Here is a 54,669-nt window from a genome sequence, read left to right on the forward strand (position 1 = left end):
CTCCGACTGGAAGGCGGTCCACGACAAGATCCAGGAGGTCTACGCCCGCCACGGGCTGGCGCCCGCCCGGATCGGTGGCCCCGGCGACGCACGCTGGCAGCCCGAGCGGTCGCGGGACTTCCTCACCTTCGCGAAGCAGAACGACGTGCTGCCCGACGTCTTCATCTGGCACGAGCTCGGCATCGAGAACCTCGCGACGTTCCGGTCGCACTTCGCGGACTACCGCGCGCTCGAGCGCGAGCTCGGCGTCGCGCCGATCCACGTCAACATCACCGAGTACGGCATGCTGCGCGACATGGGCGTGCCCGGCCAGCTCATCCAGTGGTTCTCCATGTTCGAGGACGCCAAGGTCGACTCGCAGACCGCCTACTGGAACTACGCCGGCAACTTCTCCGACAACAGCGCGCGGCCCAACGGCGCCAACGGCGGCTGGTGGATGTTCAAGTGGTACGGCGACCTGGCCGGCTCGCAGACCGTCCGGGTGACGCCGCCCGAGCTGGACGTCGCCGACACGCTGCAGGGCATCGGCGCGATCGACGCTGCCAACCGCCGGGCGACGGTCCTGTACGGCGGCACCGACTCCGACGTCCGCCTCGACCTGCGCGGCCTCTCCCCCGCCGTCTTCGGCCAGACTGTCGACGTCGAGGTCCGCGAGGTCACCCTGACCGGTGCGGAGGGCCTGGCGGGCACGCCCCGCGTCGTCCACGCCGTCGACGGGGCCCGTGTCGCGAAGAACGGCACCCTGGACCTCACCGTGCCGACCTACGACCGGTACGCCGCCTACCAGGTGGTCGTCACCCCGGCGCAGGACCGCACGGTCGCCGTGGATCCGGTGTGGACGACCAGCATCGAGGCCGAGGACACCTCGATCACCGCGGCCCGGACCTACGCCCAGGACCCGCAGGGCAACGGCGGCTGGAAGTTCCTCGCCTCGGGCGGGGAGGACGTCGGGTCGTTCAACCAGCCGACGTCGGCCGCGGACTGGACGGTCACCGTGCCCCGCACCGGCACGTACCGGCTCCAGGTCATCGGTGCCACGCCGGGCAAGCCCGGCAGGCACGCGCTGTTCGTCGACGGTGCGCACCGCGACGACATCCAGTACACGGCCGACCTGGCGCTGACCGACACGGCCCGGTGGCAGTACCGCGGCAGCACGGAGGTCGCGGTGGAGCTCAGCAAGGGCACCCACGTCCTGTCCGTCCGGGCAAGCCGGGACGGCAGTCAGGTCCTGCCGAACTCGGACATCACGCTCGACAAGTTCGTGCTGACCGACGTCACCGACGGTGAGCCGACCACGTACCCCGCGAGCACCCTGCGCTACTACGGCGGCGCGGGCCTGAGCTGGCAGTCCGGCACGCGGGGCTTCGGCGCCGTCACGGGCAAGGGCCAGCGGGCCGACGCGTACGTCACCGCCATGGAGACGGGCTACTACGACGTCGCCGTCGAGTACCACACCGCCGGGGCGTCGGACCTGCGGCTGGAGCTCGGGGACCGGGTCCTCGCGGACGTGCGGGTCCCGAACGGCGGCCACCGCCGCACCACCGTCCGCGCCCACCTCAACGAGGGGATCAACGAGCTCGAGCTGCGCTCAGCCCGCGGCGCCCGCGTGAAGTCGGTGACCGTCACCCGGGCCGCCGAGGGCGACGTCGCGGCGTCGACGTTCGAGGCCGAGGACCTGACCCTGCGCGGCGACGCCGCAGTGGTGAGCCTCGACCCGTCGTCGGGCACCAACGCCTCCGGGAGCAAGTACGTGGGGTGGGTCGGCCAGGGGAACGGCAACCACATCGCCGTCCCGCGCGGCGCCGGGTTCGACACGCCTGGCGACTACGACGTGGTGGTCCACTACGCGAACGCCGAGACCTCCGGGCAGCACGACTACAACCCGCAGGTGGTCGACCGGCAGGTGGTGGTCACCGAGGGCGACGACGCGGCGCCCGTCGGCTCCGCGTACTTCCGGTACACGTACTCGTGGCACAGCTTCTGGCAGCGGACCATCCCGGTCACGCTGACCACGGGTACCGGCGAGCTGCGGCTCGGCAACCCGACGGCCTGGGCCCCGGACATCGACAGGGTGTCGGTAGCCCCGCTGGTCGTCGGGACGCCGACGACGACCCGGGTGCGCTGACCTGTCAGAAACCCGCTGACGTGTCAGACGTGCAGGTCACCCGGGTGACCTGCACGTCTGACACGTCCGCGGGTTTCTGACAGGTCCCCGCGGGCCGTCCGCGGCTCAGGCTGGATGAGCGCCGGCGGCAGCCCGGGTCTCGATCCGACCGATGACGTCGTCCAGGATCGGGGTCGGGATGCCGTGGGCCGCGGCCCGGCGGCGGACCGCACCGCCGATGGCGTCGAGCTCGCCCTCGTGGCCGGCCTCGATGTCCGACTGCAGCGAGGACCGCATCGACGCCGGGAAGCCACTCAGGATCCCGTGCAGGTCCTCGCCCGTGGTGGGCACGCCCTCGGCGGTGGCCGCCGCCGCGATCTCGGCCAGCAGCCCGGTGGTCAGGTCCGGGTCGCGGGTCAGCGCGTCCCCGATGGCCGTCCCCCAGGCCGAGGTCAGCAGCGCGAGCGGCGCGAGGAAGCGCAGCTTCTTCCACAGCACCTCGGTGTCGGTCCCGCCGGTGAGCACCTCGATCGGGGTGTCCCGCAGCGCCGCGACCAGACCGAGCTCCGCGGCGTCGTCGGGCACGACCGCCCGCAGCAGGGTCCCCCGGTGGCGGACCAGGGCCGGGCCGAAGCCGCCCGCGCCGGTCCGCAGCGTCTCGCCCGCGATGGTGGCGCCGACGACCCGCACGCCGGGCAGCGCCGAGCGCAGGACGTCGACGTGGTCCAGGCCGTTGAGCAGGGACACCACCTCGACGGGCGCGGTGCCCGTGAGCAGGGCCGCGGCGTCCGCCACCCCCTCCGCCTTGACCGCCACGACGACGCGCGCACCACGCGGAACCTCCGTCGCGGCTCGCAGCGGGGCGTGCCATGTCCCGAACTCGTCGGTCTCGATGTCGAGCCCGTGCTCGGTGACCTGCCTGGCGGTCTTCTCTCGGGCGACCACTACGACGTCGTGCCCTGCCTGCTGGAGCATGGCCGCGACGAGCCCACCGATCGCGCCGGGGCCGATTACCGCGATGAGGTTGTCAGTCATGCGCCACATGCTAGGCAGCCCTGCGGCCGGTGATTCGTGCTGGTCTACCCTCTGGACATGGCAGCTGTTGCGCTCGGGGTCCCGTCGGTGCGAGGCGTACCCCGGCGCGCCGCCACGCCAGGCGGCCGCCCACGCCCCGCGACACCGCTGCTCGTGGACCGGTACGGGCGCGTCGCACGCGACCTGCGGGTCTCGATCACCACCGCCTGCTCGCTGCGCTGCACGTACTGCATGCCGGCCGAGGGCCTGCCGCTGGTACCGCGCGACGAGCTGATGACGCCGGAGGAGATCGGCCGGCTGGTCGGCATCGGCGTGCGCGACCTCGGTATCCGCGACATCCGGTTCACCGGCGGCGAGCCGCTCATGCGGCGCGACCTGGAGGACATCATCGGCGCGGCGCGGACGGCGGCGGACGACGCGATGGCCGCGCCACGCCAGGGCACGACGCCGGGCGGGGCGAGCGCACCGACGTCGGCCGAACGCGTCCGCATCGCCATGACCTCCAACGCGCTCGGACTGGACAAGCGCGTGGACGCGCTGGTCGCGGCCGGGCTGGACCGCGTCAACGTCTCGCTCGACACCGTCGACCGGGAGGCGTTCGCGACCCTGACCCGCCGCGACCGCCTCGACGACGTGCTCAAGGGCATCCGCGCGGCCCTGGCCGCCGGCCTCGCGCCGGTCAAGATCAACGCGGTGCTCCTGCCCGAGACCCTGACCGGCGCCGCCGACCTGCTCGCGTGGGCCGTCGAGCACGGCTGCAACCTGCGCTTCATCGAGGAGATGCCGCTCGACGCGGACGGGCAGTGGACACGCGACGACGTCGTGAGTGCCGCCGACCTGCTGGGCGTGCTGGAGTCCCGCTTCCGGCTGACGCCCGCCGGCCGCGAGGACCCGTCGGCCCCCGCCGAGGAGTGGCTGGTCGACGACGGTCCGGCGACCGTCGGCATCATCGCATCCGTGACCCGGTCCTTCTGCGGGGCGTGCGACCGCACCCGGCTGACCGCCGAGGGCACCGTCCGCTCGTGCCTGTTCGGCAACGAGGAGACGGACCTCAAGGCCCTGCTCCGGGCCGGTGCCACGGACGACGAGGTGGGCGACGCCTGGCGCGCCGCCATGTGGGCCAAGCCCCGCGCGCACGGCAGCGACGCCGTCGAGCTGGCCGCCGACGCGTTCGCCCAGACCGAGCGCAGCATGGGTGCGATCGGCGGCTGAGTCGGCCGAGGGCGTCGAGATGCATATTGGCGTTTCGTCCATTTGCAAAGTAGAACCTCGTCGAGTTTACAAATAGGACGTCGTCCAACTGCTAGATTCGAGGTATGGCATACCAGCGCCGGATCGTCGACGACGTCCTCGATGAACTGTTCCCTGACTTGGCCGCAATCGCCCTTGAGGGAGCCAAGGGCGTGGGGAAGACAGCTACGGCCAGCCAGAGAGCGACGACAACCCTGACGCTCAGCGAACCCCGCCAGCGCGAGGTGCTCACAGGCAACCCCGACTACGTGGTCCAGGCACCGCCTCCCGTACTCATCGACGAGTGGCAACTCGAACCATCCATCTGGGACCGAGTGCGCCGAGCCGTCGACGACAACAGTGCGGGCGGACAGTTCCTGCTTGCCGGATCAGCCGGTATTCCACCCAGGGTGAGAATCCACTCCGGAGCTGGGCGCATCGTCAGCTTCCCGATGCGGCCTCTTGCGTTCTCCGAACGAGGCCTGGGCGAGCCGACCGTCTCCCTTGGGGCCTTGCTACAGGGCGGACAGCCGGAGATCACCGGCCGCACAGCCACCGACCTACCGACGTATACCGACGAGATCCTTAGGTCAGGGTTCCCTGGTATTCGAGAGCTTCCGGAGCGCGCCCGGAGGATCCAGTTGGACAGCTACGTGACACGGATTGCAGAACGAGAGCTCCCCGAGAACGGCGTCATCGTCCGGCGACCGAACGCTCTCAAGTCCTGGCTCACCGCCTACGGTGCTGCCACGGCCACTGATGCGTCGTACTCCACGATCCTGGACGCCGCGACGGCAGGAGAGAACGACAAACCAACACGTCCCACCGCCGACTCCTACCGCGAGCATCTCCAACGAATCTTCGTTCTCGACCCGATTCCAGCCTGGATACCTACGTTCAACACTCTCAAGCGTCTTACCCACGCCCCCAAGCACCACCTCGTCGATCCCGCGCTCGCCGCTCGCCTGGTCGGGGTCGGCAAACCTGGCCTGCTACGCGGCGAGGGAACACGGGTCTCGGCGCAGACAGGCACCTGGCTCGGAGCACTCTTCGAGTCGCTCACGGCACAGAGCGTGCGGGTCTACGCAGGAGCAATCGATGCCGAAGTTGGCCACCTCCGCACGAAGAACACTGATCACGAGGTGGATCTGATCGTCGAAGGAGAAGACCGACAAGTCGTCGCGATCGAGGTCAAGCTGGCGGCCACGATCACCGACAAGGACGTACGGCACCTCAATTGGCTCCATGATCAGATCGGTGACCGTCTGGCAGACCGAGTGGTCATCACGACCGGCGAGTTCGCCTACCGCCGGCCGGACGGCGTCGCCGTCGTGCCCCTGGCACTGCTCGGACCCTGACCTCTACGCCCACCGAGCGCAGCATGGGCTCCATAGGCGGCTGACCGGTCCCCGGTGGTCAGGGGCGATGTCCGGGCGTGGTTGAATTTCGGCGTGAGTACAGCGACCGAACGGCCGCACCGCATCATGATCGTGACCGACGCCTGGGAGCCGCAGGTGAACGGCGTCGCCACGGCGCTCTCCCGCACGGTCACCGAGCTTCGCCGCATGGGCTGTGTCGTCGAGATGGTGACGCCGTGGGACGGCTACCGGACCATCCCCCTGATCACCTACTCCGAGATCCGCCTGCCCATCATGGCGCGCGACGAGGTGGAGCGGCGGTTCCTGGAGTTCGCGCCCGACGCCGTGCACATCGCCACCGAGGGTCCGCTCGGCTGGTACGCGCGCGCCGTCTGCGACCACTTCGGCTTCCCCTTCACCTCCAGCTATCACACGCAGTTCCCCGAGTACCTGACGGCCCGCTGGTCGTGGATCCCGCTGTGGGCCGGGTACGGGTACATGCGCAAGTTCCACGGCAAGTCCGGCGCCGTGCTGGTCACGACGCCGACGATGCGCGCGCAGCTGACCCGGTGGCGCATCAGCAACGTGACGCCGTGGAGCCTCGGCGTGGACACCGAGCAGTTCCACCCCGATCGACGGGCGGCGACGGCAGAACCCGGACGGGGCCGCGGGGTGTACAGCGACCTGCCCGGACCCGTCTTCCTGTACGTGGGGCGGCTGGCCGTCGAGAAGAACGTGCAGGCGTTCCTCGACCTCGACCTGCCGGGCTCGAAGGTGGTGGTCGGCGACGGACCGGCCAGGGCCGACCTGGAGGCGGGCCACCCCGACGCGCACTTCCGGGGACGCCGTTCGGGCGAGGACCTGGCACAGCACTTCGCCGACGCCGACGTGCTGGTCTTTCCGAGCCGCACCGACACGTTCGGCCTGGTCATCCTGGAGGCGATGGCGTCGGGCACCCCCGTGGCCGGCTTCGACGCGCCCGGTCCGCGTGACCTCATCCCGGGGTCCGGCGCGGGCGCCGTCGACGACGACCTGCGCGCCGCCTGCCTGGCCGCGCTGGACTGCTCACGCGAGGAGACGCGCCGGTACGCCGAGCTCTTCTCCTGGCGGGCGTGCGCCGAGACCTTCTACGCCCAGCTCGACGTGCCGCCCCCGCCGGTGCGGGAGCGCATCTGGCGGCGCGGCATGCAGCGGCTGCCGGCCATCAACCTGAGCGTGCCGAGCCTGACCACCTTCACCGTGACCGGTCTGTCGATGCCGAGCCTGACGCTCCAGTCGGCGCGGGACCTCACCCAGCGGATGCATCCGGCCCGGCTCCCCGAGCTGTTGCCGGACCGGATACCCGGCAGCGACACGGTCCGCCGGGCGGCCACGCGCATGCGCCGGATCGCTACAAACCGACCCACTCGGACTCGCCGTCCGTGAACTGCTGCTTCTTCCAGATCGGCACCTCGGCCTTGATGCGCTCCACCAGCAGGGAGCACGCCTCGAACGCCTCCTTGCGGTGCCCGGCCGACGCCGAGGCCACGAGCGCGACGTCCCCCACCACGAGGTGCCCGAACCGGTGGGTCGCCGCGACGCGCAGCCCCGTCTCGGCGGCCACCGCCTGACACACTTTTTGCAGGACGGCGGTCGCGTCGGGGTGCGCCTCGTAGTCGAGGCTCGTGACGTCCCGGCCGCCGTCGTCGTCGCGGACGACGCCGCGGAACGTCACCACGGCGCCGCACTCGGGGGCCGTCACCGCTGCCTCGACGGCGCGCCCGACGGCGTCGTCGAGCACGTCCTGCGTCACCCGCACCACCTGGTCCATCAGTACTCCCCCGTCTGTGTCGAGCGCACGTCGAGCGCCTCTGTCCGGCTCGGCGTCACAGCGGCCACGTGATCACCTCGGCGCCCTCGTCGAGCCTAGTCGCGGCGGCGGGGACGTCGATCAGCACGTCCGCGGCCGCCATCGACGCCACGAGGTGCGACCCCGGCCCGCCGACGACGGCGACCCGCGCGCCGGCGTCGTCGGCGTCGTCGACCCAGCGTCCCCGCAGGAGCTGACGCTTCCCGGCCGGCGAGAGGACCACGGCGTCGAGCACCGCGGGGACCTGCCGCACAGGCGGGAGGCCGCCGGCCTGCCGCAGGAGGTCGCGGAGGAACACGACGAACGAGACCTGGGCGCTGACCGGGTTGCCCGGGAAGGCGAGGACCGGTTTGCCGGCGAACTGCCCGAGGCCCTGCGGCCCCCCGGGCTGCATGGCCACCGAGCGGAACGTGACCTCCGGCAGCGCGTCCTTGACCACCTCGTAGGCTCCCTGGCTGACCCCGCCGGTCGTGAGCACGAGGTCGCACAGCGCCGCCGCGCGCTCCAGACCCGTGCGCACGACCTCGGGGTCGTCGGGGACGGCGAGGCGCAGGCCCACCTGCCCGCCCGCCGCGACGACGGCAGCCGCGAGCGCCGGGCCGTTGGCGTCCCAGATCTGGCCGGGGCCGGGCTCGTCGTCGGGCGCGACGAGCTCGCTCCCCGTGGACACGACGGCCACCGAGACCGGCACGCGGACCGGCAGCCGCGCGATACCGCAGGCCGCGGCGGCCGCCACGTGGTGCGGCGCGAGCACGGTCCCGGCGCGCAGCACCACGGCGCCCTCGGCGACGTCGGAGCCGGGCTCCCGGACGAACTCCCCGGTCTGCCGCCCGCGGGAGATCTCGACCTGCGTCGCGGAGCCGTGCTGGGCGGCGTCGTCACGGACGCCGTTGAACGTCACGTGGTCGGTGTCCTCGACGGGGACCACCGCGTCGGCGCCCGCGGGTACCGGCGCGCCGGTCATGATCCGGACAGCGGTGCCGGGCTCCAGCGGCGCGGGCTCGCCGGGCGCCGCGGCGACGTCTCCGACGACGGGCAGGGTGACGGGCGCGCCGGGCCCCGCCGAGGCGACGTCGGCCGCGCGGACCGCGAAGCCGTCCATCTGCGAGTTGCGGAAGCGCGGCAGCGGCCCGGGGGCGACGACGTCGCTCGCGAGCACCCGCCCGAGCGCCCCCTCGTGGACGGACACCTCCTCGGCGGGCCGGCCGGCGAGCCCCGCGAGGAGCTCTGCGACGTCGGCCCGATGCTGTTCCACGTCCACGCGCTCGCTCATGCTCGCAACCTACCCGGGACGCCCCGGGCGGGGCACACCCGCTGCCCTGGCGCCCGGGCGGCATCCGGCGCCAGAATCGACCATGCACATCCACGCGCTGAGCAACAACGGGACGACGCCCGACGGCGCTCTCGTGCGCCGGGACTCGTTGTCACCGGACGGCCTGCGGGTCCTCGACTCGGTGCTGGCCATGCGGCCGACGCCCGACGTGGTGCTGCGGGCGCGGCAGCGGGTGGAGTACGACGGCAACATCCGCAACTGGGTGCGCTACTCCACGCAGCGCGAGCCCGGCGGCATCGACGTCGCGTTCGAGCGCGCGGACCTGCCGCCCGGTTCGCGCGACGGCGTGCCCTCGTTCGCGCGGTACCTGCTGGTGCTGGAGCTCGCCACGGTCGGCGCCTGGACCGAGTACACCCAGCTCGACGACGCCGACCCGACGCGCACGCGGCAGGCCCTGCTGGTCCGCACCGACACGCAGCCGCTCCTGCTGCCCGACGGCGTCTCGACGTCGGCGATGCGCATCGACCAGCTCCTCGACGGCAGCCCTGCCAACGCGTTCTGGTGCGACAGCTTCGGCGTGCTCCAGGCCGACTACATCGAGACGTTCCCCGACGGCACCCGGATCAGCGGCATCTCGTGGCGCACCACGTGGGAGGGCATAGTGCCCTGGCTCGACGCCGAGGTGCGGGGCGCGCTCGACGCCTCGGGCATCCTGGCGTAGCCCGGTGCACTGGCCCGGCTCATGCCCCGGCCCGGCGCGGGGCGCGACCCGCCTAACGGTGCACGTGCGCCCGGTGCCCGACCGCCGCCGAGACGTCCTGCTCGGCCACGGCGAGCAGCCGGTCGGCCAGCCGCCGCAACGCCCGGCCGGCGGCGATCTCGTCGCCGATCAGCGGCACCTCCGGGTCCCCCGGTGACTTCCTTGCGTGCCCGACGGCGCGCAGCGCGTCCGGCGGGCCGTTCGTCACCGTCGCCTCCGCCGTCGTGCTGCCGCCCGACTCGACCACCGTGATCCGCACGTCCCAGGTGAGCGCCCTGGCCTGCCTCGGCTCGCTCCACTCGTCCGAGCCGGCCTCGACCTGGGCGTCGACGATCGTGTCGGAGCCGGGGTAGACGAGCGTCTCCTCGCCGGTGTCGGACCATCTGACCCGGTAGGGCGGCGAGCCGTCGTCGTGGGGACACTCCGTCACCACGCCGTCGCGCACCACGCCGCCGACCACTCCCGAGGCCGTGACTATCCGGTCGCCAACCGCTGCCTTCATGGGGTCCTCCTCGCGTCGCTGCGATCGGTTCCATCATCTCCCCCCGCCCAGGTTTACGGCATCCCCGATGGGGCCTACTCTGCTGAGCACGGTTCAGTACGCGGGGCGAGGGGGCACCGCGGGCCGTCGACCTCGGAGTACTCGATGACGAGCACGAACGAGACCGGGACGGCTGCGCCCCAGGGCGTCTCCCGTCGGCAGGCACTCGCCTACCTGGTCGCCGCACCAACGCTCGCTATCGCGATCGACCTCGCCAGACCCGATGCCGCGCGGGCAGGGACCGCTCCGGCGGTCGTCCCGTCGCTGCCCGGACCCGCGGAGCTCCTGGACCTCACCGAGGCCCAGACGCTCGCGGCGGCGCCCACCTCGATGCTGATCACGCTCACGCTGGGTACTGACGGGATCGTGCGGTTCGCGTTCCCCCGCTCGGAGAACGGCCAGGGCATCACCACGTCGACGGCGATGCTCATCGCCGAGGAGCTCGACCTGCCCGTCGAGCGCGTGGACGTGACGCTCGCCGACGCAAGACCGGAGCTGCTGTTCAACCAGCTCACCGGCGGGTCGAACACCACGCACTCCACCTACCTCCCGGTGCGCACCGTGGCGGCGGCGGCGCGCACGCGGCTGCTCGCGACGGCGTCGGCCCGGACCGGCGTCGCGGAGCGCGAGCTGCGGACCGACGGCGGCGCCGTCGTGCTGCCCGACGGGACCCGGATCGACTACGGCGACCTGGCAGAGGCCGCGCGGGTCGAGCGCACCACCGCCATCGGGACGCGGCTCAAGGACGTGTCCGAGATGCGGGTGATCGGGCGGCCGCGCGGCCGCGTCGACGCCCGCGCGGCGGTCACCGGTACCAAGAAGTACACGATGGACCTCGACGTCCCCGGCGCGCTGCCGACGATGGTCTGCCGACCGCCGACGCTGAACGGCACGGTCCGCGCGGTGCGCAACGCCGCGGCGGTCCTGGCGATGCCCGGCGTCACCCACGTCGCCGAGATCCCGACCGGGGTGGCGGTGCGCGCCGAGACGTTCGGCCAGTGCGTGGACGCCGTCCGGGCGCTCCAGGTGGACTGGGCCGACGGTCCGGTCGCCGGGATGTCGGACGCCGACGTGCTCGCCGAGCTGCGCGGCGCCCAGCTGCCGCTCGCCGTGCCCAGGGTCCCGCTGCTGACCACGACCATCGACACCGACTTCACGTTCTGGTTCTCGAGCAACAGCGCCCTCGAACCCAACTGCGCCATCGCCGACGTGCGGCCGGGCTCCGCCGAGATCTGGGCCGGGCTGCAGGCCCCGATCGTCGCGCAGGGCTGGATCGCCGGCGAGCTCGGGCTGTCCGTCTCCGCCGTGACGGTGCACGTCACGCAGGGCGGCGGGTCGTTCGGCCGCAAGCTGTTCCACGACGCGGCCGCCGAGGCCGCGCAGGCGTCCCGGGCGATGGGTGTGCCGGTCAAGCTGATGTGGCACCGCGCCGACGACTTCCGCCAGGGGCGCGTGCACCCGGCGTCCACCCACCGCATCCGGACGACGCTCCTGGGCGGCGAGGTGCTCACGTGGGAGCAGCGGCACACCTCGATCGGTACCGACTTCTCGCACGGGTTCGGGGAGATGCTCCTCTCGGTGGCGAGCAAGCTGCCGGTCGGCGACCTCTCGGTGGCGGAGACGATCTACCTGCTCACCCAGTCCACGCACTACAGCTTCGGCGTCCAGACCAACCTGCTCTCCGAGGTCGACCGCCGGTTCAACACCGGCGCCATGCGGAACATCTACTCCCCGAACGTCGCCACGGCGCGTGAGCTCACGGTCGACCGGATCGGCAAGCGGCTGCGGCTCGACCCGCTCCAGGTGCGGCGCAAGTTCGCGCGCGACGAGCGGTCCCGCGGGGTCCTCGACGCCGTCGCCGAGGCCGGCGAGTGGGGGCGCGCCCTGCCGGACGGGGTGGCCCAGGGCATCGCGTTCCACGCCGAGTACCAGTCGGTCGCCGCCTGCCTGGTCGAGATCGACTGCCGCCCAGGGACCGTGGACCGCGAGGTCCGGGACGGGCGCACGGGACCGCGCGTCACGCGGGTGACCACCGCCGTCGACGTCGGGCTCACGGTGAACCCGAAGGGGCTCGAGGCCCAGATGATCGGTGGTGTCATGGACGGGATCGCGATCATCCTGACGTCGTCGCTGCACCTGCGCGACGGCCACTTCCTCGAGGCGAGCTGGGACAACTACGCGTACACGCGGCAGTGGAACGTGCCGCCGGAGATGCGGGTGATCGTCATGGAGAACACGTCCGAGCAGCCGGGCGGCGCGGGCGAGCTCGCCGTCGCGTCGGCGGCAGCGGCCACCGCGACGGCGTACGCGCGGGCGACCGGGAAGATGCCCACCGAGTTTCCCGTGAATCATCACGAGCCACTGCACTTCGAGGTCAAGCCGACGGTCCCGCCGGTGCCCGCCTCGCCGGTCGACGGCCTGCGCTGGACCTACTGAACCGGCCCTGCCGACCACCCCGCCGACTGCTGCGAAGCCCGAGGAGAGCCATGCCTACCCGAACGTTCCTGGTCAACGGTGAGCGCGTCACCGTCGACGCTCCCGACGACGTCCGCGTCCTGTGGATCCTGCGCGACGTGCTCGGCATCACCGGCCCCAAGTACGGCTGCGGCATCAACGTGTGCAAGGCCTGCACGAGCCACATCAACGGCCGTGCGTTCAACCCCTGCGCGGTGCCCGTCGGCGACCTCGGCCCCGACGACGAGGTGACCACCATCGAGGGCCTGCCCGGCACGGTCGGCGCGGTCGGCGACGAGCTGCACCCCATGCAGGAGGCGTGGCTCGAGCGCGACGTCGCCCAGTGCGGGTACTGCCAGCCCGGCCAGATCATGGCGGCGGTCGCGCTGGTGCGGAAGGTGCGTGAGGAGGGCCGCACGATCACGGAGGCCGACCTGGACGGCATCCGGAACATCTGCCGCTGCGGTACCTACCCGCGCATCCGTGAGGCGATCCGGGCGGGCGAGGCGAAGATGTAGGTTCACGGTTCACGGTTCACGGGGAGCGAGCGACGGGAGGGGTGTCACATGCGGGATCTGCTGCCGCAGCTGCTGGACTGGTGGCGCGCCGACGAGCGGGTCGCAGTCGCCACGGTCGTGCGCACCTTCCGGTCCGCGCCGCGTGAGCCGGGCGCCGCGATGGCCGTCGGGCCGGGCGGCGAGGTCATCGGCTCGGTCTCCGGGGGCTGCGTCGAGGGCGCGGTGTACGACCTGTGCCTGGAGGTCGCCGAGACCGGTCGCCCCGTGCTGGCGCGGTACGGCGTCTCCGACGATGCCGCCTTCGAGGTGGGCCTGACCTGCGGCGGGACCATCGAGGTGTTCGTCGCCCCGCTCTCGCGCGCCGCGTGGCCGGACTTCGAGTCCTTCGCGGGGCAGGTCCTGGGCACCGGCCCCACGCTGCCCGACGGCGGCCCGCGCACCTCGGGCGTCTGCGTCGCCACGGTCATCGCCACGGACGCGGGTGCGGACGCGGGTACGGACGCCGCCGGCGCTGGCCCGCTGGGCCGGCGGGTCACGGTCGCGGACGCCGGTCGGTTCGCGGACGGCACCGATTCGGGTCGCGTACCCAGTGATTCGGCCCGGACTTCAGCCTCCCACGGGCCAAATCCCGGGGCTGCGGCGGATCGCCGAGCAGAAGGCCCGCTCCCGGCCGCGCAGCACCCGGCCGCGGCGGATCCGCTCCTGGCCGCGGTCGCCGCCGACGCCGTCGGGCAGATCGCCGCCGGCGCCTCCGCCGTGCGGGAGTACGGGCCGCGCGGCGAGCGTACCGGGACCGGGACGCAGGTGTTCCTACAGGTCTTCGCCCCGCGCCCACGTCTCCTGGTGTTCGGCGCCATCGACTTCGCCGCGGCGATGGCGCGCGCCGGGCGGCTGCTCGGCTACCGCGTGACGGTGTGCGACGCACGTCCGATCTTCGCGACGTCGGCCCGGTTCCCGGAGGCCGACGACGTCGTCGTCGACTGGCCGCACCGGTACCTCGCCGCCGAGATCGAGGCCGGGCGGGTCACCGAGCACGACGCCGTGTGCGTGCTGACGCACGACCCGAAGTTCGACGTGCCGCTCCTGCGCACAGCCCTCACGGAACTGCCGGCCGGGACCTACGTGGGCGCGATGGGCTCGCGCCGGGCGCACGCGGAACGGGAGGCCCGGCTGATCGAGGACGGCGTCCCGCCCGAGGCCTTGGCCCGGCTGCGCAGCCCGATCGGCCTGGACCTCGGCGCACGGACGCCGGACGAGACGGCCGTCTCGATCGCGGCCGAGATGATCGCCGCGAGGTCGGGCGCCTCGGCCCGGCCGCTGAGCGAGACGGACGGCCCGATCCACGGCTGAGGGCCATTTCGACAACGACATCACCGAGATCCGAGGGTTCGTCTAATCCGTCTAGTCCGACTTGCCTTGTCACGTCTAGTGACGGTTGACTATGATCATGGTCAGCAGCCAGCCCACACGCAAGGTCATCAAGGAACTCAAGATCGCCGGGTTCACAGAGGACCGCACCGCCGGGTCGCACACCTGGTGGAAGCACCCGAGCGGTGTCGCCATTGCAGTACCTGACGGACACCGCGAGATCAGCCCGGGCGTCTACCGCAACATCCTTGCAGCGATCAAGAAGAGTGAGGAGCCGAAATGACAAGGACCTACGAGGCTAACGTCACCCGCGAGGACGGCTGGTGGATGATCCACGTCCCTGAGATCGACGGCCTTACCCAGTCCCGCCGCCTCGCCGACGCTGGCCAGATGGCTCGCGAGCTCGTCGCCGTCACCCTCGACACCCCGCTCGACGACATCGATGTTCACGTGACTGTCGAGCGCGTCGCGGGCCTTGACGTGCGCGAGGTCCTCGACACGGTTGCCGCGGAACGCGCTGAGGCTGCACGCCTGGAAGCTGACGCCACATCGCGAGCACGCGACCTCGCCCGTGCGCTCGTCGCAGACAACGTGCCCTTGCGCGACGTCGGCACCATCCTCGGCGTCTCGCACCAGCGCGCACACCAACTCGTGAGTGCCGCGTAGCGGCGCATACCTATCAGGACGCCGTAAGTAGGGGATCAGGACTTGGCATGCGGTTTGCGGTAGTGCCGAGGCCGAAGCCGACCGCCCCGCTCTAGGCTGCGGGCATGTCAGCGCACGTACAGACGATCGTCCCGCCCAAGCTCCGTTCCGGCGACACCCTCCGGGTGGTCGCACCCGCCAGGTCCAGGGCGATGATCATGGAGCACGACAACACCCGGTGGATCGACGAGCGGTTCGCCGCCATGGGCCTCGCCCTCACGTTCGGCGAGCACGTCGACGAGGACGACCAGTTCCGCAGCGGCACCATCGAGCACCGGGTCGCGGACCTGCACGCCGCGTTCGCCGACCCCGACGTCGCCGGGATCCTCACCGTGATCGGCGGCTTCAACAGCAACGAGCTGCTGCCCCACCTCGACTTCGACCTGATCGCTGCCAACCCGAAGGTGCTCTGCGGGTACTCGGACATCACCGCGCTGCAGAACGCGATCCTCGCCCGCACCGACCTGGTCACGTACTCGGGCCCGCACTGGTCGAGCTGGGGCATGCGCGACCACTTCGAGCCCACCGGGGACTGGTTCCGCGCCACCGTCATGGACGACGCCCCGATCACCGTCGAACCGGCGCAGGCCTGGACAGACGACCTCTGGTTCGCCGACCAGGACGCCCGTACCCCCGTCCCGAACGAGGGCTGGTGGGCGCTGCGCCCCGGGCAGGCCTCGGGCCGGATCGTCGGCGGCAACCTCGGCACGCTCAACCTGCTGCAGGGCACGCCGTACATGCCGTCGCTCGACGGCGCGCTCCTCTTCCTCGAGGACGACTTCGAGTCCGACGCCGCCCACGTCGCGCGCTGCCTCACCTCCCTGCTCCAGCAGCGGGGTGCCGAGGGTGTCACCGGGCTGGTCGTCGGCCGGTTCCAGGCCAGCTCGGGCGTGACGCGGGAGGCACTCGACGAGATCGTCGCCCGCCAGCCCGCCCTGCGTGGCAAGCCGGTGCTGGCAGGCGTGGACTTCGGGCACACCAGCCCGTTCCTCACGTTCCCGGTCGGCGGCGAGGCGGAGCTGGTGGTCGACGCGAGCAACACGGACGCCACGGGGCTGACGATCACGCGTCACTGAGACGTCGTCGTCCGCCGTCGGCGAACCCGGAAATTGAGTCGGGTCGACTCAGGTTGAGACTGACATCAATCCCATCCGGAGGAGAACACCATGACCACCGTTCTGACCCGTTCGCCGTTCACCCACACGTGGCTCCGCGACCCGTGGAGCCCGCAGTCCGCCGTCGCCCAGGGCCCCGTGCCCGCGGCCGACGTCTACCGCGAGGGCGAAGACCTCGTCGCCCGCCTCGACCTGCCGGGCGTCGACCCGGCGGCCGACATCACCGTCGAGGTCGAGGGCCGCAAGCTCGTCGTCCGCGGCGAGCGCAAGGACCAGCGCTCGGAGGAGTCCGAGGGCCGCCGCATCTCGGAGGTCCGTTTCGGCTCCTTCCGTCGCACGGTCACGCTGCCGAAGACCGTGGACGGCGACGCCGTCACCGCGTCCTACGACGCGGGCGTGCTGACGGTCACCGTCCCCGGCGTCTTCGCCGGCACGACGCCGCAGCGCATCGAGGTCACGACCGCCGCCTGATCACCTCAGCGGCCGCACGACGGCGCCCGACCGCACCCCGCGGCCGGGCGCCGTCCGCGTTCCCGGGCTTGCGCGAACCGGGTCCGGACAGCCGTGGGACGACTCGGGGAAAACCCGTATGTGCCGATCTGCCCGTTGTGCGGCGCCGCCTGACGCCGCTACTTTTCGTGAGCACTGTTTCGTCATCACTCACGCATCGCCCGTGACACACCGGAGTGCACGCGCGACTGCCGCTGCTGTGCCCGCCGCGCGGTTCCGTGCGGCGGGAGAGACATGTTCGCGAAGGAGCGTTCGATGCGTCGCACGAGACACCGCACCACCCGCACCGCCCTGACGGCGGTGGCAGCCCTGACCCTTGTCCTGTCGGCCTCGCTCGTCACCTCCGCCGCGGCGGCGCCCAAGGCGTCCGACGGTCGGGCCGCGCCGGCGTCGGGCACCGCTGCCGCGCAGGACGCCGCCGCCCTGGCCGCCCTGACCTGGTCCGACGAGTTCAACGGCGCCGCGGGCAGCGCGCCCAACGGCGCCAACTGGAACTTCGAGACCGGCGCCGGCGGCTGGGGCAACAACGAGCTGCAGAACTACACGAACTCCCGCAACAACTCCGCCCTGGACGGCAACGGCAACCTGGTGATCACCGCCCGCCAGGAGGGCAGCGGCTACACCTCCGCCCGGCTCACGACCAAGGGCAAGGTGCAGCCGCAGTACGGCCGCCTGGAGGCGCGGATCAAGATCCCGCGCGGACAGGGGATCTGGCCCGCGTTCTGGATGCTCGGCGGCCAGTTCCCGGGTACGCCGTGGCCGAACTCGGGCGAGATCGACATCATGGAGAACATCGGCCGCGAGCCCAACCGGGTGCACGGCACGCTGCACGGCCCGGGCTACTCGGGTGCCAACCCCATCACCGGGTCGTACCAGCACCCGCAGAACTGGTCCTTCGCCGACGACTTCCACACCTTCGCGATCGACTGGAGCCCCAACTCGATCACCTGGCTCGTGGACGGCAACGCGTACCAGACCTTCACGCCGGCGAACACCGGCAGCAACCCGTGGGTCTTCAACCAGCCGTTCTTCTTCATCCTGAACGTCGCGGTCGGCGGCAACTGGCCCGGCTACCCCGACGGGACCACGCAGTTCCCGCAGCAGATGGTCGTCGACTACGTGCGCGTGTACGACTCCACGGGCGGCGGAGGCAGCCGCACGGGCACGGTACGGGCGAGCAACGGCATCTGCCTCGACGTCGCGGGGGCCGCCACGGCGAACGGCACGCCCATCCAGCTCGCGAACTGCAACGGCAACACGGCCCAGCAGTGGACGGTCGGCACGGACGGCACCGTCCGCGCGCTCGGCAAGTGCCTCGACGTGTCCGGCGGCGGCACCGCGGCGGGCACCGCCGTCCAGCTCTGGGACTGCAACGGCACCGGGGCTCAGCAGTGGGCCTCGACCAGCGGCACGCTGGCGCTGCGTAACCCGCAGTCGGGACGCTGCCTGCAGCCGGTCGGCCGGGTGCAGACCGACGGCACCCGCACCGAGATAGCCAACTGCGACGGGAGCACCGTCCAGCGCTGGACGCTGCCCTGACCCGTCGCGGTCCCACTCGCCTGGTCACGGCGTCTCGGGAAGAAGGTTCCCTGAGCAAGGTGTGTTGCTCTGCGTAGACGCTGTCTACGCAGAGCAACACACCTTTCCGGGTAGCTGTTCACTCTGGGCCCACCGCACCGGTCACCGGGTGAACCCGCGGCGCTCAAGACGTCAGCGGGCGAGCGCCGCGGCGCCCACGACCGTCGCATTACCCCCGAGCACCGCACGCCGCACCTCGATCAGGTGCCCGGACACGGGCGGCTCCGCGCGCAGCCGGGCCAGGAGCGCGGGCTCCAGCAGGTCCCATGCGCGGGCGAGCCCGCCGCCGACCACCACGTGCCCGACGTCGAGCAGCGCCGCCACCATCAGCACCGCCGAGCCGACGGCGTGCCCGGCGTCGGCGAGCACCCGGACCGCAAGCTCGTCGCCGGCGAGGGCCCTAGCCTCGACCTCCGAGGCCCCGACGTCCGTCTCAACGCCCGGACCGCCGCCGAGCTCCGCGTACCGGCGGGCCACCGACCGGCCTGAGGCCAGCGTCTCCAGGTGCCCCCGCTGACCGCACGTGCAGCGCGCGTCGCCGAACCCCGGCATGTGCCCGATCTCGCCCGCCGCCCCCGCGCCGCGGTACAGCGCGCCGTCCAGCCACAACGCGCCGCCGACGCCCGTGCCGAGCGCGATACCCGCCGCGGACCGGACGCCCCGGACGGCACCCCACGTCGCCTCGCCCACGAGGAACGAGTCGACGTCGTTCGCGGCAACCACCCGCAGCCCCGTCCGCGACCCGAACCCGTCCCGCAGGTTGGTGCCCACCCACCCGGTGAACGAGTCGCTCGCCGCGAGCACCTCCCCCGTCCCGGGGTCGACGACGCCCGCCGCGCCGACCCCCACCGCCGCCACCGGTACCCCCGCCGAGGCGACGGCGCGCGCGACCAGATCTGCGGCGACGTCCAGCATCGCCTCGCCGCCTGCCGGCGTCGGCGCGGTCGCCGAGGCGAGCACCGCACCGCCGGGCGCGACGACGGCGGCGCGGATCTTGGTGCCGCCGATGTCGACACCCGCCGTCGGGTCGCCGCTCATGACGTCCGCCGTCGGACCGCCGCTCATCCGACGGCGCCCGAGGCGGAGCTCGGCGCCGGGCCAGAACCCGAGCCAGCACCCTCTGCCGCGCCAACGACCGAGGCGAGCCGCTGCCTGGCCTCGCGCCGTTCACGCTGCGCGACGGGATCGGGCGTCGGCACGGAGGCGAGCAGCTCCGCCGTGTACAGCTCCTGCGGGGCGCTGAACACGTCAGCCGTCCTGCCGCTCTCGACGAGGCGACCCGCCCGCAGCACGGCGACCCGGTCGGTCAGGTCGTGCACGACGCCGAGGTCGTGGCTGATGAACAGGCAGCCGAACCCGAGCTCCGCGTGCAGGTCCTTGAGCACCTGCAGCACCTCTGCCTGCACCGAGACGTCGAGCGCGCTGGTGGGCTCGTCGGCGACGAGGAGTCGCGGCCGAAGCGCCAGGGCACGCGCCAGCCCGATGCGCTGCCGCTGCCCGCCGGAGAACTCGTGCGGGTAGCGGCGCTCCGCCCCCGCCGGGAGGCGCACCGCGTCCAGCAGCTCGCGGACCCGCGCCCGCCGCTCGGCTCCCGACAGCCGCCGCCCGTCGCGGCCGTGGATGGCCAGCGGCTCCGCGATCGACTCACCCACGAGCTTGCGCGGGTCGAGCGACGCGCCCGGGTCCTGGAACACGACGCCGACGTCGGCCAGGAGCCGCCGTCGGGCCCGGCCCCTTGCCCGGGCGACCGAGGCGCCGAGCAGCAGCACCTCGCCCTCCGACGGCGTCAGCAGGCCCAGGCAGGCCCGGCCCGCCGTGGACTTGCCCGATCCGGACTCGCCGACCAGGCCCAGCATCTCGCCCGCCCGTACCGTGAGGTCGAGGCCCTCGACCGCACGCACGTGCCGCCCCTGCACCCGGTAGTCGAGACTGACCCCCCGCAGATCGAGCACCACCTCCCCGGACGACCGCGAAGTAGAGCGTGTGTCCGAGACTCCCTGATCTCGCCGGGGAGACTCGGACACACGCTCTACTTCGCGGTCATCCAGCGAGGCCGGCGGGACCGCCGGGACCGCGGCGAGCAGCGCGCGCGTGTACTCGTGCTCCGGCGCGAGCAGCACCTGCTCCACGAGCCCGTGCTCCACCACTCGGCCGCCGCTCATCACGGCCACCTCATCGGCGATGTCAGCGACCACTCCCATGTTGTGCGTGACGAGCAGCAGTGCGGTCCCCCGCTCGGCGACCAGCTCGCGCAGCAGGTCCAGGATCTCGGCCTGCACGGTCACGTCGAGCGCCGTCGTCGGCTCGTCCGCCACGATCAGGCGCGGCTCGCAGGCCAGCGCTATCGCGATGACCACCCGCTGCCGCTGCCCGCCGGACAGCTCGTGCGGGTACTGCCGCGCGCGCCGCTCCGGCTCGGGGATACCGACCGACCGGAGCAGCTCGACCGCCCGGTCGCGAGCGTCGGCCCGCGGGACCCGCTCGTGGTTCAGCACGGCCTCGGCCACCTGGTCGCCGAGCGTCATGGTCGGGTTGAGCGCCGTCATCGGCTCCTGGAAGACCATCGACGCCACGCGGCCGCGGAGGTCCACCAGCTCGCGCTCGGGTGTGGCGACGACGTCGCGCGACCCACCGCCGTCGAACAGCTCCACCGAACCCGTGACCCGCGCGGTGGAGGGCAGCAGGCCCAGCACGGAGAGCGACGTGACGCTCTTGCCGGAACCCGACTCCCCCACCAGCGCGACCACCCGGCCGCGCCGCACCTCCAGGTCGATGCCGCGGACGGCGGGCACGTCCCCGGACCCGGTGCCGAACGTGACGTTCAGGTCCCGGATGCGCAGGACGACGTCGTCCCCCTGCTGGGCCTGCACGGGCAGCGCGCTCATGCGGTCCTCCCCTTCACGTCGACGACGTCCCGCAGGCCGTCGCCCACGAAGTTCAGGGCGCACACGACGATCACTATCGCGAGGCCCGGCGGCAGGATGAGCCACCAGGCGCCCTGGTAGATGTAGTTGATGCCGTCGTTGAGCATCGCGCCCCAGTCGGTCGTGGGCGGCTGGATGCCCATCCCGAGGAAGCTGATGTAGGCGACGAGCAGGACGGCGTCGGCGACCTGGAACGTCGCGTTCACGACCACGGTGCCGACGGTGTTCGGGATGACGTGCGAGATGACCGTGCGGCCGTGCGACGCACCCATGGCGCGCGCCGCGACCACGTAGTCACGGGTCCGGACGGACAGTGCCTCCGCCCGGATCAGCCGGGCCGGGACCAGCCACGACACCATGCCCAGCACGACGATCATCATCCCGACCGTCGGCCGCACGATCGTGGACAGCACCAGCAGCAGGAAGATCGCGGGGATGGCGATCCCGGCGTCGACCACGCGCATCATGACAGCGTCCACGGCGCCCCCGACGTAGCCGGCGATCGCACCCCAGAGCGTGCCGACCACCGTGGCGAGCACGCCCGCAGCCACGCCGACCAGCAGCGACACCCGGCCCGCGACCATGAGCCGGCCCAGGTTGTCGTAGCCGAGCGCGTCGGTGCCCAGCAGGTGGCCGTCGACGCCGGGCGGCAGGTTCGCGGCGCCGAGGTCCGTCGCCACCTGCTCGGTCGGGTAGACCAGCGGCCCGATCACCGCGAACAGCACCAGGGCCGCGAGCGCCACCGCGCCGACCACGGCCAGCCGGTTCCTCGTGAAACGTCGCAGCGCGGTCATCGTGCGGCCCCCCGGGTGCGCGGGTCCAGGAGCGCCTGGACGACGTCGGCCAGCAGGGAGCCGACGACCGTGGCGACCGAGATGACGAGCACGCAGCCGAGCAGCACCGGGAAGTCGCTGCTCTGCGCGGCGCTCCAGAACAGCAGGCCCATGCCGGGGTAATTGAAGAGCTGCTCGACGACGAGCGCGCCTCCGAACATGACGGGCAGGTAGTAGCCGAGCATCGCGACGACCGGCGTCAGCGAGTTGCGCAGCACGTGCCGGAGCACGACGTCCCGGTAGCCGGTGCCCTTGGCGCGGGCGGTGCGCACGTAGTCCTCGCCGAGGTTGTCGAGCGTCGAGGACCGCATGTAGCGGCTGAACGTGGCGACTATCGGCACGGCTCCGGTGAGCACGGGCAGCACGAGTCCGGCGGGCTGGGACAGCACCTCCAGGACCCCGTTGCCCTGCGGTGCGGCCGCCGGGAACAGCCCGGCGGTCTGGCTGAGCAGCAGGATCAGGAGCATCCCGAGAAAGAATGTGGGGGTCGAGTACGCGACGATCGCGAGGGTCGAGAGCCAGTAGTCGACGGCGCGGTTGCGCCGCACGGCCTGGTAGACGCCGACGGGCACCGCGACGAGCACCGCGACGACGAGCGACAGCCCGGTCAGCAGCAGCGTCTTGGGCAGGCGCAGGGCGATGGCGTCGGCGACCGACTGGTTCAGCAGGTAGGACTCGCCGAGGTCTCCGGTCAGGGAGCGCCCGAGGAACGACAGGTACTGCAGGACAACGGGCTGGTCCAGGCCGTTCGCGGCCTCGAACGCCGCTATCTGCTCCGCGCTGGCCTGCTGGCCGAGGACGCCTCTGGCCGGACCGCCGGGCAGTGCGTGCAGCAGCGCGAACACGATCACGCTGACGACGAGGACGACGACGAGCGCCTGGAACACCCGCCGGAGCAGGAAGCGGCCGAAGCCGCCGCGCTGTGCCCTGACGGGCAGTGGCGCGGCGACCCCAGGTTCGACGGTCCCGCTCTGTGCGGGGATGGCGGTGGTCATGTCAGTCGGCCCAGCTCCAGCGCTGCGGGTGGAAGCTGGCCAGCGGGTCCTGGGTGGTGCCCTCCAGGCCGTTCTTGATCACCGACACCTGGTAGACGGGGTTCGGAAGCCACATGACCGGCAGGTTCTCGGCACCGTACTTCGAGTACTCCTGCATGACCGACGGGTCGGTGCTCTCGGTGGAGTCGTGCATGAGGGCATCGAACTCCTCGTCGGAGTACGAGCCGAAGTTCGACGCCGCCCCTGTGCCGAACACGCGCTCGCCGCTCGGGTAGCCCCCGAAGTACCAGCTGCCTGCCGTGCCGAAGAACGGCAGCTGCCAGTCGCAGTCCGGCTGGTCAGCGGTGCACGGGGCGATGGACGAGAGCACCGTGTTGAGCGGCGCCGACTCGATGGTGACGGCGACGCCCGCCTTGTCGAAGGTGGACTTGATCTCGGCGAACATGTTGTCGGTCTCGGCCGAGCCGCTCTGCGTCAGGATCGTGATCGCGAGCTTCTGGCCGTCCTTGACGCCCTCGCCGCACTGGTCGTCCCCGTCGCCTGGGGCGGTGCACTCGAGCACGCCGTCGGAGCCCGCGGTCCAGCCGTGGTCGGCGAGCAGCGCGGCCGCGGCCTCTGGGTCGAACGGGTACGGGTTCTCCTTCTGCTCGTCGGAGAGGAAGTCGCTCTCGGGGTTCTGCGGCACGGGTCCGTAGCCCGGGAGCGCCGCACCCTTCCAGATGACGTCGGAGATCTGCTCCTGGTCCACGAGGTGCTGCAGCGCCTGGCGCACGTAGAGCTGGCGGTAGACCGGGCCCAGCTCGGGGTGGTTGAAGTTGTACGGCAGGTAGGTGATGGACCAGCCGGCCCACGGCTCGATCGTGTAGTCGAGCTGCTCGTACTGCTCCGGCGCGTCCAGGCCGGTCGTCGGGATGTACCCGTAGTCCACCGCTCCGGACCGGACGGCGTTCACCTCGGCGTCCGCCGACGTGTACGGCAGGAGGTTGACGGTGTCGATGCTCGCGGCGTCGTCGCCGTCGTACTTGCCGTTCTTGGTGAGCTCGACCTGGCCGGCGTCGGTGAACCCGGTCAGCGAGTAGGGCCCGTTGATGGTCTGCCACAGCGGGTTGGACTCGTAGGTGGACAGGTCCTCGCTCTGCGTGACGAGGTAGTCGAAGATTCCCTTCGCGCCCTCGTCCGTCTCGGCGAGCGCCGGGTCGGGCTCGGCGTCGTCGGAGGTCTTGGCCCAGGCGTGCGCGGGCAGCGGCACGATGAGGGTGAGCTGGGACGCCTGCAGCCACTCCGGGTTGTAGACCTTGTCGAAGGTGAGCTCGACGGTCTTGTCGTCGGGGGTCGCGACCTCCGTGACGTTGTCGGGCATGCGGCCCTCGGAGTAGCTGGCCCAGACGTCGGTGTTGGCCTTGACCAGGTCGAACCAGAACTTCACGTCCGCGGAGGTGACGGGCTCCCCGTCGCTCCAGGTGCGGTCGTCCAGCGTGATGGTCGCGGTGCGGCCGTCGTCGGAGAAGGTGATATCGGAGGCCAGGTCGGCCTTCGCGACACGCCCCACCTCACCCTCGGAGCCGTCGTAGGCGACGAGCGGCTCCCAGAGGGTGCGCATGATCGCGGAGTTGTGGGTGGCGAGCTTGCCCGCGATGCCGAGCGGCACTATCCAGTTCGGGGTCGCGTTGGCGGGCAGCGCGTAGTTGACGTCGGTGCGGCCGGCCGCACCGTCCGCCCCGTCCGCACCGGAGGACGTAGAACATCCGGCGAGGAGGGCGACGGCTGCGGCAGCCCCGACGGCCAGCCGTACGGCCCGTACGGCATGCGTGGTGCGCATCTGAGTCTCCTTGGTGTGCAGCGCCGTCGATGCAAGAGCCTCTGATCCTGAAGACTTGATTCGGCGGCCGAATAATCAAGCACCGTAGACGCACTAAGTTCCGCCGATCTACGCGCCATCCGTAACAAGACTGTTAATTCGTCCGCGCAAAAAGCCCCTAGGCCCGGGCAGCGGCAGGCGATGGTGCAGACTCGTGCCGCTAGCTTGTTCCAGGTCCGGCCGAAGTGCGGAGAGCCCTCGACACCGCCGGGCCGCAGAGACGGAGGATGCCCGTGGCCCAGATCGCGCGCCCCCGGGTCGGCGTACCGCGGCTCGAGCGGGAGATTCTCGTGCTCGTGTCGAGCGGCCGTGCCCGGTCCCGCAAGGAGATCGCCGACTCGCTCGGCATCGCGCCGTCCACCGTGTCGCAGCGGGTGCAGGCGATGCTCGCCTCGGGCGCCCTGGAGGAGACGGGCGAGGGCGCGTCCAGCGGCGGACGCCGCCCCCGGGCCCTGCGCGTGCCGGGCAGCACGGGCTACCTCGGCGTCGTCGACGTCGGCGGCACCCACGCGCGCTTCGGCGTCCTGCGGCACGGTGGCGGACTGGACACGACGACGGAGGTGGCCATCGCGATCGCGGACGGCCCGGAACCGGTGCTGACGCAGGTCACCGGGGCTCTGCGCGAGCTGGCGGACACCATGCCGGACGGCGGCCGGCTGCTCGGCGTCGGCATCTCCCTGCCCGGCCCGGTCGACGTCTCCCGGCGCGCCCTCGACTCGCCGTCGCGCATGCCTGGATGGTCGGGGTTCGACGTCGGGACCTGGCTCGAGGACGCCCTGGGCGTCCCGGTCGTGGTCGAGAACGACGCCAACGCGATGGCGGTCGGTGAGCACTTCGGGCACGCCCGCCGGACCCGGCACTCGGTGTCGGTCAAGGCCGGCAGCGCCATCGGCGCCGGCATCCTGGTCGACGACCGGCTGTACCGCGGCGCGGGCGGCGGGGCCGGCGACATCACGCACACCCGCGTCCCCGCCGGGGGCGACACCCCGTGCACGTGCGGCAACCGCGGCTGCCTGGAGACGGTGGCCTCGGGCGCGCACCTGGTGCGGCTCCTGAGGGAGCAGGGGTACGACGTCGCGGCGACCGCCGACGTCCTGCGCCTCGTACGCGACGCCGACCCCGTGGCGACCACGCTCGCCCGGACCGCCGGCCGGCACCTGGGCGAGGTGCTGTGCACGGTGGTCAACTTCTTCAATCCCGGCGCCGTGTACCTGGGCGGCGCGCTGTCCACGCTGGAGCCGTTCGTCTCGGCGATCCGCAGCCAGATCTACGAGGGCGCCCACCCGCTGACGACCCGCGACCTGGTGATCGCGCCGTCCGCCCTGGGCGCAGACGCCAACCTCGTGGGCGTGGGCCGCCTCCTGGAGGACACGCTCGTGCCGCACGCCCTCGCCACCGCACCGGAAGGAACCCGATGACCAGCTCCCGCCCCCGCGTCGCGATCGCCGGCATGTCGATCGAGTCCAGCACGTTCTCCCCGCACCGCTCGGGCTGGGAGGCGTTCACGCTCCGCCGCGGCGACGAGCTGGTCGCGCACTACCCGTTCCTCGCCGACGGCGCTCCCCTGCGCGACGCCGCCGACTGGACCGGCGTGCTGCACGCCCGCTCCCTGCCGGGCGGGGCCGTGCCCGCCGACGTCTACGAGTCCGTGCGCGACGAGATCGTCGCGACGCTGCGCGCCCGGCAGGCCGAGCACGGCCCGTACGACGGCGTGCTGCTCGACATCCACGGCGCCATGACCGTGGTGGGCAGGGACGACGCCGAGGCCGACCTCGCTGCGGCCGTCCGCGCCGCCGTCGGACCCGGGACGCTGATCAGCACCACCATGGACCTCCACGGCAACGTGCCGCGCGAGCTGGCCGAGGTCAGCGACCTGATCACGTGCTACCGCATGGCCCCGCACGAGGACGTGTGGGAGACGCGGGAGCGGGCCGCCACCAACCTGCTGGCCCGGATGCGGTCCGGCGGCGCCCCGAAGAAGGCGTGGCTGCAGGTCCCCGTGCTGCTCCCGGGCGAGAAGACGAGCACCCGGATCGAGCCGGCGGCGTCGATCTACGCGGACGTCGCGCGGGTCGCCGAGCTGCCCGGTGTGGTCGACGCCGCGCTCTGGGTCGGGTACGCGTGGGCCGACGAGCCGAGCTGCCGGGCCGCCGTCGTCGTCACGGGTGACGACGAGGAGACGATCCTGCGCGAGGCCGAACGGCTGGGCCGCCGGTACTGGGACGCGCGCGACGAGTTCGCGTTCGTGGCGCCGGCCGCGCCGTACGAGGAGTGCGTGGCGACGGCGCTGGCGAGCGAGCAGCGGCCGTACTTCCTGTCCGACTCGGGCGACAACCCGACCGCCGGCGGCGCGGGCGACGTCACCTGGACCTTGGCGCGGCTGCTGGCCGAGCCGGCGTTTACCGCGGCTCCTCAGGACGGCGGTTCGGTCCCGGACGGCGACGACGGCGGCCCGATCGCGGACGGCAGCCTGGCAGCGGCCGGCGGCCGCACCGCGATCTACGCGTCGCTACCGGACGCCGCTGCGGCCCGCGAGGTCGCGAAGGCCTGGGCGGAGCACGGCGCGGGCGCCGAGGTCGACGTCGAGGCGGGCGCCCGGGTCGACGACGGCCCGCACGGGCCGGTCCGGCTGCGCGGGGTCGTGGAGCACGTCAGCGAGGGCGACCCCGACGCCGGGATCGTCGCCGTCGTGCGCGTGGGCGGGCTGCGCGTGATCCTCACGGAGCGACGCAAGCCGTACCACCTGGAGTCCGACTTCACCTCGATCGGGCTGGACCCGCGCGGGACCGACGTCGTCGTGGTGAAGATCGGCTACCTGGAGCCGGACCTGTACGACATGGCCGCCGACTGGATGCTCATGCTCACCCCGGGCGGCGTCGACCAGGACCTGCTCCGCCTGGGCCATCACCGCCTGACGACCCCGACCCACCCGTTCCACGAGCTCGCGACCGAACCGAACCTCACCCCCACCCTCCTCTAACCCGTTGAGTGCTGGCTATTTGTTGTCACAGAGGCCCTCAGACAACAAATAGCCAGCACTCAACGGTCGGAGCGGGTCAGGACTGGACTACCAGGGAGAACAGGTCCTTCGGGTCTTCCGGCTCGGCGATGAGGTCGAGGTGCTGGAGCAGCTCCGGCGCGTTCGCCGTCACGTCCTCCAGCACGAACTTCAGCGCGGTCCAGTCCTCCACGGCGAACCCGACGGAGTCCCACACGATCAGCTCGTCCTGGCTCCGGCGGCCCTGCGCGGCCCCCGTGACGACCTGCCACAGCTCGGTGACCGGGAAGTCCGGCGCCTGGTGCTGGATCTCGCCCTCGATGCGGGTCTGCTCGGGCAGCTCCACGAAGACGCTCGCCCGGGCGATGATCGCCGGGTCCAGCTCGGTCTTGCCCGGGCAGTCGCCGCCGATCGCGTTGATGAACACCCCGCCGTTGACCTCGGCGTCGTGCAGCACTGTCGCGTTCTGCTTGTCGGCGGTGCAGGTGGTGATGACGTCGGCGCCGCGGACGGCGTCAGCGGCGTCGACCGCCATGACCACGTCGAAGCCGAGCGCCTTGGCGTGCCGGGCCAGCTTCTCCATGGCGAGCGGGTCGACGTCGAAGATCCGCAGCGTCTCGATGCCCAGCTCCGCGCGCATGCCGAGAGCCTGGAACTCGGCCTGCGAGCCGCAGCCGATCAGGGCAAGGGTGCGCGACTCGGCCGGTGCGAGGTACCGGGCGGCCAGCGCCGACGTCGCGGCCGTACGCAGGGCCGTGAGCAGCGTCATCTCGGCGAGGAACGTCGGGTAGCCGTTGCCGACGTCGGCGAGCACGCCGATCGCCGTCACGGTCTGGAACCCGTTCGTCGGGTTGAGCGGGTGCCCGTTGACCAGCTTGAAGCCGTACGTCGTGTCGTCCGAGGTGGGCATCAGCTCGATGACGCCCTCCTTCGAGTGCGACGCGATGCGCGGCCGCTTGTCGAGCTCGGGCCAGCGCGCGAAGTCGCGCTCGAGCGCGTCGGTCAGGGCGGCGATGGCCGCCTCGGGGCCGCGGCGGGCCACCCAGCGGGCGGTCGCGGCGACGTCGAGGTACGGGACTGTGGTCATCGCTGGGTCTCCTCGGGGGTGAGTAGGGCGGCGGTCGGGGCAAGAGGCGAGGCGGCGTCGTCCGCCGCCGGGCGCAGCTCGAGCGTGCAGCACTTGACCGAGCCGCCGCCCTTGAAGATCTCGGACAGGTCGACGCCGACCGGGACGAAGCCCCGCTCCTTGAGCGCGTCGGCGTAGTCGCGGGCGCGGTCGCTGAGGAACACGTGCAGCCCGTCGGACACGACGTTCAGGCCGAGCACGGCGGCGTCCTCGGCACCGACCAGGATCGCGTCGGGGAACAGTCGGCGCAGCGTCTCCTGCGCGGCGGGGCTGAACGCCTCGGGGTAGTAGGCCACCACGGTCTCGCCGGAGACGGCGCCGTCGTCGAGCACCGAGAGCGCGGTGTCGAGGTGGTAGTAGCGCGGGTCGACGAGCTCGAGCGGGACCAGCTCGATGCCCTGCTCGGCCAGCTCCAGGCGCTCGGCCACCTCGGTGTGGCCGGCGGGCGTGGTGCGGAAGCCGGTGCCCGCGAGCAGCAGCTTGCCGATGAGCAGCAGGTCGCCCTCGCCCTCCATGGTCTCGACGGCCTCGCCGAGCCGGCGGTAGCCCTCGGCCTCGGGCGTGTCGAACCAGCGGTCGTACGCGGGGCCCTCGGCCGCGCGCTCAGGGAACGTGAACCGGGCGGCGAGCGCCCGTCCGCCGACGACGATCCCGCCGTTGGCCGCGTAGACCATGTCGGGCAGGCCGGGCTCGGGCTCGATCACGTCGACCCGGTGGCCGCGGGCCTCGTAGGCGGCGCGCAGCGCCTCCCACTGGGCGAGCGCCTTCGCGGTGTCGACGGGCGACGACGGGTCCATCCAGGGGTTGATGGCGTAGACGACGTCGAAGTACGTGGGCGGGCACATGAGGTAGTGCCGCGGCGTGGCGGTGCGCTGCGCGCTGGTCTGCGTCAGGGGCGCGGTGGTCTGCGTCATGTCGTGAGGCTACGTGCGCACTGATTCACAACAACCATGCTTCCGTTGTGCATTCAGCCACGGTTTCTTGCGCAATCGCGCGCAGTACTGAACGATTCGTTCATGGATGCCGTGAATCGGGCAATCGTCGGCGAGCTGCTGCGCGACGGGCGAGCCACCTACCAGGAGGTCGGCAGCGTCGTCGGCCTCTCCGCACCCGCCGTGAAGCGCCGGGTGGACCTCATGATGGCCCGCGGGGAGATCGCGGGCTTCACCGTGCGGGTGGACCCGCAGGCGATGGGCTGGACGCTGGAGGGGTACGTCGAGATCTTCTGCTCCGGCATCGTCTCCCCTGCGGTGCTCGAGCGCGACTTCGCGCCCATACCTGAGGTGGTCAGGGTCTCCACCGTGACCGGCGACGCCGACGCGATGGTGCACGTCATGGCGTCGAGCATGGAGCAGATCGAGCACGTGGTGGAGCGCATCCGCACGGTCACGCACGTGGTCAAGACGCGCACGGCCCTCGTGATGTCGCGCGTGGTCGACCGTCCGGGCGCCTGACATGACCGGGCCCGGCCCGCTACGCCTTAGGGTGTCCTAACAGGACTTTCCTTATCGGACCGGAGGGCGCCCCCGATGCTCAGAACCACGGTCTCCGACGACGTCGCCGGCTGGCTCGACGTGCTCGGACCTCTCGCGTTCTACCTGGTCGTCTGGGGCCTCGTCTTCGTCGGCACCGCGTTCTTCGTAGGCGTCTTCATCCCGTTCCTCACCGGGGACGGCCTGCTGTTCGGCGCGGGCATCGTCGCCGGCAGCACCGACCGCATAGACATCTGGGTGCTCGCGATCGGCGTCGGCGTCGCGGCAGTGGCGGGCGACCAGGTCGCGTTCCTCCTGGGCCGCCGGTACGGGCGGCCGTACCTGAGCTCCCGGAAGGGTCGCTGGGTGCAGTCGATGGTGGTGCGTACCGAGCGGTTCTACGAGCTGTTCGGCTGGTGGTCGGTGGTCATCGGCCGCTACATGCCGTGGGCGCGCGTGTTCGTCCCGGTGATCGCGGGGATCGGCGGCATGCCGTACCTGCGCTTCCTCACGGCGAACGTGTTCGGGGCGCTCAGCTGGGCGGTCCTCATCACGGTGCTCGGGTACTTCGCGGCGTCGGACCCGTCGGTACGCCCCATCGCGTACGTGGTGGCAGGCGTGGTCATCGCGGCCTCAGTGGTAGCGGGCATCCGCGCCTGGCACCAGGACCGAACGACCCGCACAACTCCCGCGTAGGGCCGCGAGAACGTGGTTGTGTTCGTCGTGGCGGGCCCACCGAACACAACCGCGTTCTCACCCGCTCGCGCCGGGGGATCAAGCGGGCGCGTCGGGGGATCAACCGCAGCGGATCGTGAGCGGCGAGGGTGGGGGCATGCCTTCCCAGAACGTCTCGGTGAGCACCCCACCCGGGGCCGCGGTCAGCCGGCCGGCCGGCACCGCCACCCCTCCGCACCGCACCTGGACACCCGTCGCGGCGCTCTCCTTCGGCATCGCCATGGTGCTCATGGGCGAGTTCCTCCCGGCGAGCGTGCTGCCCGCCCTCGCGGCCGACGTCGGGGTGAGCGAGGGCCGGGCCGGCCTCGCGGTGGCAGCGACCGCGATCGCCGGCGCGTTCACCGCGCCGAGCATCGCCGTGCTGCTCCCCCGGACCGACCGCCGCACCGTGCTCGTCGCCCTGCTCGCGATCGCAGCGCTCTCGAACGTCGCGGTGGCGCTCGCGCCGAGCTTCGCGGTGCTCCTGGTCGGCCGGCTGCTGCTCGGTGTCGCGCTCGCGGGCTACTGGTCGTTCGCCTTCGGCGCCGGCACCCACGCCGTGCCGGGCAAGGATCGCCTGGTCTCGTCCGCGTTGGCGTTCGGCACCAGCATCGCGACGGTGGTCGGCATCCCGCTCGCCTCCGTCGTGGGGGACGCCGTCGGCTGGCGGGCCACGTTCGGCGGCACCGCGGTGCTCACCGCGGTCGCCGCCGTCGCGGTCGCCATGGCCCTGCCCTCCGTCCCGCCCCACCCGGGGGCCGGCCTGCGCATGCTGCGCGCGGCCCTCCGCAACGGGCGGCTCATGGCGGGTATCGCCTGCGTGGTGCTGGTCGCGCTCGGCAACTTCGCCGCCTACCCCTACATCCGCATAGCCATCGAGGACGTGGACCCGGCCGCTACCACGTGGCTCCTGCTCACGTGGGGTATCGGCGGGCTGGTGGGTACCCTGCTGGCCGGCTTCCTGGCCCGGTGGCTGCGGCCGCTGGCCGCCGTCGCGCCCGTCGCGCTCTCCGCCTCGCTCGTGCTGGCGGCGTTCGCCACCTCGGTGCCCGTGCTGGCGGTCGCCATGGTGCTGTGGGGTCTCTCCATCAGCATGATGCCGGTGATCACGCAGCTCTGGGTCACGAGGGTCGAGCCGGAGCGGGCGGAGTCCGCGATGTCGCTCCAGGTCACCGCGTTCCAGGTGGCGATAACCGTCGGCGCCGCCCTGGGCGGCGCGCTACTGGACGGGCACGGCGTCCAGTCGCTGCTGCTCGTCGGCGCGGGTGCGGCGGTCGCGGCCGGCATCGGCTGGGCGGTCCTGCGGGTGCCCCGCACCTGAGACCGGCTGCGGGGCCGGGGCCGGCGGGACCGACGGGACCCAGGGCCGACGCCGGGGCGCGGCCGACCAGGCCTCCGGCAGGCCGGCGGACGACGTCGGCCCGGGCGACGTCAGCCCGTCCGGCGTCGGCCCGACGGGCGCCGCCGGCCCGGCCCGCCACGCGAGCGGCGAGACGCCGTGGTCCGCCGCGAACGCCCGGCTGAACGCCGCCACCGAGCCGTACCCCACCTCGAACGCGACCCGGGTCACCGGGAGACGATCGACGGCGAGCAGCGTGCGGGCCCGGTGCATCCGCACCTCCCGCAGCATCCGCATGGGGCTGTGCCCCGTGGCGCGGCGGAACCGCCCGCTGAGGGCCGAGCGCGACAGGTGCACCAGGCCCGCCATCTCGTCGAGCGTCCACGGCACCTCCGGCCGGGCCGCCAGCTCGGCCACCACGTGGGCGACCGCGGGGTCGGCGGTCGCGGCCCCGGCCCCGGCCCCGGCATGATCGGCACCCTCGGCGCGGGCTACGCCCTGGCCGCCCAGGTCCGCGCCCCCGCCGGGACCCGCCGGTCCGACCGCGTCGTCCTGCGACAGCCTCGACATCGCCGCCCCGATGAGGCCCGCGTAGCTGGACGAGAACAGATCCTGGCTGCACGTCACCTCGAGGGGGCAAGCGGTCACGAGCGCGACGACGCCCCGCTGCCGATCGCTGAAACCCCGCACGATCAGCGGGCTCGGTAGCGCCACGGACGGCACTGCTTGCCACAGGTCGCCGTGCACCAGGTCGGCCTCCACCTCGACGACGAGCCGGTGGGCCGTCCGGGCGTCGACGAGCACCGCGTCGCCCGGCAGCACCCGGCTGCGTGCGCCTGCGGTCTCGAGCGTCACGGCGCCGGCCAGGACCAAGGCCCACAACCCGCTGGACCGGGACGCAGTGGCACCGGCGGGCAACCACTCGCGCTTCAGCGTCGTCATCTGCCACTCCATATGAAGCGGAGCCACGGAAGCGGGTGGGCTATTCCCGCCTGGGCCGATCCGGACGCACGGACCGGTGGCGCGCACTCGGCCGGGCGATCAACAGGGGGCGTCAGAGGATCAAGTGGCCTGCGGACCCTGCGACGACGCTGGAACCATGCCAACTCAGAGCGCCGTGCCCAGCGCACCGCCCAGCTCGACCGTCACCACCCCAGCGAACACTCCGACCTGGACACCCGTCATCGCACTCTCCTTCGGGATCGCGATCCTGGTCGCGAGCGAGTTCCTGCCCGCGAGCGTGCTGCCGGGCCTCGCCGCCGACATCGGCGTGAGCGAGGGCACGGCTGGCCTGGCCGTCGCCGCGACGGCGATCGCCGGAGCCTTCACCGCGCCGAGCATCGCAGTGCTCCTCCCCCGGACCGACCGGCGCAAGGTCATGCTCGGGCTGCTGGCCGCCGCCGCCGTGTCGAACCTCGCGGTCGCCGTCGCGCCCAGCTTCGCGGTGCTGCTGGTCGGCCGCCTCCTGCTCGGCGTCGCCATCGCCGGATACTGGTCGTTCGCCTTCGGCGTCGGCACCTACGCCGCCCCCGGCAAGGACCGCGTGGTGTCGTCCGCGATCTCGTTCGGCGTCAGCATCGCGACGGTGCTCGGCGTCCCGCTCGGGTCGCTCGTCGGCGACGCGGTCGGCTGGCGGACGGCCTTCGGAGGCGCCGCCGCACTCTGCGCGCTCAGCGCGGTCGCGCTCGCGATAACCCTCCCCTCCATCCCGGCTCACCCGACGGCGGGCCTGCAGATGCTGCGCGAGGCGCTGCGCAGCAAGAAGCTGATGGCCGGCATCGGCTGCGTGGTGCTGATCGCTTTCGGCAACTTCGCGGCGTACCCGTACATCCGGCTCGCGATCGACCGCATCGATCCCGGCACCACCACCTGGATGCTGCTGGCATGGGGCGCCGGCGCCGTCACCGGCACGATCGTGGCCGGGATGCTCGCGCGCTGGCTGCGCCCCCTGGCCGGTGCCGCGCCGATCGCACTCGGCCTCGCACTGGTGCTCACGGCGAACGCCTCGTCCGTGCCGGTACTGGCCGTCGCGGTGGTCCTGTGGGGCTTCTCGTTCAACATGATCCCCGTGATCGTCCAGCTCTGGGGCGCCCGGGTCGAGCCCGAGCGGACCGAGTCGGCGATGTCGCTCAGCGTCACGGCCTTCCAGGTGGCGATCACCGCGGGCTCCGCGCTGGGCGGGTTGCTACTGGACGGGTACGGCGTCCGGCCACTGCTGCTGGTCGGCGCGGCTGCGGCGGTGGCGGCGGGGATCGGCTGGGCGTTCCTGCGGATACCCCGCTCCTGACGCCCTCCTCGCGAACGGGGCGCCGGACGGGGCGCCAGACGGCGCGCCGTTCGCGAGGGCGGCGGGGCCGGACGCCACGACGTCGGGCCCCGCCACCGCGGGCGCGGTGCGCCACGCGAGCGGCGAGACGCCGTGATCCGCGGTGAACGCCCGGCTGAACGCGGCGACCGATCCGTACCCCACCTCGAACGCAACCCGCGTGACCGCCAGGCACTGCTTGGTGAGCAGGGTGCGGGCCCGGTTCATGCGCACCTCGCGCAGCATCTGCATGGGACTGTGCCCGGTCGCACGGCGGAACCGGTCGGTCAGCGCCGAGCGCGACAGGTGCACCAGGCCGGCCATCCGGTCGAGGGTCCACCGCTCGCCCGGGCTCGCCGCGAGGGCGGCGACCACCTCGGCGACCTCCGGGTCGTCGTCGGGGCCCTGTGCGCCGTCGGCCTGGCCGTCGACCTGGCCGTCGACCGGTCCGGACATGGCGGAGATCGCCGCGCCGATGAGGCCCGCGTAGGCGGCCGCGAACCGGTCGGCCTTGCACTGCACGCTGAGCGGGCAGGTGGTCACGAGGGCGACGACGCCGCGGTGCTCGTCGCCGAACCCCCGCAGCACCAGGGGGCTCGACGACGGGGCGGCAGGGGCCTCTCGCCGGAGGTCCCCGTGCACGAGGTCGGTGTCGACGTCGGCGGTGAGCCGGTATGCCGTCCGGGGATCGACGAGCACTGCGTCGCCGGGCAGGATCGTCCGGCGACCGCCCGCCGTCTCGAGCGTCGCGGCACCGGACAGGATCAGGGCCCACAGGGCGCCGGACCGCGCCAGGGTCGCGTCAGCGGGTAGCTGCTCGCGCGTCAGCGTCGTCATGTCCCATTCCATACGAAGCGGAGCCACGAACGCGCGCCGCCTATTCCCGGACCGGCTTCAGCCGGCTCGTGGCCATCGCGACCGGGATCGCCACCGCGCCGATCAGGGCGCCCACCGCGACCGCGGCCGGCACGCCGAACCCGCTGATCGCGAGACCGCCGACAGCGGCCCCCGTCGCGACGCCCACGTTCGCGGCCGACGCCGGCAGCGACTGCGCGAGCGGCGCACCCGGCCCCGCCAGGCTGACCACCCGGTGCTGCAGGGACGGCGCCATGCCCATGGTGCACACGCCGAGCAGCGCCAGGATCAGCGCCACCATGACCGGCGACGAACCGAGGAACCAGAGCGCCGCCAGCGACAGCGTCAGGCCGGTCAGCCCGAGGACCAGTGCGCGTGCGGCGTTCCAGTCCGCCAGGCGGCCACCCGCGTAGGCACCCGCGGCGGTCGCCGCGCCGTAGATCATCAGGTACACCCCGACCATGGCCCCGGAGACCCCGGTGACCTCCTCGAGGAACGGCACCACGTAGCTCCAGGCGGCGCACGAGGCGGCGAACACCAGGAAGCAGACGGCCAGCAGCGCGAGCACCCGTGGCGCGAAGGCGTTCCGCAGCTGCCCGCGTCCGCCGTCGTCCGCGCTCGTGCCAGGCAGGGACGGGACCAGGAACCAGGAGGCGGCAAGGACGAGCGCGCCGAGCGCCGCCACGGCGACGAAGGCGCCGCGCCAGCCGGCGACCTGCCCGAGCGCCGTCCCGAGAGGGGCGCCGAACGCCCCGGCCAGCGTGTTGCCGAGGAGGATCGCGGCCATCGCCCGCCCGGCCGCCTCGCGCGGGACGACGGCGGTCGCCACCGTGAACGCCGTCGCGAGGAAGAGGCCGTGCAGGGCCCCGGTGATCCCGCGCGCGACCAGGAAGGTCACGTAGTCGGCGGTGACGACGGCGAGCAGGTTGCCGACCACGAAGATCGCGATGGAGCCGCGGACCACCGTCCGCCGGTCGAGCCGCATGGTCGCCATGGTCAGGAGCGGACCGCCCGCGGCCAGGCCGACGGCGTAGGCGGTGACCAGGCCTCCGGCGGCGGGTACCGACACGCCGAGGTCGCCCGAGATCACCACCAGCAGGCCGATCACCAGCGTCTCGGCGGTACCGAGCACGAAGTTCGCCGCGAAGAGCGTCGAGAGCGTGCGGCGGGCCGACGGCGGCGCGGCGGGAACCGCTCGTGTCTGTACGTCCATGCGTTCCTCCGGGTGAGCAGCGGCCGCGCCGTATCGCAACCGAGTGATTGCGACACTATGGCAACCAACTGGTTGCGTCAAGGCAGCACCCGGCATAGGCTCCGAGGCATGCCCTTCCCCGACCGCATAGTGCGGACCATCGACCTCGGCCACCCGCCCGCGACCGTCTGGGCCGCCGTGACCACCGCGGAGGGCCTGGCGTCCTGGTTCGGCCACCACGCCGACATCGACCTGCGCCCGGGCGGGGCCGCCCGGATCGCATGGGACGACGGCGCCCGCCACGACCTTCGCGTCGAACGCGTGGAGGAGCCGTCGGCCTTCGCCTTCACCTGGCAGATCCACGGCATGCCCGACGACGACCCGCGCCGCACCTACGTCGAGTTCACCCTGGAACCGGCCGGCGAACCCGCGGGCACGAGCACCCGGCTGACCGTGACGGAGACGGGCTTCGCCCAGTTCCCCGCCGACGACCACGCGGTGGCATACCCGGACCACGTCACGGGGTGGGAGCGGGAGCTCGGCGAGCTCGCCGCATATCTCGCTGCCGCGTGAACGCCGTGAACGAGCCGGAGAAGACCGCCGAGCAGGTGTTCGCGGCCCTCGCCGACCCGACCCGGCGCGCGATCCTCGGCGAGCTCGCGGCCCGCGGTCCCGCGACGGCGACGGACCTGTCCGGCCGGCTGCCCATCACCCGGCAGGCGATCGCGAAGCACCTGGCCCTGCTGACGGACGCCGGCCTGGTGATCCCCGAGCCCGGCGAGCGCCGTCGGGTGCGCTACCGGCTGCACTCGACCCCCATGCAGGTGGCCCAGCAGTTCCTCGCGGCGCTGGCGCGGGACTGGGACTCCCCGCTCGCCGCTCTCAAGGCGCATCTGGACGGCGCGGCACATCCGGACGGCGAGCAGCCGCCGTCGCGCTGACCTGGTCCTTGCCCTGACATACTGCGGGTGACATGCCCGCAGGTCATGTCACAGCCAAGGAGTCAACATGCTGATCGCCGGTCTCGTGCTCGCGGGCATCGCCGCCCTGATCCACGTCTACATCTTCTATCTGGAGGCGTTCGCCTGGACCGACCGGAAGACCTTGGCGACGTTCGGGATGACTGCGGAACAGGCAGAGGCGATGCGGCCGATGGCTCTGAACCAGGGTTTCTACAACCTGTTCCTCGCGATCGTCACCGCCGTCGGCATCGTCTTTACGGCCACCGGGTCGACGGCGGTGGGCGCCGCCCTCGTGCTCGCCGGAACCGGCTCGATGGCCGCGGCGGCGCTCGTCCTGGTGATCTCGGACCCGACCAAGCGCGACGCGGCACTGAAGCAGGGCCTCCTCCCGCTGCTGGCGATCATCGCCGTGGCGATCGCCCTCCTCCTCTGACCCGTTGAGTGCTGGATATTTGTCCATCTGAGCGCCTCAGATGGACAAATATCCAGCACTCAACGGACGGGGTGGGGGGTGTTGCGGAGGCGGCGCAGCATGCGCGCGTCCTGGAAGCCGACCGTGTGGGCCGCCGACTCGACGGTCGCGCCGTGGCCGATCAGGTGCTCTGCCCGTTCGAGCCGCAGCAGCTGCTGGTAGCGCAGCGGCGTCATCCCGGCGGCCCGGGTGAACAGCCTGGTCAGCGTGCGCGCGGCGACACCGGCGTGCGCGGCCAGGTCGGCGAGCGGCAGGGTCCGCGCGAAGTTGGTGTCTATGTGGTTCTGCACCCGGTGAACCGTGTCGTCGACGTGCGACCGGTGCCGCAGCATCACGCTGGCCTGCGGCTCCGTCCCGTTCCGGCGGGTGTACACCACCATCTCGCGGGCCACCCGCGCGGCGAGCGCAGGCCCGTGCCGCATGGCGAGCAGGTGGAGCGACAGGTCGATGCCGCTCGCGATGCCCGCGGAGGTGACCACGCCGCCGTCCGTGGTGAACAGGACGTCCCGGACCACGTGCGCCCGGGGGTAGCGGGCGGCGAGGTCGTCCTGGACGGCGTGGTGCGTGGTGCAGCGCCGGCCGTCCAGCAGGCCCGCCTGGCCGAGGGCGTCCGCCCCCGCGCACACGCTCGCGACGGTGCCGCCCGCGCCGTGGTGGGCGGCGAGCCGCTCGCGCAGCGAGACGCTCACCCGGGGCCAGGCGACCTTGACGCCTCCGACACGCCACCCGGGTACGACGACGAGGTCGTCGGGGCCGAGCTCCGGCCAGTCGGTACCCGCGACGAGCGGGAGGCCCTGCGCGGAGGCGACCACACCGGCGTCGGGCGCTGTACCGCCGGCCCCGCCGCCTGCGGAACCATCCGGTTCGACGCCGGACACGTACCGCAGGTCGTACGGCCGGCCGAAGTCGCCCGCCGCGAAGAAGGCCTGCGCGGGGCCCGCCAGGTCGAGCAGGTGGACCCCCGGCAGCAGCACGAAGACGACTGTGGTCATGTGGCCGATGCTGTCACGCCCACCTCGGACTCCGCCTCGAGCTCCGCGACGGTGGCGATGCGGGCGAACCGGCCACGGAGCACGGCCTCGGTGCGCTCCAGGATGTCGGCGGCGCTGAACCGGCCGAGCGGGTCCGTGCTGGTGGCGTCGCTCACGAACGTCATGGCATAGCCGAGGTCGGAGCCGACGCGCGTGGTGGTCTCCACGCACTGCTCGGCGCGGATGCCGCAGACGCGCAGCTCCCCGACGCCGTGCGCGGTGAGGATCTGCTGCAGGTTGGTGGTCGTGAACGCGTTGTGCGAGGTCTTGCGGAGCACCGGCTCGTCAGGCAGGGGCTCGCTCAGCTCGGCGAACAGCCGGACGTTGCCGGACTCCGGGTCGAACGCGTTGCCCGTCCCCGGCTCGGTGTGCAGCACCCAGACGACGAGGTCCCCGGCCGCACGGGCGAGGTCGACGAGCCGGTTGACGGGCTCCGCGACCGTGGGGTTGAGCGTGTCGGCCCACTGCGGGCGGACACGGAAGGACTCCTGGACGTCTACGACGATCAGCGCTCGGTTCATGCCTCCAGTCTGGCCACGCAGGTGCGCGGGCGGGAGGCCGGATCGGGTCGCGAGGCGGACGGATCTGGTCATCGTCCCGGGCGCGATGTCGGGGGGGGCTTCCCGCGACGACCCGTCAGGCCGCGAACGCCGCCGCGTTCCGCCGCGCCCAGTCGGCGAACGACCGCGCGGGCCGGCCCAGCACCGTCTCGATGTCCGGGCTCACCGCCTGCTCCTCCGGGAGCGGCTCGCCCAGGATCGCCAGGGTGCCGTCGACCACATGCTCCGGGATGTACGCGAGCATCCCGGCCCGCGCCTCCTCGCGCGTGAGCTCGGCGAAGGTCAGGGGGACGCCGAGCGCCTCGGCGAGCGCCTGGGTCCGATCGCGTGGCGACACTGCGGCGGGACCGGTGAGCGCGTAGGTGCGGCCCGCGTGGCCGTCGTCGACCAGGGCGGCCGCCGCGACCTCAGCGATGTCGGACGGGTCGACGGCGGGCAGCGCGACGTCGCCGAACGGCGCGTGCACGGTGCGCTCCGCGCGGACCGACGGCGCCCAGGCGAACGCGTTGCTGGCGAAGTCCCCGGGCCGCAGCACCGTCCAGTCGAGGCCCGACCCCTGCACGAGCTTCTCGAGCTGGGCGAGGGGTCCGTGCGAGACCGATCCGGACCGCGTGGCGGCGCCCAGTGACGAGAGCAGGACGAGGCGCCGCACGCCCGCGTCGGCGGCCGTGCCGATGATCCGCTCGGTGTCCAGGTGCTCGCCCGAGCCCGGCACCAGGAGGAACATCGCCTCCGCGCCGGCGACGGCGGCGCTCAGGCTGTCCGGGTCGGCAAGGTCCGCGCGCTCGCCGCGGACCCGGGGGTCGTCGAGCGGGGCGGTGCCCGCGCGAGACACGGCGGTGACGTCATGGCCCCGTCGGACGAGCTCGGCGACCAGCGGTCGGCCGATGTTTCCGGTGGCTCCGGTGACGACGATCATGGGTGCTCCTTGGCTGAACGACACGGCCCCGAACCGGGGCCGGGCGACCCCTGCGGCCGCTCTGCCGCCGACGTTACGAGCCTGAGTACAGTAGGTTCCCTCAGGAAAGTATTGGAGCCTGCCATGCCGAACGCGAGAACGGCCACGAGCACGTGGTCACCCCAGCCGGACGACGACCCGGCCACCGCCTGCCCCATCTCACCGGTCGTGGACCTCGTCTTCAGCCGGTGGACGACGCCGATCCTGTGGGTGCTGCAGGCCCACGGCACCCAGCGCTTCGTCGAGCTGGAGCGGCGGATCGGCGTGACGCCGAAGGTGCTCACGCAGCGCCTGCGCCAGCTCGAACGGGACGGCCTGGTGCAGCGCAGGATCTACGCGGAGGTGCCGCCGCGCGTGGAGTACGAGATCACCGAGCTCGGCAGCAGCCTCCACTCCGTCTTCGCCGCCCTGGGCGAGTGGAGCGACGCCCACCTGGCGGACGTCGAGGCCTCCCGTGCCGCGTACACGGGCCCGCTCCCCCGCTGAGCGCGGAGAAGCGGGCCCGTCCTCACCCGTGCGTCAGGCCTTGACGAAGGCCAGCAGCGCCTCGTTCACCTCTGCCGCGTGGGTCCAGAGCAGGCCGTGCGGCGCGCCCTCGATCTCGACGTACTCGGCCTCGGGGAACGCCTTGTGGAACGGGCGGGCCGTGGCGTCGATCGGGAGGATGTTGTCCTTGGTGCCGTGCAGGATCAGGGACGGCTTGCCCGCCGCGCGCACCGCCTCGACGTCGGCCCGGAAGTCCTCGATCCACGCCGAGACGACGGCGTAGGCCGCGACCGGGGCGCTGCCGGTCGCCGTGTTCCAGCTCGCCGTGACGACCTCCTGGCTGATCCGGCTGCCGAGGTTCTCGTCCAGGTTGTAGAAGTCCTGGTAGAAGTTCGTGAACCAGGCGAAGCGGTCGGCGTGGGCCGTCTCACGGATCCCGTCGAAGACCGACTGCGGCACGCCGGTCGGGTTGTCGTCGGTCGCGACGAGGAACGGCTCCAGCGAGGCGAGGAAGGCCAGCTTGGCGACGCGCTCGTGGCCGTAGTTCTTCACGTAGCGGGCGAGCTCGCCGGTACCCATCGAGAAGCCGACGAGGATGACGTCGCGCAGGTCGAGGGTGTTCAGGACCGTGTTCAGGTCGGCGGCGAAGGTGTCGTAGTCGTAGCCCTCCCCGACCTTGCTCGACTGGCCGAACCCGCGGCGGTCGTACGTGATGACGCGGTACCCGGCGGCGATCAGCTCGCGGGACTGGCGCTCCCAGCTGTTGCCGTCCAGCGGGTAGCCGTGGATGAGGACTACCGGCTGCCCCGTGCCGTGGTCCTCGTAGTAGAGCTCCGTGCTGGTGCTGTTCTCGGCGCCGACCGTGATGAAACCCATGATGTGTTCCTCTCCTGAATCCCGCTTGCGATCCTGTGGTCCGGCGGAGAACGGTCGTTCTCTGCCGATATCCGCTACCGTAGAGAACGAACGTTCTCCGCGCAAGTCGTGCGGAGCGAAAAGTGGGGTGAGATCGCATGATCGACGAGAAGACCGCTCGCGAGGCAGTGATCGAGGCCGCCGACCGGCTGTTCTACGCGCACGGCGTCCAGGCGGTGGGCATGGACGCCGTGCGGACGGCGGCGGGCGTGTCGCTCAAGCGGATCTACTCGCTCTTCGCGTCGAAGGACGAGCTGATCGTCGCGGTGCTCAACCACCGCACCGCCGTCTGGGACTCCGGCCTCGCCTCCGCGTCGGAGCGGGCGACGTCGGCGCGCGAGCGCATCCTCGCCATCTTCGACTTCCTCGACGCCTGGTTCCGCGAGCCGGACTTCCGCGGGTGCGCGTTCATCAACACGCACGGCGAGCTGGGTGCCTCCTCGACGGCGGTAGCGGACGCCGTCCGCGAGCAGAAGCGCAGCTTCCAGGAGTACGTCGCCCGCCTCGTGTCGGACGCCGGGGCGCCCGCGACCCTGGCGCCGCAGCTCGCGATCCTCGCCGAGGGCGCGCAGACCACCGCCGCCATCGCGGGTACCCCGGACGCCGCGCACCATGCCCGCGCGGCCGCGGAGACGCTGCTCGACGTAGCAACTGCGAGAGGATGAGGACATGACGACCGACGACACCGTCAGCGGCGGACCGGGAGCCCTTCCGTACGCCCTGCAGACCGGCCCCCACGAGGGTGACTTCGCGTTCCGCTGGGCGTACGGCAACCCCGAGGCGCCGTTCACCATCATGGAGTTCGGCGACTTCGAGTGCCCGTACTGCGGCGCGGCCAAGCCCGTGCTGCACGAGCTCATCAACGGCTCCGAGGGCCAGGTCCGCCTGGTGTGGCGCCACTTCCCCCTCTTCGAGCCGCACCCCTACGCGCTGACGGCGGCCCTCGCGGCCGAGGCCGCGGGGCACCAGGGGGCGTTCTGGCCGATGGCGGGTCTGCTCTTCAAGAACCAGGACAGCCTCGACGACGCGTCGATCATCCGTTACGGCGAGCAGCTCGGCCTCGACGACACCAGCGCCCTGATCGGTGACCCGGCGCAGCGGTTCGCCGGCGCCGTGCGCAAGGACTACCAGGCCGGTATCGATGCCGGGGTACACGGCACGCCCACGCTGTTCATCAACGGCGAGCCGTACCTGGGCGCCGTCACGATCACCGACCTGCGGGACACCATGTCGATGTCCCGCAAGCGCGCCCGCTTCCGCCGGTGACCCGATAGCTGGTCGATCAGGTCACCCTGGTCATCGCGTCAGGAGTGCCCGCAGGTGGGCCACCACCTCCCACGGTGACTGCTCGGCCATGAAGTGCCCCGCGTCCAGCGTCCGGTGCTCCAGGTCGGCGGCCCATGCGGACCACAGGCCCGCCGCGTCGTAGCCGAGCGCAGCGCCCCAGTCCTGCTGGAGCACGGTGACCGGCATGGCGAGCCGCCGTCCTGCCGCCCGGTCAGCCCGGTCGTGCTCGACGTCGATCCCCGCCGACGCGCGGTAGTCCGCCACTATCGACGGCACCGCCTCCCGCGAGGCCCGCAGGTACTCGGCCCGGACGTCGGCCGGGATCGCGTCGGGACCCGTGCCCCAGGCGTCGAGGAAGAACCCGAAGAAGTCGTCGGCGGAGGCCTCGATCATCCGCTCGGGCAGGCCGGGCGGCTGGGCCATGAGGTACAGGTGGAACGCGACGGCGGCGTCGGCACCGTGCAGCACGTCCCACATGTCGAGGGTCGGCAGCACGTCGAGGATCGCCAGGTGGGTGACCCGGTCGGGGTGGTCCAGGCCCGCGCGGATCGCCACGAGCGCTCCCCGGTCGTGACCCGCGAGGGCGAACGTCTCGTGGCCCAGCGCGCCGGCGAGCGCGACCACGTCCTGGGCCATGGTCCGCTTCGAGTAGGTGTCGCGGTCGAGCTCGGCGGGCTTGTCGCTCGCACCGTAACCGCGCAGGTCAGGAACGATCACCGTGTGGTCACGGAGGAGGTCCGCGGCGACGTGGCGCCACATGAGGTGTGTCTGCGGAAAGCCGTGCAGCAGCACGACAGGGCTGCCGGAGCCGCCGACCGCTACGTTGAGGACGACGTCGCCCACGGCGACGCGCTGGTAGTCGAGCCCAGGGATCTTCTGTGTCATGCCCCGAATCTCCAGGACGTGGATGAGCAAGCAATGAGCAAGGATGTGCGGGTAGGGGTGCTGGGCCCGGTCACCGCGTGGGTCGACGGCGCAGAGGCGGCCCTGGGCGGCCCTCGCCAGCGCGCCGTCCTCGCGCGGCTGGTCGCGGCGGGCGGCCGGACGGTGACCGCCGACCGCCTGGTCCAGGACCTGTGGGTGGAGCCGCCCCGGGGCGCACTGGCCGCCGTGCGCACGTTCGTCGCGGCGCTCCGCCGTGGCCTCGAGCCCGGGCGGACGGCGCGCACGCCCGCCCGGCTGCTCGTGACCGACGGCCCGGGGTACGCACTGCGCGACGTCGACGTGGACGCCTGGTCGTTCGAGGCGGCGGTGGCCGGGTCGCGCGAGCTGGCCCCCGCGGCCGCCCGGACGTCGCTCGACCGGGCGCTCGGCGCCTGGCGCGGCACCCCCTATGCGGGGCTGGACCAGCCGTGGGCGGCTGCCGAGCGGGCCCGGCTGGCAGAGCTGCGGCTCGTCGCCACCGAGCGCCGCGCCGAGGTGCGGATCGCACTCGGCGACGCGGCCGGCGTCGTGCCGGGTCTGGACGCGCACGTGGCCGAGCACCCCTGGCGTGAGGAGGCGTGGCGCCTGCTCGCGCTCGCGCTCTACCGGTCGGGCCGGCAGGCGGACGCGCTGGCCGTGCTCCGCCGGGCGCGAGCGATGCTGGCCGAGGAACTCGGCGTCGACCCGGGGCCGCAACTCGCGGAGCTGGAGGGTCAGATTCTGCGGCACCAGGTCGGGGCCGACGCGGCCACACCCGACGACGTCTGGCGGGACACCGCCTCCGCGTACGAACGAGTGGTCGCCGCCGGTGCCCGCAGCCGCCTGGAGTCGACGGCGACGCTGCTGCGCACCCTGGCGCTGTCCGGTGGCGAGGGTCTGGCGGCCGCCCGCTCGCAGCGGGTGGCCGCCATCCGCGCCGCCGAGCAGCTCGGCGATCCGGAGCTCACCGCCCGGGTGATCGGCGCGTTCGACGTGCCGGGCTCCTGGACCCGGTCCGACGACGCGGGCGCTGCCGCCGAGATGGCCGCCGCCGCCGAGCGCACCCTGGCCGCCCTACCCGCCGATGCGCCCGACGCCGTCCGCTCCCGGCTGCTGGCGACCGTCGCGATGGAGTCGCGCGGGCTGCCCGGGCCGCGAGGGCCGGAGGCCGCGCGGCAGGCCGAGACCCTCGCGCAGCGGGCGGGCGACCCGGCGGTGCTCGCGTTCGCCCTGGCAGGCCGGTACCTGACGCGCTTCGAGCGCACGGGCCTGGCAGGCGAGCGGGACGCGATCGGCGCGGAGCTGGTGGCCCTGGCGGCCCGGCACGGGCTGAGCACCTTCGAGATCCTGGGGCACCTGGTGCGGACTCAGGCGCTGTCGGCCCTCGGGGACCACGACGGGGCGGAGGCGCACGCGGACGAGGCTGCCGCGCTGGGCGTGCGGTACGAGCGGCCGCTGGTCGCGGTGTTCACGGGGTGGTTCGCGGCGCTGCGGGTCGCGGCGTCGGGTGCGCCCGTGGAGGTCGCCGAGCGGGCCTACCGGCAGGCGGCCGGGTCGCTGAACGGTTCGGGCATGCCCGGACTGGCGGACGGGCTGCTCCCGCTGGCGCTGCTCGCGCTGCGGGTGTGGCGGGGTGTGCCGGCTGACGGCGGAGTGCCCGACGGCGGTGCACCCGCCCGCGAGGCGGCGCACCCGGCCGCCGCTCGGGACGCAGGAACGAACAGCGCGGCAGGAGACAGCAGCCGCTGGGGCCCCTACGAGCCATGGGCCCGCCCGCACCTGCTCCTGGCCCGCGGGGCGGACGCCGAGGCCGCGGCCGCCGTCCGCCGTCTGTCGGACCCGCCGCCCGGCCTGCTCGCCGAGGTGCTCTGGATCCTGGCGGGCCGAGCAGCGATCGCGGTCGGCGACCGCCGAGTCGCGGAGCGGGCCCGGGCGGCGCTCGTCCCGGCGGCCGAAGAGGTGTCGGCGGGCAGCGGCGTCCTCACGGCCGGTCCGGTACGGGATCACCTGAACGCGCTGGCGGAGTTCCTCGACGGCTGACGGCGTCGGCCGGTCGGTCCGGCCGAGCAATTGACCGAACTCACACCGACTTCGGTCCGTTGCTCTGAGATCGGTCAATCAACCGACCGATCTCAGAGCAACGGACCGATCTCAACGAGCCGCCTGTGCAACTGACCGAACTCAGCGCCCCGCTAAGCCGGCGGGCGCCAGGCGCCGTCCGGCAGCGGCGGCGGGCCGCTGGCCTCGTGGGGCGAGCACAGCGGCAGCCGGTCACCGAAGTACCTGAGGACCAGGATGCCGATGACGCCGGACAGGATCGACCCGACGATGATGCCCACCTTGGCCTCGTTGATCAGCGCCTCGTCGTCGAACGCGAGCTCGCTGACGAACAGCGCGATGGTGAACCCGATGCCGCACAGGAACGCACCGCCGGCGAGGTGTCCGTAGCGCACCTGGCCGGGCAGGGTACCGAGCCCGGTCGTGAGCGCGATCATCGCACCGGCGAAGACGCCGATCCCCTTGCCGAGCACGAGGCCGACCAGCACACCGAGCGTGACCGGACTGGACAGGGCTGCGCTGATCGACTCCCCGGTCAGCGCGACGCCCGCGTTGGCCAGCCCGAACACCGGCACGACGAAGTACGAGCTGACCGGGTGCAGCGCGTCGAGGATTCGGTCGCTCGTGGGGACCGCCGACCGTGCCGCGCTGACGGCGAGGCGGGAGCGGGTCGGGTCGAGGTCCTCCATCAGGGCGCGCGAGTACCACCCGAGATCTCGACGCGCCTGGTCGTCGTGCCCCCGGCGGGCAGTCGGGACCGAGAGACCCACGACGACGCCCGCGAGCGTCGGGTGCAGCCCGGACTCGAGGACCGCCACCCACAGGATCAGGCCCACGAGCAGGTACGGGGGAATCTGCCAGACGCCGACCCAGCGCATCGCGAACAGCACCAGCGTGAGCAGCGCCGCGAGCGCCAGCGCGCCCATGGAGATCGCGTCGGAGTAGAAGATGCCGAGGAGGGCGATGGCCCCGATGTCGTCGAAGATCGCCAGCGTGAGCAGGAAGACGCGGAGCTGGTCGGGGCAGCGTGGCCCCGCGAGCGCGAGCACACCGATGACGAACGCCGTGTCCGTGGACATCGGCAGGCCCCAGCCGGACGCGTCCGGGCCGGACGGGTTGATCAGCAGGTAGATGCCGATCGGGACGGCCAGCCCGCCGATCGCCCCGAAGAGCGGCACAGACGCGGCGCGGAACGTGCGCAGCTCGCCGACGGTGAGCTCACGGTTGACCTCGACGCCGACCACGAAGAAGAACACCGCCATGAGGAAGTCGTTCACCCAGTGGTGCAGCGAGAGGTGCAGCTCCCAGGTGCCGACCGTGAGGTTGACGGGCGTCTCCCACAGCGCGTGGTACGAGTCGCCCGCCACGTTCGCCCAGACCAGGGCGATGGCCGACGCCGCGAGCAGGAGCGTCGCTCCCCCGCCCTCGGTCGCGAAGTAGCTGCGTAGGCCCGGGGAGAGGCGCGGGTACGGGATGTCCACGCGAGGCCGGGGACCCGGCCTGGTCGGAACTCCGGTGGGGATCCGGTCTGTCACGGGTCAAGAATGACAGAGTCGGACGGCCTCAGCCGATCGCTCTCGTCGCGGCGATCGTGCCGAGCAGGGCCAGCGCCTCGGCGGCCGGCGAGCCCGGGGGCGCGTGGTAGACGACGAGCTCCTGGCCGGGCACGCCACGGACGTCGAACGCGTGCACGCGCAGCTCCAGGTGACCCACGTCGGGGTGCAGGAAACGCTTGCTGGTCAGGCGCTTGCCGCGGGCGTCGTGCTGGTCCCACATCCGCACGAAGTCCGGGCTCTTGACGCGCAGCTCGTCGACGACGCCGCGGATCAGCGGGTTGCCCGGCGTGAGCCCGTCGGCCAGGCGGAGCCCGGCCACGGTGTTCTCGGCGACGCGGTGCCAGTCCGGGTAGAAGGTGCGCGCTGCAGGGTCGAGAAAGGTCGCGCGGGTCAGGTTCCGGGAGAACGGGAACCCGTTGAACAGCGCCTCGCCGAGCGGGTTGCACGCCAGCACGTCGAAGGCGCGCCCGAAGACGAGCGCGGGGCTGTCCCGCCAGGAGAGCAGGAGCTCCAGCAGCGCGCTGTCGACCTCCTCGACCGCTGCTGGGCTCGCCGGCCGGGGGCTGAGGCCGGCCAGCCGGTAGAGGTGCTGCCTGCCGTCGTCGTCCAGGCGCAGCACCTCGCCGAGCGAGTCCAGGACCTGCGGCGACGGGCTCACCTCGCGGCCTTGTTCGAGCCGGACGTAGTAGTCCACGCTGACGCCGGTCAGCATCGCCACCTCCTCCCGCCGCAGGCCGACGACGCGGCGCCTCCCGTACACGGGCAGGCCGAGCGCCTCCGGGGTCAGCTGCGCACGCCTGCCGCGCAGGTAGTCGCCGAGCGGTGATGCGGTCATGTCTTCGACGGTACCCGGCCCGCCGTGCGTATCCAGGGTGTGCTGCACCCAGGAGGACGGCGTCCTTCCTGGGCCCGGTGCGGCGCCGCAGCCTGGAGGCATGAGCACAGAGACGAACACCCAGACCAGCACCTCCAAGATCGTCCTCGTCACCGGCGCGAGCAGCGGCATCGGCGAGGCCACGGCGATCCGGCTCGCGGCGGAGGGCCACCACGTGGTGCTCGGCGCCCGCCGGACGGACCGCCTCCAGGCCCTGGTGGAGAAGATCCACTCCGACGGTGGGGCGGCGAGCGCCCACCGGCTCGACGTGACCGACCGCGACGACGTGCGCGCCGTCGTCGACCGCGTCGTCGAGGAGCACGGGCGCATCGACGTCATCGTGAACAACGCGGGCGTCATGCCGTTGTCCCGGCTCGACGCGCTGCTCGTGGACGAGTGGGACCAGATGATCGACGTCAACGTGCGCGGGCTGCTCCACGGCATCGCCGCGGTGCTGCCGCACTTCGGGCGGCAGGGCGGCGGGCACGTCGTCACGGTCGCCTCGATCGCCGCGCACGAGGTGGTCCCGACCTCGGCCGTCTATTCCGCCTCGAAGTTCGCGGCCTGGGCGATCACCGAGGGCCTCCGGCTCGAGTCGGACCCGGGCATCCGGGCCACGACGATCACGCCCGGGGTGGTCGAGAGCGAGCTCGCCGAGCACATCTCCGATCCCGCCACGCAGGACTTCGTGCGGGTCTACCGCCGCAACGTCATCCCGGCGGACGCGATCGCCCGCGCCATCTCGTTCGCCCTGGACCAGCCCGCCGACGTCGACGTGAACGAGATCATCGTGCGCCCGGCGGCCCAGCGCTGACCGCACCGAGCACCTGGGTGCCGATGGTCCCGAGCAGCCGCAGCCGGTCGGCGTCCTCGCTGCCGGCCGCGGCTGTGTAGACGACGATGCGCAGGTCGCTGCCCGGCACCGCGAGCACGTCGCAGTCCAGGACCAGCGGGCCGACGGCGGGATGCAGGACCGTCTTGTGGTTCGACACGTGCTCGCCCACGACCCCGGCGTCCCACTGCCGCGCGAAGTCGGCGCTGGCGCTCCGGAGGTCCTCGACGAGGGAGAGCAGGCCGGCGTCGGCCGGGTAGCGGGCCCGCGCCGCCCGCAGGTCCGTGATCATCGCCGCCTCGAACCTGGCGCCGTGCTCCGGGGACTGCTGGACGCTGTACGCCGGTCCCACGAAGTGGCGCCAGATCGGGTTGCGCTCACGTTCGGAGAGCTGGGTCGGGTCACCGAGCAGGGCGGCCCACATCGGGTTCCACAGCACCACGTTCCAGGCCGCGTCGTTCACGCTCAGCGGGGCGCCGTCGAGCTGGTCGATCAGGCGCCGCACACCCGGCGGGATGACCTGGGAGACGTGGCCAGGGCCCGGCACCGGCTGGCCGGCGAGGACGTACAGGTGCTCCCGCTCGACGTCGGACAGGCGCAGGGCGCGGGCGAGCGAGGACAGGACCTGCGGCGACGGCGAGGTGGCCCGGCCCTGCTCCAGCCGCACTATGTAGTCGACGGACAGGCTGGCGAGCTGCGAGAGCTCCTCCCTGCGCAGCCCGGCGGCGCGCCGCACGCCGCCGGAGGGCAGGCCCACCTCGGCCGGCGCGGTGCGGTCGCGCCACGCTCGCAGTGCGCTGCCCAGCTCCGTGGATCCGCTCATGCCCCCAACGTATCGAGGCCGGACGAGAACAGCCTGGTACTGGCCGTACCCAGGCTGCACCGGGCTCTGTCTGTTCCCCTCGGGACGGACGACGGTGGAGACCTCAGCAGGAACCATCAACAGCTCGGAGCGAAGAACCATGACGACCACCCTCATCACCGGGGCCAACAAGAGCCTCGGCTACGAGACCGCCCGCCGCCTCATCGAGGCCGGGCACACCGTCTACGTGGCGGCGCGGGACCCGGAGCGCGGCAAGGCGGCCGCCGCGCGGCTCGGCGGCCGCTTCGTCCAGCTCGACGTGACGGACGACGACTCGGTCCAGGCCGCCGCCGACGCCGTCCGCGCCGAGGCCGGCCACCTCGACGTGCTGGTCAACAACGCGGGGATCACCGGCGTGCCGAAGACCCCTGGCGACGTGACCGGCGCCGACATGCTGCACGTCTACGACACGAACGTCTTCGGGCCGGTGCGGGTCACGCGGGCCTTCCTGCCGCTGCTGCAGGAGAGCGACAACCCGGTGGTCGTCAACGTCAGCAGCGGGCTCGTCTCGCTGGCGGCGGTCACCGACCCCAGCCGGGTGGAGTTCCACGTGAAGGCCCTGGACTACAACTCCTCCAAGGCCGCCCTGGTCATGGTCAACACCATGTACGCCAAGGAGTTCCCGGGCATCCGGTTCAACGCCGTCGACCCCGGCTACACCGCCACCGACTTCAACGACCACGGCGGGTACAAGACCGTGGAGCAGGGTGCCGAGATCATCGTCCGGATGGCGCTGATCGGCGCCGACGGCCCGACCGGCGGCTTCTTCGACGACGAGGGACCCGTCATCTGGTGATGTGAAAGGGTCGGGCCATGACGTCCCCAGGGCTGCGCCGAGCCGAGGCGCACGCATGCTGAAGGTTCGCGGCATCTCCTACCTGCTCGGCGAGGCCGGCGTGGACGACGTGCGCCGGGATCTCGAGATCATCGAGCGGGACCTGCACTGCGACACCGTGATGGTGACGGGCGGCGACGTCGAGCGGCTGATCGAGGCCGCTCGCGTCGCCCTCGACGTCGACCTGGCCGTCTACATCAGACCGGACCACACCGACCGGCCCCGGCGTGAGCTGCTGGAGCGGCTGGACGCCGTGGCCGCGGCAGCCGAGACGCTGCGCCGCGAGCACCCGGACCGCGTGACGCTCCTCGTCGGCACCGAGCTCTCGCACACCGTGCCCGGCATAGTCCCTGGATTCCGCTCGTTCCTGCGGCTGAAGCTCATCCTGCGGTTCCACCGCCTCCTGCGGCGCCGCATCAACAAGCGCCTCCACAGGCTGCTCGTCCGCACCGTGGCCATCGCGCGCCGCCACTTCCAGGGCCCGCTGACCTATTCGGCAGCCGGGTGGGAGGACGTCGACTGGTCGCCGTTCGACCTGGTCGGCGTCAGCCTGTATCGGGGTGCGCGCAACCAGGCGACGTATACCGACCGGGTTCGGCGTCTGGTCCGCGACAACGAGGGCAAGCCGGTAGTGATCACCGAGTTCGGCTGCGGTGCCTTCACCGGGGCCGACCTGCGCGGCGCCGGCTCGTTCCAGATCGTCGACTGGTTCGCCGAACCACCGCGCATCCGGGACGACCATCCACGCGACGAGTCCGTCCAGGCCCGCTACCTCGGCGAGCTCATCGACCTGTACGACGCGGAGGGCGTCCACGGCTGTTTCGTCTTCACCTTCGCCATGCCCGACTTCGCGCGCCGCGAGGACCCGGGCCTCGACCTCGACAAGGCCGGATTCGGGGTGATGGCCGTGACGGACGACGGCGTCTATCAGCGCAAGGAGGCGTTCGGCGAGGTCGCGCGACGATACGGCGGCTGACCGCCGATGCTCTCCGCCGCCGTCCGGAGCGCCGCGATCTCGTCGGGGGTGGACATCCGGGCCACTGCCGCGATGTCGAGGAGGTGCTCGCGCCGGTCAGGCGGGAAGACCTCGGCGATCCGCGCCGGGTCCTCCAGCAGGACCCGGTAGATCTCCAGGCCCGCGGCGTAGAACAGGTCGACGAGCTTGAGCTCACCGGAGGCGTTCTTCATGACGTTGCCCGGGTTATGGTCGAGCCCGCCCCAGAACGGAACGGACCTGGCGGCCTCGGCGTCCAGCCGTTCGGCCTGCTCTCGGACGGCGGTGATCGGGTCGTCCGGCGCGGCGGCGGCCCAGCGCTCGACGACGGCGTCCGCCTCCTCCCGGTCGACCGGCAGCAGGAACTCCAGCACCGTGAGCCGACCCCCGCCGCCCAGCGGAGCGTCGAAGTCGATCCGCGGCAGGAGCGGATGCCTCTCGAGACCGCGGCACAGCTCCACGAAGACCTCGTAGGCAGGCTCGAACGGGCTCACCCGGGCGACCTGCGCCCCGTCGGGCGACCGCCAGACCGTCGCCCAGTCGCCGATGCCGCACACGTTCCAGCCGTCGTCGAGCAGACGTCTGGTCGCCTCGCGGTGCGGCAGGTCACGCAGTGTCTCGAAAGAAATCACGCTCGGAGCGTAGGCGACCTCCTCGGCTACGCTCCCGGGAATTACGTGACCGCGGCCCGGCCGACGCGACCGGAAGATGCCGCACGGCGCAGAAGGGCAGCTGACATGACGCGACAGATCGTGATCGTCGGAGCAGGAGTCGTCGGGACCGCCGTCGCCGCGGAGCTTGCGGTGCTCGACGGTTTCGAGGTGACGGTGCTGGAACGCGAGAGCGGCGCCCCGCGCGGGTCGACGTCGTTGGCGCCCGGCCTCGTCGGCATCTACAACGAGGCCGAGATCCTCACGACGCTCGCCCGGGAGTCCGCGGAGGTCTACTCGACGCTCGGCGCCGGGTTCGCACGGTCCGGCGGGATCGAGATCGCCACCTCCACCGACAGCGCCCACGAGCTGGCGCAGCGGGCCGAGCACGCCCGCGCCGCCGGCCTGCTCGTCACGGAGACGGCGCCCGGGGGCCTCCCCGCCTCGGTCGCCGGCATGGTGAACGCGGACCACGTGGTGGCGGCCTGGTACTACGAGCTCGACGGCACCGCGGCTCCCGCCGTCATCACCGCGGGCCTGAGGCGCCGGGCAGAAGACTCCGGAGCCCGGTTCGTCGGCGGCGCCGACGTCGTCGGTATCACGTCCGGGACGCGCGCGAGCGTCCGCACCCGCGACGGCCAGACCTGGGCGGCGGACGAAATCGTCCTCGCGGCCGGCGTCTGGGGCCCGACCCTGGCGGGCCTCGTCGGGATCGAGCTCCCGCTGGTCCCGCTGGCCCACCCGTACGTCTACGGCCCCCGGCGCCCGGACCTGCACGACGGACCGTTCCTCCGCTGGCCCGAGAACCACATCTACGGCCGCGTGCACGGCGACCGGATCGGCCTCGGGACCTACGACCACGTGCCGGTCCCGGTCGAACAGGACGGCCTCGACCAGGGCACCGGGCTCGCCTGGTCCGCCGACCTCACGCCGATGGTCGACAAGGCTCAGCTCCTGCTCGACCCTGCCTTCCGCTTCGAGCCCGAGGAGCGGGTGAACGGCGTCTTCGCGGTGACGCCGGACAACCTGCCCTTCCTGGGCCCGCACCCCGAGGCGTCAGGGGTGTGGATCGCCCAGGCGATCTGGGTCACCCACGCTGCGGGCGCCGCCCGGGCGCTCCGCAGCGCGCTGACCGGCACCGAGCCGCTGCCGGCGCCCCTGGCGGTCGACAGGTTCGCCGGACGCGACCGCCAGGACCTCACGTCGGAAGCGCTGCGCCTCTACCAGGACATCTACGCCAACGACTCGTCGGCGTCGTCCTGACGGAGTTTCGGGAACCGGGTCTCGACAAGCTCGACCAACGAGAGCCCCGGCCGACGAGCGGACACGCTCGTCGGCCGGGGCTCTCTCGTCAGGTCACAGGCCTGTCGTCAGGTCACGGGCCGGTCGTCAGGTAGGTCACCTGGCGGCCGCTGTTCACCGTCT

Annotated in this window: 54 protein-coding genes (2 of these 54 only partly in view); 30 read left to right on the forward strand and 24 right to left on the reverse strand. The window is 72.5% G+C overall.

The genetic code is table 11. From position 1 onward, the window contains the following. Nucleotides 1-2,125, forward strand: the 3' portion of a protein-coding gene (locus ACFO6V_RS20650; protein ID WP_377138717.1) for a hypothetical protein. Its footprint begins 539 nt before the window's first position; the window shows 2,125 of its 2,664 coding nt (coding positions 540-2,664); its start codon lies off the left edge, out of view; it ends in the stop codon at nucleotides 2,123-2,125. A 105-nt stretch (nucleotides 2,126-2,230) separates the two neighbouring features. Here ACFO6V_RS20650 and ACFO6V_RS20655 read toward each other — a convergent pair whose 3' ends face one another. Beyond that, a complete protein-coding gene (locus ACFO6V_RS20655; protein WP_377138719.1) occupies nucleotides 2,231-3,139 on the reverse strand; it encodes a ketopantoate reductase family protein in 909 nt (302 codons plus the stop codon). Between the two features lie 57 nt (nucleotides 3,140-3,196). Here ACFO6V_RS20655 and ACFO6V_RS20660 point away from each other — a divergent pair, with 57 nt between their 5' ends. The 3 genes from ACFO6V_RS20660 to ACFO6V_RS20670 all read left to right on the forward strand — a co-directional run bounded on the left by ACFO6V_RS20660 (nucleotide 3,197) and on the right by ACFO6V_RS20670 (nucleotide 7,152). Beyond that, entirely contained in the window at nucleotides 3,197-4,351 is a 1,155-nt protein-coding gene (locus tag ACFO6V_RS20660) for a GTP 3',8-cyclase MoaA (protein ID WP_377138722.1), read from the forward strand. A 104-nt stretch (nucleotides 4,352-4,455) separates the two neighbouring features. Then, nucleotides 4,456-5,727, forward strand: a complete 1,272-nt coding sequence (locus ACFO6V_RS20665) for an ATP-binding protein (protein WP_377138724.1) — start codon at nucleotides 4,456-4,458, stop codon at nucleotides 5,725-5,727. Between the two features lie 93 nt (nucleotides 5,728-5,820). Further along, a complete protein-coding gene (locus ACFO6V_RS20670) occupies nucleotides 5,821-7,152 on the forward strand; it encodes a glycosyltransferase family 4 protein (RefSeq protein ID WP_377138726.1) in 1,332 nt (443 codons plus the stop codon). On the opposite strand, the gene ACFO6V_RS20675 is transcribed toward ACFO6V_RS20670, so the two are convergent. Both ACFO6V_RS20675 and ACFO6V_RS20680 read right to left on the reverse strand, forming a co-directional pair. After that, on the reverse strand, nucleotides 7,118-7,537 hold the full coding sequence (locus tag ACFO6V_RS20675; protein ID WP_377138729.1) for a molybdenum cofactor biosynthesis protein MoaE: 420 nt from the start codon (nucleotides 7,535-7,537) through the stop codon (nucleotides 7,118-7,120). The two genes, ACFO6V_RS20670 and ACFO6V_RS20675, sit on opposite strands and share 35 nt — an antisense overlap. A gap of 55 nt (nucleotides 7,538-7,592) precedes the next feature. Next, entirely contained in the window at nucleotides 7,593-8,849 is a 1,257-nt protein-coding gene (locus tag ACFO6V_RS20680) for a molybdopterin molybdotransferase MoeA (protein ID WP_377138731.1), read from the reverse strand. 82 nt (nucleotides 8,850-8,931) lie between these two features. Here ACFO6V_RS20680 and ACFO6V_RS20685 point away from each other — a divergent pair, with 82 nt between their 5' ends. Further along, nucleotides 8,932-9,570: a hypothetical protein gene (locus tag ACFO6V_RS20685; RefSeq protein ID WP_377138734.1), complete on the forward strand. Its 639-nt coding sequence runs from the start codon at nucleotides 8,932-8,934 to the stop codon at nucleotides 9,568-9,570. A gap of 52 nt (nucleotides 9,571-9,622) precedes the next feature. Here the strand turns inward: ACFO6V_RS20685 and ACFO6V_RS20690 are convergent, their stop codons facing one another. Then, entirely contained in the window at nucleotides 9,623-10,111 is a 489-nt protein-coding gene (locus ACFO6V_RS20690) for a dsRBD fold-containing protein (protein WP_377138736.1), read from the reverse strand. Nucleotides 10,112-10,255: 144 nt separating this feature from the next. Between ACFO6V_RS20690 and ACFO6V_RS20695 the strand changes: the two genes are divergently transcribed. The 8 genes from ACFO6V_RS20695 (at nucleotide 10,256) to ACFO6V_RS20730 (ending at nucleotide 18,359) form a co-directional block, all read left to right on the forward strand. Then, nucleotides 10,256-12,586: a molybdopterin cofactor-binding domain-containing protein gene (locus ACFO6V_RS20695; RefSeq protein ID WP_377138739.1), complete on the forward strand. Its 2,331-nt coding sequence runs from the start codon at nucleotides 10,256-10,258 to the stop codon at nucleotides 12,584-12,586. 50 nt (nucleotides 12,587-12,636) lie between these two features. Then, complete coding sequence (locus ACFO6V_RS20700; RefSeq protein WP_357511755.1) at nucleotides 12,637-13,122, forward strand: (2Fe-2S)-binding protein; 486 nt, start codon at nucleotides 12,637-12,639, stop codon at nucleotides 13,120-13,122. 48 nt (nucleotides 13,123-13,170) lie between these two features. Beyond that, nucleotides 13,171-14,472, forward strand: a complete 1,302-nt coding sequence (locus ACFO6V_RS20705) for an XdhC family protein (RefSeq protein ID WP_377138742.1) — start codon at nucleotides 13,171-13,173, stop codon at nucleotides 14,470-14,472. A 97-nt stretch (nucleotides 14,473-14,569) separates the two neighbouring features. Continuing rightward, nucleotides 14,570-14,773: a type II toxin-antitoxin system HicA family toxin gene (locus ACFO6V_RS20710; RefSeq protein ID WP_377138744.1), complete on the forward strand. Its 204-nt coding sequence runs from the start codon at nucleotides 14,570-14,572 to the stop codon at nucleotides 14,771-14,773. Beyond that, a complete protein-coding gene (locus ACFO6V_RS20715; RefSeq protein WP_377138747.1) occupies nucleotides 14,770-15,156 on the forward strand; it encodes a type II toxin-antitoxin system HicB family antitoxin in 387 nt (128 codons plus the stop codon). The genes ACFO6V_RS20710 and ACFO6V_RS20715 overlap by 4 nt, the downstream gene beginning before the upstream one ends. Nucleotides 15,157-15,260: 104 nt before the next feature. After that, entirely contained in the window at nucleotides 15,261-16,271 is a 1,011-nt protein-coding gene (locus tag ACFO6V_RS20720) for a S66 peptidase family protein (RefSeq protein ID WP_377138749.1), read from the forward strand. A 90-nt stretch (nucleotides 16,272-16,361) separates the two neighbouring features. After that, a complete protein-coding gene (locus tag ACFO6V_RS20725; protein WP_357511761.1) occupies nucleotides 16,362-16,781 on the forward strand; it encodes an Hsp20/alpha crystallin family protein in 420 nt (139 codons plus the stop codon). Nucleotides 16,782-17,075: 294 nt separating this feature from the next. Further along, nucleotides 17,076-18,359, forward strand: coding sequence for a family 16 glycosylhydrolase (locus ACFO6V_RS20730; protein WP_377138751.1), 1,284 nt, complete (start codon nucleotides 17,076-17,078; stop codon nucleotides 18,357-18,359). A 171-nt stretch (nucleotides 18,360-18,530) separates the two neighbouring features. Here the strand turns inward: ACFO6V_RS20730 and ACFO6V_RS20735 are convergent, their stop codons facing one another. The 5 genes from ACFO6V_RS20735 to ACFO6V_RS20755 are packed head-to-tail and all read right to left on the reverse strand — an operon-like array spanning nucleotide 18,531 to nucleotide 24,969. Then, complete coding sequence (locus tag ACFO6V_RS20735; protein ID WP_377138754.1) at nucleotides 18,531-19,463, reverse strand: ROK family protein; 933 nt, start codon at nucleotides 19,461-19,463, stop codon at nucleotides 18,531-18,533. Beyond that, complete coding sequence (locus tag ACFO6V_RS20740; RefSeq protein ID WP_377138757.1) at nucleotides 19,460-21,283, reverse strand: dipeptide ABC transporter ATP-binding protein; 1,824 nt, start codon at nucleotides 21,281-21,283, stop codon at nucleotides 19,460-19,462. The genes ACFO6V_RS20735 and ACFO6V_RS20740 overlap by 4 nt, the downstream gene beginning before the upstream one ends. Then, the gene (locus ACFO6V_RS20745; RefSeq protein WP_377138759.1) at nucleotides 21,280-22,116 is read right to left on the reverse strand and encodes an ABC transporter permease; all 837 of its coding nucleotides are present in this window, start codon (nucleotides 22,114-22,116) and stop codon (nucleotides 21,280-21,282) included. The genes ACFO6V_RS20740 and ACFO6V_RS20745 overlap by 4 nt, the downstream gene beginning before the upstream one ends. Continuing rightward, nucleotides 22,113-23,150: an ABC transporter permease gene (locus ACFO6V_RS20750; RefSeq protein ID WP_377138762.1), complete on the reverse strand. Its 1,038-nt coding sequence runs from the start codon at nucleotides 23,148-23,150 to the stop codon at nucleotides 22,113-22,115. Before ACFO6V_RS20750 ends, ACFO6V_RS20745 begins: the two co-directional genes overlap by 4 nt. A 1-nt stretch (nucleotide 23,151) precedes the next feature. Continuing rightward, nucleotides 23,152-24,969, reverse strand: a complete 1,818-nt coding sequence (locus ACFO6V_RS20755) for a peptide ABC transporter substrate-binding protein (protein WP_377138764.1) — start codon at nucleotides 24,967-24,969, stop codon at nucleotides 23,152-23,154. A gap of 272 nt (nucleotides 24,970-25,241) precedes the next feature. Between ACFO6V_RS20755 and ACFO6V_RS20760 the strand changes: the two genes are divergently transcribed. Continuing rightward, on the forward strand, nucleotides 25,242-26,426 hold the full coding sequence (locus ACFO6V_RS20760) for an ROK family protein (protein ID WP_377138767.1): 1,185 nt from the start codon (nucleotides 25,242-25,244) through the stop codon (nucleotides 26,424-26,426). After that, entirely contained in the window at nucleotides 26,423-27,988 is a 1,566-nt protein-coding gene (locus tag ACFO6V_RS20765) for a M81 family metallopeptidase (protein ID WP_377138770.1), read from the forward strand. Before ACFO6V_RS20760 ends, ACFO6V_RS20765 begins: the two co-directional genes overlap by 4 nt. Nucleotides 27,989-28,064: 76 nt before the next feature. Here ACFO6V_RS20765 and ACFO6V_RS20770 read toward each other — a convergent pair whose 3' ends face one another. After that, nucleotides 28,065-29,093 (reverse strand): ornithine cyclodeaminase, encoded by a 1,029-nt coding sequence (locus ACFO6V_RS20770; protein ID WP_377138772.1) that lies wholly within the window; start codon nucleotides 29,091-29,093, stop codon nucleotides 28,065-28,067. Continuing rightward, nucleotides 29,090-30,046 carry a dimethylargininase gene (ddaH, locus tag ACFO6V_RS20775; protein ID WP_377138775.1) on the reverse strand — a complete coding sequence of 319 codons (957 nt, stop codon included), beginning with the start codon at nucleotides 30,044-30,046 and terminating at the stop codon, nucleotides 29,090-29,092. The genes ACFO6V_RS20770 and ddaH overlap by 4 nt, the downstream gene beginning before the upstream one ends. Before the next feature lie 102 nt (nucleotides 30,047-30,148). Here ddaH and ACFO6V_RS20780 point away from each other — a divergent pair, with 102 nt between their 5' ends. From ACFO6V_RS20780 to ACFO6V_RS20790, 3 genes are all read left to right on the forward strand, one after another. Next, nucleotides 30,149-30,586 carry an Lrp/AsnC family transcriptional regulator gene (locus tag ACFO6V_RS20780; protein ID WP_377138778.1) on the forward strand — a complete coding sequence of 146 codons (438 nt, stop codon included), beginning with the start codon at nucleotides 30,149-30,151 and terminating at the stop codon, nucleotides 30,584-30,586. Between the two features lie 75 nt (nucleotides 30,587-30,661). Further along, a complete protein-coding gene (locus ACFO6V_RS20785; protein WP_377138781.1) occupies nucleotides 30,662-31,300 on the forward strand; it encodes a DedA family protein in 639 nt (212 codons plus the stop codon). Between the two features lie 136 nt (nucleotides 31,301-31,436). Continuing rightward, entirely contained in the window at nucleotides 31,437-32,639 is a 1,203-nt protein-coding gene (locus ACFO6V_RS20790) for an MFS transporter (protein ID WP_377138784.1), read from the forward strand. Here the strand turns inward: ACFO6V_RS20790 and ACFO6V_RS20795 are convergent. Further along, nucleotides 32,538-33,599: a helix-turn-helix domain-containing protein gene (locus ACFO6V_RS20795; protein ID WP_377138786.1), complete on the reverse strand. Its 1,062-nt coding sequence runs from the start codon at nucleotides 33,597-33,599 to the stop codon at nucleotides 32,538-32,540. The genes ACFO6V_RS20790 and ACFO6V_RS20795 overlap by 102 nt on opposite strands. 157 nt (nucleotides 33,600-33,756) lie before the next feature. Between ACFO6V_RS20795 and ACFO6V_RS20800 the strand changes: the two genes are divergently transcribed. Then, the gene (locus ACFO6V_RS20800) at nucleotides 33,757-34,944 is read left to right on the forward strand and encodes an MFS transporter (RefSeq protein ID WP_377138789.1); all 1,188 of its coding nucleotides are present in this window, start codon (nucleotides 33,757-33,759) and stop codon (nucleotides 34,942-34,944) included. Here ACFO6V_RS20800 and ACFO6V_RS20805 read toward each other — a convergent pair. Both ACFO6V_RS20805 and ACFO6V_RS20810 read right to left on the reverse strand, forming a co-directional pair. Then, complete coding sequence (locus ACFO6V_RS20805) at nucleotides 34,843-35,799, reverse strand: AraC family transcriptional regulator (RefSeq protein WP_377138791.1); 957 nt, start codon at nucleotides 35,797-35,799, stop codon at nucleotides 34,843-34,845. The genes ACFO6V_RS20800 and ACFO6V_RS20805 overlap by 102 nt on opposite strands. Nucleotides 35,800-35,839: 40 nt before the next feature. Then, nucleotides 35,840-37,030 (reverse strand): MFS transporter, encoded by a 1,191-nt coding sequence (locus tag ACFO6V_RS20810; protein WP_377138794.1) that lies wholly within the window; start codon nucleotides 37,028-37,030, stop codon nucleotides 35,840-35,842. Nucleotides 37,031-37,138: 108 nt separating this feature from the next. Here ACFO6V_RS20810 and ACFO6V_RS20815 point away from each other — a divergent pair, with 108 nt between their 5' ends. From ACFO6V_RS20815 to ACFO6V_RS20825, 3 genes are all read left to right on the forward strand, one after another. Next, a complete protein-coding gene (locus ACFO6V_RS20815; protein ID WP_377138796.1) occupies nucleotides 37,139-37,582 on the forward strand; it encodes an SRPBCC domain-containing protein in 444 nt (147 codons plus the stop codon). Continuing rightward, nucleotides 37,579-37,950, forward strand: a complete 372-nt coding sequence (locus ACFO6V_RS20820) for an ArsR/SmtB family transcription factor (RefSeq protein ID WP_377138798.1) — start codon at nucleotides 37,579-37,581, stop codon at nucleotides 37,948-37,950. The genes ACFO6V_RS20815 and ACFO6V_RS20820 overlap by 4 nt, the downstream gene beginning before the upstream one ends. A 67-nt stretch (nucleotides 37,951-38,017) precedes the next feature. Further along, nucleotides 38,018-38,404 (forward strand): DUF1304 domain-containing protein, encoded by a 387-nt coding sequence (locus tag ACFO6V_RS20825; protein WP_377138801.1) that lies wholly within the window; start codon nucleotides 38,018-38,020, stop codon nucleotides 38,402-38,404. A 59-nt stretch (nucleotides 38,405-38,463) separates the two neighbouring features. On the opposite strand, the gene ACFO6V_RS20830 is transcribed toward ACFO6V_RS20825, so the two are convergent. The 3 genes from ACFO6V_RS20830 to ACFO6V_RS20840 form a co-directional block, all read right to left on the reverse strand. After that, entirely contained in the window at nucleotides 38,464-39,435 is a 972-nt protein-coding gene (locus ACFO6V_RS20830; RefSeq protein WP_377138804.1) for a GlxA family transcriptional regulator, read from the reverse strand. Beyond that, nucleotides 39,432-39,995 (reverse strand): cysteine hydrolase family protein, encoded by a 564-nt coding sequence (locus ACFO6V_RS20835; RefSeq protein WP_377138806.1) that lies wholly within the window; start codon nucleotides 39,993-39,995, stop codon nucleotides 39,432-39,434. The genes ACFO6V_RS20830 and ACFO6V_RS20835 overlap by 4 nt, the downstream gene beginning before the upstream one ends. Before the next feature lie 115 nt (nucleotides 39,996-40,110). Then, nucleotides 40,111-40,953 carry an NAD(P)H-binding protein gene (locus tag ACFO6V_RS20840; RefSeq protein WP_377138808.1) on the reverse strand — a complete coding sequence of 281 codons (843 nt, stop codon included), beginning with the start codon at nucleotides 40,951-40,953 and terminating at the stop codon, nucleotides 40,111-40,113. A 123-nt stretch (nucleotides 40,954-41,076) separates the two neighbouring features. Between ACFO6V_RS20840 and ACFO6V_RS20845 the strand changes: the two genes are divergently transcribed. After that, nucleotides 41,077-41,478 carry a winged helix-turn-helix transcriptional regulator gene (locus ACFO6V_RS20845; RefSeq protein ID WP_377138811.1) on the forward strand — a complete coding sequence of 134 codons (402 nt, stop codon included), beginning with the start codon at nucleotides 41,077-41,079 and terminating at the stop codon, nucleotides 41,476-41,478. A 33-nt stretch (nucleotides 41,479-41,511) separates the two neighbouring features. On the opposite strand, the gene ACFO6V_RS20850 is transcribed toward ACFO6V_RS20845, so the two are convergent. Further along, the gene (locus ACFO6V_RS20850; RefSeq protein ID WP_377138813.1) at nucleotides 41,512-42,354 is read right to left on the reverse strand and encodes an alpha/beta fold hydrolase; all 843 of its coding nucleotides are present in this window, start codon (nucleotides 42,352-42,354) and stop codon (nucleotides 41,512-41,514) included. 137 nt (nucleotides 42,355-42,491) lie between these two features. Between ACFO6V_RS20850 and ACFO6V_RS20855 the strand changes: the two genes are divergently transcribed. Together ACFO6V_RS20855 and ACFO6V_RS20860 are read left to right on the forward strand one after the other, a co-directional pair. Further along, nucleotides 42,492-43,058 (forward strand): TetR/AcrR family transcriptional regulator, encoded by a 567-nt coding sequence (locus tag ACFO6V_RS20855; protein ID WP_377138815.1) that lies wholly within the window; start codon nucleotides 42,492-42,494, stop codon nucleotides 43,056-43,058. A 4-nt stretch (nucleotides 43,059-43,062) separates the two neighbouring features. Continuing rightward, nucleotides 43,063-43,659, forward strand: a complete 597-nt coding sequence (locus ACFO6V_RS20860; protein ID WP_377138818.1) for a DsbA family protein — start codon at nucleotides 43,063-43,065, stop codon at nucleotides 43,657-43,659. Nucleotides 43,660-43,689: 30 nt separating this feature from the next. Here the strand turns inward: ACFO6V_RS20860 and ACFO6V_RS20865 are convergent, their stop codons facing one another. Then, nucleotides 43,690-44,565 (reverse strand): alpha/beta fold hydrolase, encoded by an 876-nt coding sequence (locus tag ACFO6V_RS20865; RefSeq protein ID WP_377138821.1) that lies wholly within the window; start codon nucleotides 44,563-44,565, stop codon nucleotides 43,690-43,692. Between the two features lie 33 nt (nucleotides 44,566-44,598). Here ACFO6V_RS20865 and ACFO6V_RS20870 point away from each other — a divergent pair, with 33 nt between their 5' ends. Beyond that, nucleotides 44,599-46,623, forward strand: a complete 2,025-nt coding sequence (locus tag ACFO6V_RS20870; protein ID WP_377138824.1) for an AfsR/SARP family transcriptional regulator — start codon at nucleotides 44,599-44,601, stop codon at nucleotides 46,621-46,623. Nucleotides 46,624-46,775: 152 nt separating this feature from the next. Here the strand turns inward: ACFO6V_RS20870 and nhaA are convergent, their stop codons facing one another. Continuing rightward, nucleotides 46,776-48,176, reverse strand: a complete 1,401-nt coding sequence (gene nhaA, locus ACFO6V_RS20875; protein ID WP_377138827.1) for a Na+/H+ antiporter NhaA — start codon at nucleotides 48,174-48,176, stop codon at nucleotides 46,776-46,778. A 28-nt stretch (nucleotides 48,177-48,204) separates the two neighbouring features. Further along, nucleotides 48,205-49,032: a helix-turn-helix transcriptional regulator gene (locus ACFO6V_RS20880; protein WP_377138830.1), complete on the reverse strand. Its 828-nt coding sequence runs from the start codon at nucleotides 49,030-49,032 to the stop codon at nucleotides 48,205-48,207. A gap of 100 nt (nucleotides 49,033-49,132) precedes the next feature. Here ACFO6V_RS20880 and ACFO6V_RS20885 point away from each other — a divergent pair, with 100 nt between their 5' ends. Then, a complete protein-coding gene (locus tag ACFO6V_RS20885; RefSeq protein ID WP_377138833.1) occupies nucleotides 49,133-49,885 on the forward strand; it encodes an SDR family oxidoreductase in 753 nt (250 codons plus the stop codon). Here the strand turns inward: ACFO6V_RS20885 and ACFO6V_RS20890 are convergent. After that, nucleotides 49,857-50,726 (reverse strand): helix-turn-helix transcriptional regulator, encoded by an 870-nt coding sequence (locus ACFO6V_RS20890; protein WP_377138835.1) that lies wholly within the window; start codon nucleotides 50,724-50,726, stop codon nucleotides 49,857-49,859. The genes ACFO6V_RS20885 and ACFO6V_RS20890 overlap by 29 nt on opposite strands. A gap of 139 nt (nucleotides 50,727-50,865) precedes the next feature. Between ACFO6V_RS20890 and ACFO6V_RS20895 the strand changes: the two genes are divergently transcribed. Then, the gene (locus ACFO6V_RS20895) at nucleotides 50,866-51,561 is read left to right on the forward strand and encodes an SDR family NAD(P)-dependent oxidoreductase (protein ID WP_377138838.1); all 696 of its coding nucleotides are present in this window, start codon (nucleotides 50,866-50,868) and stop codon (nucleotides 51,559-51,561) included. A gap of 55 nt (nucleotides 51,562-51,616) precedes the next feature. Then, entirely contained in the window at nucleotides 51,617-52,576 is a 960-nt protein-coding gene (locus ACFO6V_RS20900) for a hypothetical protein (RefSeq protein WP_377138840.1), read from the forward strand. On the opposite strand, the gene ACFO6V_RS20905 is transcribed toward ACFO6V_RS20900, so the two are convergent. Next, on the reverse strand, nucleotides 52,528-53,226 hold the full coding sequence (locus ACFO6V_RS20905; RefSeq protein ID WP_377138843.1) for a hypothetical protein: 699 nt from the start codon (nucleotides 53,224-53,226) through the stop codon (nucleotides 52,528-52,530). The genes ACFO6V_RS20900 and ACFO6V_RS20905 overlap by 49 nt on opposite strands. 105 nt (nucleotides 53,227-53,331) lie before the next feature. Between ACFO6V_RS20905 and ACFO6V_RS20910 the strand changes: the two genes are divergently transcribed. Next, the gene (locus ACFO6V_RS20910; RefSeq protein WP_377138846.1) at nucleotides 53,332-54,507 is read left to right on the forward strand and encodes an NAD(P)/FAD-dependent oxidoreductase; all 1,176 of its coding nucleotides are present in this window, start codon (nucleotides 53,332-53,334) and stop codon (nucleotides 54,505-54,507) included. A 112-nt stretch (nucleotides 54,508-54,619) separates the two neighbouring features. Here the strand turns inward: ACFO6V_RS20910 and ACFO6V_RS20915 are convergent, their stop codons facing one another. Then, nucleotides 54,620-54,669 carry the end of a ricin-type beta-trefoil lectin domain protein gene (locus ACFO6V_RS20915; protein WP_377138848.1) on the reverse strand. 2,131 nt of this gene lie beyond the right edge of the window, so only the last 50 of its 2,181 coding nucleotides appear in the window; its start codon lies beyond the right edge, outside the window — the gene reads right to left on this strand; its stop codon occupies nucleotides 54,620-54,622.

The sequence above is a fragment of the Promicromonospora alba genome (assembly GCF_042654905.1).
Classification (GTDB): domain Bacteria; phylum Actinomycetota; class Actinomycetes; order Actinomycetales; family Cellulomonadaceae; genus Promicromonospora; species Promicromonospora alba.

Coding starts and splice junctions, on each gene's coding strand:
- ACFO6V_RS20880 (WP_377138830.1), bottom strand. CDS start 49,032: ATGACCGCATCACCGCTCGGCGACTACCTGCGCGGCAGGCGTGCGCAG.
- ACFO6V_RS20910 (WP_377138846.1), top strand. CDS start 53,332: ATGACGCGACAGATCGTGATCGTCGGAGCAGGAGTCGTCGGGACCGCC.
- ACFO6V_RS20850 (WP_377138813.1), bottom strand. CDS start 42,354: ATGGGTTTCATCACGGTCGGCGCCGAGAACAGCACCAGCACGGAGCTC.
- ACFO6V_RS20675 (WP_377138729.1), bottom strand. CDS start 7,537: ATGGACCAGGTGGTGCGGGTGACGCAGGACGTGCTCGACGACGCCGTC.
- ACFO6V_RS20885 (WP_377138833.1), top strand. CDS start 49,133: ATGAGCACAGAGACGAACACCCAGACCAGCACCTCCAAGATCGTCCTC.
- ACFO6V_RS20785 (WP_377138781.1), top strand. CDS start 30,662: ATGCTCAGAACCACGGTCTCCGACGACGTCGCCGGCTGGCTCGACGTG.
- ACFO6V_RS20745 (WP_377138759.1), bottom strand. CDS start 22,116: ATGACCGCGCTGCGACGTTTCACGAGGAACCGGCTGGCCGTGGTCGGC.
- ACFO6V_RS20865 (WP_377138821.1), bottom strand. CDS start 44,565: ATGACACAGAAGATCCCTGGGCTCGACTACCAGCGCGTCGCCGTGGGC.
- ACFO6V_RS20870 (WP_377138824.1), top strand. CDS start 44,599: ATGAGCAAGGATGTGCGGGTAGGGGTGCTGGGCCCGGTCACCGCGTGG.
- ACFO6V_RS20800 (WP_377138789.1), top strand. CDS start 33,757: ATGCCAACTCAGAGCGCCGTGCCCAGCGCACCGCCCAGCTCGACCGTC.
- ACFO6V_RS20660 (WP_377138722.1), top strand. CDS start 3,197: ATGGCAGCTGTTGCGCTCGGGGTCCCGTCGGTGCGAGGCGTACCCCGG.
- ACFO6V_RS20765 (WP_377138770.1), top strand. CDS start 26,423: ATGACCAGCTCCCGCCCCCGCGTCGCGATCGCCGGCATGTCGATCGAG.
- ACFO6V_RS20740 (WP_377138757.1), bottom strand. CDS start 21,283: ATGAGCGCGCTGCCCGTGCAGGCCCAGCAGGGGGACGACGTCGTCCTG.
- ACFO6V_RS20855 (WP_377138815.1), top strand. CDS start 42,492: ATGATCGACGAGAAGACCGCTCGCGAGGCAGTGATCGAGGCCGCCGAC.
- ACFO6V_RS20815 (WP_377138796.1), top strand. CDS start 37,139: ATGCCCTTCCCCGACCGCATAGTGCGGACCATCGACCTCGGCCACCCG.
- ACFO6V_RS20750 (WP_377138762.1), bottom strand. CDS start 23,150: ATGACCACCGCCATCCCCGCACAGAGCGGGACCGTCGAACCTGGGGTC.
- ACFO6V_RS20690 (WP_377138736.1), bottom strand. CDS start 10,111: ATGAAGGCAGCGGTTGGCGACCGGATAGTCACGGCCTCGGGAGTGGTC.
- ACFO6V_RS20725 (WP_357511761.1), top strand. CDS start 16,362: ATGACCACCGTTCTGACCCGTTCGCCGTTCACCCACACGTGGCTCCGC.
- ACFO6V_RS20900 (WP_377138840.1), top strand. CDS start 51,617: ATGCTGAAGGTTCGCGGCATCTCCTACCTGCTCGGCGAGGCCGGCGTG.
- ACFO6V_RS20715 (WP_377138747.1), top strand. CDS start 14,770: ATGACAAGGACCTACGAGGCTAACGTCACCCGCGAGGACGGCTGGTGG.
- ACFO6V_RS20655 (WP_377138719.1), bottom strand. CDS start 3,139: ATGACTGACAACCTCATCGCGGTAATCGGCCCCGGCGCGATCGGTGGG.
- ACFO6V_RS20770 (WP_377138772.1), bottom strand. CDS start 29,093: ATGACCACAGTCCCGTACCTCGACGTCGCCGCGACCGCCCGCTGGGTG.
- ACFO6V_RS20845 (WP_377138811.1), top strand. CDS start 41,077: ATGCCGAACGCGAGAACGGCCACGAGCACGTGGTCACCCCAGCCGGAC.
- ddaH (WP_377138775.1), bottom strand. CDS start 30,046: ATGACGCAGACCACCGCGCCCCTGACGCAGACCAGCGCGCAGCGCACC.
- ACFO6V_RS20695 (WP_377138739.1), top strand. CDS start 10,256: ATGACGAGCACGAACGAGACCGGGACGGCTGCGCCCCAGGGCGTCTCC.
- ACFO6V_RS20665 (WP_377138724.1), top strand. CDS start 4,456: ATGGCATACCAGCGCCGGATCGTCGACGACGTCCTCGATGAACTGTTC.
- ACFO6V_RS20700 (WP_357511755.1), top strand. CDS start 12,637: ATGCCTACCCGAACGTTCCTGGTCAACGGTGAGCGCGTCACCGTCGAC.
- ACFO6V_RS20710 (WP_377138744.1), top strand. CDS start 14,570: ATGGTCAGCAGCCAGCCCACACGCAAGGTCATCAAGGAACTCAAGATC.
- ACFO6V_RS20805 (WP_377138791.1), bottom strand. CDS start 35,799: ATGACGACGCTGACGCGCGAGCAGCTACCCGCTGACGCGACCCTGGCG.
- ACFO6V_RS20730 (WP_377138751.1), top strand. CDS start 17,076: ATGCGTCGCACGAGACACCGCACCACCCGCACCGCCCTGACGGCGGTG.
- ACFO6V_RS20705 (WP_377138742.1), top strand. CDS start 13,171: ATGCGGGATCTGCTGCCGCAGCTGCTGGACTGGTGGCGCGCCGACGAG.
- ACFO6V_RS20680 (WP_377138731.1), bottom strand. CDS start 8,849: ATGAGCGAGCGCGTGGACGTGGAACAGCATCGGGCCGACGTCGCAGAG.
- ACFO6V_RS20790 (WP_377138784.1), top strand. CDS start 31,437: ATGCCTTCCCAGAACGTCTCGGTGAGCACCCCACCCGGGGCCGCGGTC.
- ACFO6V_RS20755 (WP_377138764.1), bottom strand. CDS start 24,969: ATGCGCACCACGCATGCCGTACGGGCCGTACGGCTGGCCGTCGGGGCT.
- ACFO6V_RS20835 (WP_377138806.1), bottom strand. CDS start 39,995: ATGAACCGAGCGCTGATCGTCGTAGACGTCCAGGAGTCCTTCCGTGTC.
- ACFO6V_RS20685 (WP_377138734.1), top strand. CDS start 8,932: ATGCACATCCACGCGCTGAGCAACAACGGGACGACGCCCGACGGCGCT.
- ACFO6V_RS20860 (WP_377138818.1), top strand. CDS start 43,063: ATGACGACCGACGACACCGTCAGCGGCGGACCGGGAGCCCTTCCGTAC.
- ACFO6V_RS20830 (WP_377138804.1), bottom strand. CDS start 39,435: ATGACCACAGTCGTCTTCGTGCTGCTGCCGGGGGTCCACCTGCTCGAC.
- ACFO6V_RS20735 (WP_377138754.1), bottom strand. CDS start 19,463: ATGAGCGGCGGTCCGACGGCGGACGTCATGAGCGGCGACCCGACGGCG.
- ACFO6V_RS20840 (WP_377138808.1), bottom strand. CDS start 40,953: ATGATCGTCGTCACCGGAGCCACCGGAAACATCGGCCGACCGCTGGTC.
- ACFO6V_RS20810 (WP_377138794.1), bottom strand. CDS start 37,030: ATGGACGTACAGACACGAGCGGTTCCCGCCGCGCCGCCGTCGGCCCGC.
- ACFO6V_RS20895 (WP_377138838.1), top strand. CDS start 50,866: ATGACGACCACCCTCATCACCGGGGCCAACAAGAGCCTCGGCTACGAG.
- ACFO6V_RS20795 (WP_377138786.1), bottom strand. CDS start 33,599: ATGACGACGCTGAAGCGCGAGTGGTTGCCCGCCGGTGCCACTGCGTCC.
- ACFO6V_RS20720 (WP_377138749.1), top strand. CDS start 15,261: ATGTCAGCGCACGTACAGACGATCGTCCCGCCCAAGCTCCGTTCCGGC.
- ACFO6V_RS20890 (WP_377138835.1), bottom strand. CDS start 50,726: ATGAGCGGATCCACGGAGCTGGGCAGCGCACTGCGAGCGTGGCGCGAC.
- ACFO6V_RS20825 (WP_377138801.1), top strand. CDS start 38,018: ATGCTGATCGCCGGTCTCGTGCTCGCGGGCATCGCCGCCCTGATCCAC.
- ACFO6V_RS20780 (WP_377138778.1), top strand. CDS start 30,149: ATGGATGCCGTGAATCGGGCAATCGTCGGCGAGCTGCTGCGCGACGGG.